Annotated in this window: 50 protein-coding genes (1 of these 50 only partly in view); 27 read left to right on the forward strand and 23 right to left on the reverse strand. The window is 66.7% G+C overall.

Annotated elements, in window-relative coordinates; translation table 11 throughout:
- Window positions 1–758: 758 nt before the first annotated feature.
- Genes istA through JWQ90_RS09345 form a run of 3 tightly spaced genes read left to right on the forward strand, consistent with a single transcriptional unit; the run spans window position 759 to window position 3329 of the window.
- Entirely contained in the window at window positions 759–2252 is a 1494-nt protein-coding gene (gene istA / locus JWQ90_RS09335) for an IS21 family transposase (protein ID WP_299692558.1), read from the forward strand.
- Complete coding sequence (istB, locus tag JWQ90_RS09340) at window positions 2245–2988, forward strand: IS21-like element helper ATPase IstB (RefSeq protein ID WP_299692561.1); 744 nt, start codon at window positions 2245–2247, stop codon at window positions 2986–2988. The genes istA and istB overlap by 8 nt, the downstream gene beginning before the upstream one ends.
- Before the next feature lie 5 nt (window positions 2989–2993).
- A complete protein-coding gene (locus tag JWQ90_RS09345; RefSeq protein WP_299692564.1) occupies window positions 2994–3329 on the forward strand; it encodes a hypothetical protein in 336 nt (111 codons plus the stop codon).
- Between the two features lie 344 nt (window positions 3330–3673).
- On the opposite strand, the gene JWQ90_RS09350 is transcribed toward JWQ90_RS09345, so the two are convergent.
- The 7 genes from JWQ90_RS09350 to JWQ90_RS09380 form a co-directional block, all read right to left on the reverse strand.
- Window positions 3674–3985: a helix-turn-helix transcriptional regulator gene (locus tag JWQ90_RS09350; RefSeq protein ID WP_299692567.1), complete on the reverse strand. Its 312-nt coding sequence runs from the start codon at window positions 3983–3985 to the stop codon at window positions 3674–3676.
- A gap of 114 nt (window positions 3986–4099) precedes the next feature.
- On the reverse strand, window positions 4100–7231 hold the full coding sequence (locus tag JWQ90_RS09355) for an efflux RND transporter permease subunit (RefSeq protein WP_299692570.1): 3132 nt from the start codon (window positions 7229–7231) through the stop codon (window positions 4100–4102).
- On the reverse strand, window positions 7228–8454 hold the full coding sequence (locus tag JWQ90_RS09360) for an efflux RND transporter periplasmic adaptor subunit (RefSeq protein ID WP_299692573.1): 1227 nt from the start codon (window positions 8452–8454) through the stop codon (window positions 7228–7230). Before JWQ90_RS09360 ends, JWQ90_RS09355 begins: the two co-directional genes overlap by 4 nt.
- Window positions 8447–9805 carry a TolC family protein gene (locus JWQ90_RS09365; protein WP_299692576.1) on the reverse strand — a complete coding sequence of 453 codons (1359 nt, stop codon included), beginning with the start codon at window positions 9803–9805 and terminating at the stop codon, window positions 8447–8449. Before JWQ90_RS09365 ends, JWQ90_RS09360 begins: the two co-directional genes overlap by 8 nt.
- Before the next feature lie 116 nt (window positions 9806–9921).
- Complete coding sequence (locus JWQ90_RS09370) at window positions 9922–10287, reverse strand: hypothetical protein (RefSeq protein WP_299692579.1); 366 nt, start codon at window positions 10285–10287, stop codon at window positions 9922–9924.
- A 62-nt stretch (window positions 10288–10349) separates the two neighbouring features.
- The gene (gene kynA, locus JWQ90_RS09375; RefSeq protein ID WP_299692582.1) at window positions 10350–11180 is read right to left on the reverse strand and encodes a tryptophan 2,3-dioxygenase; all 831 of its coding nucleotides are present in this window, start codon (window positions 11178–11180) and stop codon (window positions 10350–10352) included.
- Between the two features lie 142 nt (window positions 11181–11322).
- Window positions 11323–11520, reverse strand: a complete 198-nt coding sequence (locus JWQ90_RS09380) for a heavy-metal-associated domain-containing protein (protein WP_299692585.1) — start codon at window positions 11518–11520, stop codon at window positions 11323–11325.
- 112 nt (window positions 11521–11632) lie between these two features.
- On the opposite strand from JWQ90_RS09380, the gene JWQ90_RS09385 reads away from it, so the two are divergent.
- The gene (locus tag JWQ90_RS09385; protein WP_299692588.1) at window positions 11633–13813 is read left to right on the forward strand and encodes a heavy metal translocating P-type ATPase; all 2181 of its coding nucleotides are present in this window, start codon (window positions 11633–11635) and stop codon (window positions 13811–13813) included.
- Window positions 13800–14243 (forward strand): Cu(I)-responsive transcriptional regulator, encoded by a 444-nt coding sequence (gene cueR, locus JWQ90_RS09390; protein WP_299692591.1) that lies wholly within the window; start codon window positions 13800–13802, stop codon window positions 14241–14243. Before JWQ90_RS09385 ends, cueR begins: the two co-directional genes overlap by 14 nt.
- 264 nt (window positions 14244–14507) lie before the next feature.
- On the opposite strand, the gene JWQ90_RS09395 is transcribed toward cueR, so the two are convergent.
- Window positions 14508–15380, reverse strand: a complete 873-nt coding sequence (locus tag JWQ90_RS09395) for a LytTR family DNA-binding domain-containing protein (RefSeq protein WP_299692594.1) — start codon at window positions 15378–15380, stop codon at window positions 14508–14510.
- Between the two features lie 152 nt (window positions 15381–15532).
- Here JWQ90_RS09395 and JWQ90_RS09400 point away from each other — a divergent pair, with 152 nt between their 5' ends.
- From JWQ90_RS09400 to JWQ90_RS09410, 3 genes are all read left to right on the forward strand, one after another.
- A complete protein-coding gene (locus JWQ90_RS09400; protein ID WP_299692597.1) occupies window positions 15533–16741 on the forward strand; it encodes an acyltransferase family protein in 1209 nt (402 codons plus the stop codon).
- Window positions 16738–17235: a hypothetical protein gene (locus JWQ90_RS09405; RefSeq protein WP_299692600.1), complete on the forward strand. Its 498-nt coding sequence runs from the start codon at window positions 16738–16740 to the stop codon at window positions 17233–17235. Before JWQ90_RS09400 ends, JWQ90_RS09405 begins: the two co-directional genes overlap by 4 nt.
- A gap of 174 nt (window positions 17236–17409) precedes the next feature.
- Entirely contained in the window at window positions 17410–18423 is a 1014-nt protein-coding gene (locus tag JWQ90_RS09410; protein WP_299692603.1) for an alpha/beta fold hydrolase, read from the forward strand.
- Window positions 18424–18671: 248 nt separating this feature from the next.
- Here the strand turns inward: JWQ90_RS09410 and gpmA are convergent, their stop codons facing one another.
- The 3 genes from gpmA to JWQ90_RS09425 are packed head-to-tail and all read right to left on the reverse strand — an operon-like array spanning window position 18672 to window position 20894.
- Entirely contained in the window at window positions 18672–19424 is a 753-nt protein-coding gene (gene gpmA, locus JWQ90_RS09415; protein WP_299692608.1) for a 2,3-diphosphoglycerate-dependent phosphoglycerate mutase, read from the reverse strand.
- Complete coding sequence (locus JWQ90_RS09420; RefSeq protein WP_299692611.1) at window positions 19421–19969, reverse strand: gamma carbonic anhydrase family protein; 549 nt, start codon at window positions 19967–19969, stop codon at window positions 19421–19423. The genes gpmA and JWQ90_RS09420 overlap by 4 nt, the downstream gene beginning before the upstream one ends.
- Window positions 19970–19973: 4 nt before the next feature.
- Window positions 19974–20894 (reverse strand): alpha/beta hydrolase, encoded by a 921-nt coding sequence (locus tag JWQ90_RS09425; RefSeq protein WP_299692616.1) that lies wholly within the window; start codon window positions 20892–20894, stop codon window positions 19974–19976.
- A 134-nt stretch (window positions 20895–21028) separates the two neighbouring features.
- Here JWQ90_RS09425 and JWQ90_RS09430 point away from each other — a divergent pair, with 134 nt between their 5' ends.
- From JWQ90_RS09430 to JWQ90_RS09445, 4 genes are all read left to right on the forward strand, one after another.
- Window positions 21029–23095: a M3 family metallopeptidase gene (locus JWQ90_RS09430; protein ID WP_299692619.1), complete on the forward strand. Its 2067-nt coding sequence runs from the start codon at window positions 21029–21031 to the stop codon at window positions 23093–23095.
- A 170-nt stretch (window positions 23096–23265) separates the two neighbouring features.
- Entirely contained in the window at window positions 23266–24864 is a 1599-nt protein-coding gene (locus JWQ90_RS09435; protein ID WP_299692622.1) for a glycerol-3-phosphate dehydrogenase/oxidase, read from the forward strand.
- A gap of 198 nt (window positions 24865–25062) precedes the next feature.
- On the forward strand, window positions 25063–27267 hold the full coding sequence (locus JWQ90_RS09440; RefSeq protein WP_299692625.1) for a hypothetical protein: 2205 nt from the start codon (window positions 25063–25065) through the stop codon (window positions 27265–27267).
- 50 nt (window positions 27268–27317) lie between these two features.
- On the forward strand, window positions 27318–29150 hold the full coding sequence (locus JWQ90_RS09445; RefSeq protein ID WP_299692628.1) for a DUF1302 domain-containing protein: 1833 nt from the start codon (window positions 27318–27320) through the stop codon (window positions 29148–29150).
- 248 nt (window positions 29151–29398) lie between these two features.
- Here the strand turns inward: JWQ90_RS09445 and JWQ90_RS09450 are convergent, their stop codons facing one another.
- Complete coding sequence (locus JWQ90_RS09450) at window positions 29399–30505, reverse strand: PHB depolymerase family esterase (RefSeq protein ID WP_299692630.1); 1107 nt, start codon at window positions 30503–30505, stop codon at window positions 29399–29401.
- Between the two features lie 346 nt (window positions 30506–30851).
- The gene (locus JWQ90_RS09455) at window positions 30852–31847 is read right to left on the reverse strand and encodes a PHB depolymerase family esterase (protein ID WP_299692633.1); all 996 of its coding nucleotides are present in this window, start codon (window positions 31845–31847) and stop codon (window positions 30852–30854) included.
- A 121-nt stretch (window positions 31848–31968) separates the two neighbouring features.
- Between JWQ90_RS09455 and holA the strand changes: the two genes are divergently transcribed.
- The 5 genes from holA (at window position 31969) to rlmH (ending at window position 35931) form a co-directional block, all read left to right on the forward strand.
- A complete protein-coding gene (gene holA / locus JWQ90_RS09460) occupies window positions 31969–33012 on the forward strand; it encodes a DNA polymerase III subunit delta (RefSeq protein WP_299692636.1) in 1044 nt (347 codons plus the stop codon).
- The gene (locus JWQ90_RS09465; RefSeq protein WP_299692639.1) at window positions 33009–34304 is read left to right on the forward strand and encodes a glutamate-5-semialdehyde dehydrogenase; all 1296 of its coding nucleotides are present in this window, start codon (window positions 33009–33011) and stop codon (window positions 34302–34304) included. The genes holA and JWQ90_RS09465 overlap by 4 nt, the downstream gene beginning before the upstream one ends.
- A 117-nt stretch (window positions 34305–34421) precedes the next feature.
- A complete protein-coding gene (gene nadD / locus JWQ90_RS09470) occupies window positions 34422–35120 on the forward strand; it encodes a nicotinate-nucleotide adenylyltransferase (RefSeq protein WP_299692642.1) in 699 nt (232 codons plus the stop codon).
- A complete protein-coding gene (rsfS, locus tag JWQ90_RS09475) occupies window positions 35098–35448 on the forward strand; it encodes a ribosome silencing factor (RefSeq protein WP_299692645.1) in 351 nt (116 codons plus the stop codon). Before nadD ends, rsfS begins: the two co-directional genes overlap by 23 nt.
- A gap of 12 nt (window positions 35449–35460) precedes the next feature.
- Window positions 35461–35931, forward strand: a complete 471-nt coding sequence (rlmH, locus tag JWQ90_RS09480) for a 23S rRNA (pseudouridine(1915)-N(3))-methyltransferase RlmH (protein WP_299692648.1) — start codon at window positions 35461–35463, stop codon at window positions 35929–35931.
- 150 nt (window positions 35932–36081) lie between these two features.
- Here rlmH and JWQ90_RS09485 read toward each other — a convergent pair whose 3' ends face one another.
- On the reverse strand, window positions 36082–37068 hold the full coding sequence (locus JWQ90_RS09485) for a helix-turn-helix transcriptional regulator (RefSeq protein WP_299692651.1): 987 nt from the start codon (window positions 37066–37068) through the stop codon (window positions 36082–36084).
- Between the two features lie 163 nt (window positions 37069–37231).
- On the opposite strand from JWQ90_RS09485, the gene JWQ90_RS09490 reads away from it, so the two are divergent.
- Window positions 37232–37852 (forward strand): DUF1134 domain-containing protein, encoded by a 621-nt coding sequence (locus JWQ90_RS09490; RefSeq protein WP_299692654.1) that lies wholly within the window; start codon window positions 37232–37234, stop codon window positions 37850–37852.
- Between the two features lie 80 nt (window positions 37853–37932).
- On the opposite strand, the gene JWQ90_RS09495 is transcribed toward JWQ90_RS09490, so the two are convergent.
- Window positions 37933–38394: a GNAT family N-acetyltransferase gene (locus JWQ90_RS09495; RefSeq protein ID WP_299692657.1), complete on the reverse strand. Its 462-nt coding sequence runs from the start codon at window positions 38392–38394 to the stop codon at window positions 37933–37935.
- 163 nt (window positions 38395–38557) lie between these two features.
- On the opposite strand from JWQ90_RS09495, the gene JWQ90_RS09500 reads away from it, so the two are divergent.
- A complete protein-coding gene (locus JWQ90_RS09500) occupies window positions 38558–39268 on the forward strand; it encodes a Bax inhibitor-1 family protein (RefSeq protein ID WP_299692660.1) in 711 nt (236 codons plus the stop codon).
- Between the two features lie 134 nt (window positions 39269–39402).
- Here the strand turns inward: JWQ90_RS09500 and JWQ90_RS09505 are convergent, their stop codons facing one another.
- Both JWQ90_RS09505 and JWQ90_RS09510 read right to left on the reverse strand, forming a co-directional pair.
- Window positions 39403–40197 (reverse strand): TatD family hydrolase, encoded by a 795-nt coding sequence (locus JWQ90_RS09505; protein WP_299692663.1) that lies wholly within the window; start codon window positions 40195–40197, stop codon window positions 39403–39405.
- Window positions 40198–40207: 10 nt separating this feature from the next.
- Complete coding sequence (locus JWQ90_RS09510) at window positions 40208–42001, reverse strand: DCC1-like thiol-disulfide oxidoreductase family protein (protein ID WP_299692666.1); 1794 nt, start codon at window positions 41999–42001, stop codon at window positions 40208–40210.
- Between the two features lie 115 nt (window positions 42002–42116).
- Here JWQ90_RS09510 and JWQ90_RS09515 point away from each other — a divergent pair, with 115 nt between their 5' ends.
- From JWQ90_RS09515 to JWQ90_RS09540, 6 genes are read left to right on the forward strand one after another with little or no spacing between them, the layout of a single operon-like run.
- Window positions 42117–42836, forward strand: a complete 720-nt coding sequence (locus tag JWQ90_RS09515; protein WP_299692669.1) for a CocE/NonD family hydrolase — start codon at window positions 42117–42119, stop codon at window positions 42834–42836.
- A 58-nt stretch (window positions 42837–42894) separates the two neighbouring features.
- Entirely contained in the window at window positions 42895–43599 is a 705-nt protein-coding gene (locus JWQ90_RS09520; RefSeq protein ID WP_299692672.1) for a DUF6588 family protein, read from the forward strand.
- Between the two features lie 18 nt (window positions 43600–43617).
- Window positions 43618–44061, forward strand: a complete 444-nt coding sequence (locus tag JWQ90_RS09525) for a TerB family tellurite resistance protein (RefSeq protein WP_299692675.1) — start codon at window positions 43618–43620, stop codon at window positions 44059–44061.
- Window positions 44054–47722 carry a response regulator gene (locus JWQ90_RS09530; RefSeq protein WP_299692678.1) on the forward strand — a complete coding sequence of 1223 codons (3669 nt, stop codon included), beginning with the start codon at window positions 44054–44056 and terminating at the stop codon, window positions 47720–47722. Before JWQ90_RS09525 ends, JWQ90_RS09530 begins: the two co-directional genes overlap by 8 nt.
- Before the next feature lie 8 nt (window positions 47723–47730).
- On the forward strand, window positions 47731–48561 hold the full coding sequence (locus JWQ90_RS09535) for a protein-glutamate O-methyltransferase CheR (protein WP_299692681.1): 831 nt from the start codon (window positions 47731–47733) through the stop codon (window positions 48559–48561).
- A gap of 33 nt (window positions 48562–48594) precedes the next feature.
- A complete protein-coding gene (locus tag JWQ90_RS09540) occupies window positions 48595–49644 on the forward strand; it encodes a diguanylate cyclase (protein WP_299692684.1) in 1050 nt (349 codons plus the stop codon).
- Between the two features lie 82 nt (window positions 49645–49726).
- Here the strand turns inward: JWQ90_RS09540 and metW are convergent, their stop codons facing one another.
- Genes metW through proC form a run of 4 tightly spaced genes read right to left on the reverse strand, consistent with a single transcriptional unit; the run spans window position 49727 to window position 52916 of the window.
- The gene (metW, locus tag JWQ90_RS09545) at window positions 49727–50347 is read right to left on the reverse strand and encodes a methionine biosynthesis protein MetW (protein ID WP_299692687.1); all 621 of its coding nucleotides are present in this window, start codon (window positions 50345–50347) and stop codon (window positions 49727–49729) included.
- Window positions 50344–51489 (reverse strand): homoserine O-acetyltransferase, encoded by a 1146-nt coding sequence (locus tag JWQ90_RS09550; RefSeq protein WP_299692690.1) that lies wholly within the window; start codon window positions 51487–51489, stop codon window positions 50344–50346. The genes metW and JWQ90_RS09550 overlap by 4 nt, the downstream gene beginning before the upstream one ends.
- Before the next feature lies 1 nt (window position 51490).
- On the reverse strand, window positions 51491–52054 hold the full coding sequence (locus tag JWQ90_RS09555; protein WP_299692693.1) for a YggT family protein: 564 nt from the start codon (window positions 52052–52054) through the stop codon (window positions 51491–51493).
- A 28-nt stretch (window positions 52055–52082) separates the two neighbouring features.
- Window positions 52083–52916, reverse strand: a complete 834-nt coding sequence (gene proC, locus JWQ90_RS09560) for a pyrroline-5-carboxylate reductase (protein ID WP_299692696.1) — start codon at window positions 52914–52916, stop codon at window positions 52083–52085.
- A 188-nt stretch (window positions 52917–53104) separates the two neighbouring features.
- Here proC and ilvA point away from each other — a divergent pair, with 188 nt between their 5' ends.
- Window positions 53105–54646 carry a threonine ammonia-lyase, biosynthetic gene (ilvA, locus tag JWQ90_RS09565; RefSeq protein ID WP_299692852.1) on the forward strand — a complete coding sequence of 514 codons (1542 nt, stop codon included), beginning with the start codon at window positions 53105–53107 and terminating at the stop codon, window positions 54644–54646.
- A gap of 22 nt (window positions 54647–54668) precedes the next feature.
- Window positions 54669–55313, forward strand: a complete 645-nt coding sequence (locus tag JWQ90_RS09570) for a hypothetical protein (protein ID WP_299692699.1) — start codon at window positions 54669–54671, stop codon at window positions 55311–55313.
- A gap of 112 nt (window positions 55314–55425) precedes the next feature.
- Here JWQ90_RS09570 and JWQ90_RS09575 read toward each other — a convergent pair whose 3' ends face one another.
- Window positions 55426–55905: an EVE domain-containing protein gene (locus tag JWQ90_RS09575; RefSeq protein ID WP_299692701.1), complete on the reverse strand. Its 480-nt coding sequence runs from the start codon at window positions 55903–55905 to the stop codon at window positions 55426–55428.
- Between the two features lie 16 nt (window positions 55906–55921).
- Window positions 55922–56352 carry the 3' portion of a 5-formyltetrahydrofolate cyclo-ligase gene (locus JWQ90_RS09580; protein WP_366919483.1) on the reverse strand. 169 nt of this gene lie beyond the right edge of the window, so 431 of the gene's 600 nt are visible here — the last part of the coding sequence; the start codon falls outside the window, past its right edge — the gene reads right to left on this strand; the stop codon is at window positions 55922–55924.

Consider the following 56352-nt stretch of genomic DNA (forward strand, 5'->3'; position numbering starts at 1 on the left):
TGTGAACGGCGGTTCAAATCCGCGTAAATCTGGCGGCGAGAAGTCAGCGAGTCCAATCCAGGCTGGACAGAACGGGGGATGGTTGGCGGTCGCGTGAGCGATGCCCAGTGCCGACACGGGCCTGGGCGGTATCGCGACGGATGGATCGGGGCAGTGAGTGGCAGCGACAGCGCGAAGCGGGTAAGAAGTCGCGACCGCTGAAGAGCGGGTACGGCGTCGCTCACTCCTGGCCGGTTTGATTCGACGCCGCATCCGCACGCGCTTGAGAACAAGTGCCCGTTGACTATGGCACTGGGGGACGAATCACGTCCAGCGCTCTTCGGCATGACCGGAGACGCCATTGGACGATTCCGCGCGATGGTTCGTGTGCGCCCGCTGCCGCGTGCAGGTTGTGCTGTGCAGCGGTTGCGACCGAGGCCAGATGTACTGCGGGACGGACTGCTCGCAGCAGGCGCGCCGGGCGTCCCAGCGTGAAGCGGCGTGTCGCTACCAGGGCAGCTACCGGGGCCGTCTGGCCCATGCGCAACGCGCACGCCGTTATCGGGCGCGGCGAAAGAAAGTGACGCATCAGGGTTCACCCGCGGCGGGGTCGGATGGTGTAGTGCCGCGGTCCCCGCCGACACGGTCCGCGTCGCCGGCAACGAAGCTGCTGTGCTGGCGCTGCCAGCGCTGCGGAGCACCGGTGTCGCCGTGGTTGCGCAGTCGTTTCCTGCGCCGTCGCCGGGCCCATCGATCCGCGTCCCGAGGACGGCAACCGTATGAGCATTGGCCCTGATTTGACGATGCAAATCCTGCGCTACTACCACGTCGAGAAGTGGCGCATGGGCACGATCGCGCGCCAGCTGGGCGTCCATCACGGCACCGTCGCGCGCGTCCTGCACCAGGCCGGTCTGCCGCGGCTCGGCGCACCGCTGCGACCCAGCGCCGTGGATCCCTATCTGCCCTTCATGCTGCAGACGCTGGAGCAGTTTCCCCGCCTCACCGCCAGCCGCCTGTACGCGATGGTGACCGAGCGCGGCTATCGCGGCTCACCCGATCATTTCCGGCACCGGGTAGCGCTGCACCGCCCGCGCCCGAAGGCCGAAGCGTACCTGCGTCTGCGCACGCTTCCCGGTGAACAAGGACAAATTGACTGGGCTCACTTTGGAAAGCTCACCATCGGCCGGGCGCAGCGTCCGCTGATGGCTTTCGTGATGGTGCTGAGCTATTCGCGCCGGATCTATCTGCGCTTCTTCCTCGACGCCCGCATGGAGAATTTCCTGCGCGGGCACGTCGGCGCGTTTGCGGCCTGGAACGGTCTTCCGCGGATTCTGTTGTATGACAACTTGAAAAGCGCCGTGCTCGAACGGCGCGGCGATGCGATCCGCTTTCACCCGACGCTGCTGGAGTTTGCCGGGCATTACCACTACGAACCACGTCCGGTCGCCGTGGCGAGGGGCAATGAGAAGGGGCGGGTCGAGCGAGCCATCCGTTACATCCGCGATGCCTTCTTCGCCGCCCGGAGATTCTCCGACCTCACCGATCTGAATGCGCAGGCCGCGCAGTGGTGCGAGGGCCCGGCCGCCGACCGGCCGTGTCCCGAAGACCGCACCCGGAGCGTGCGCGAGGTCTTCGCTGAGGAAGCCCCGCAGCTACTGGTGCTCCCGGAACACGAATACCCCCTGATCGAGCGCCGCGCCGTCACCGCCGCCAAGACCCCGTACGTGCGCTTCGACTTGAACGATTACTCGATCCCCCATACCCATGTGCAACGCGCCCTGACGGTGCTCGCCGACCCTGCGCGCGTGCGCATCGCCGACGGCGCCCAGGTGCTGGCCGAGCATGCGCGCTGCTACGACAAGGGCCGGCAGATCGAGCAGGCGTCGCACATCGAGAAACTGGTGCAGGCCAAGCGCGCAGGCCGTCAGCATCGCGCTGCCGACCGGCTCGCCCACGCTGCACCGGCCAGCAGGACCCTGCTGGTCCAGGCCGCCGAACGCGGCGGCAACCTGGGCTCGATCACCGCCGCCCTGGTCCGGCTGCTGGAGCGCTACGGCGCCGCCGAATTGCAGGCCGCCATCGACATGGCACTGGCTTCGAACGTCCCGCATCCCAATGCCGTGCGCCTGGCACTCGAACGCCGGCGCGAGCAGCGCCAGCAACCACCGCCGATCGCCCTGACCCTGCCGGCACACCTGCAGGGCCGCGATGTCGCGGTGCAAGCGCATCGGCTGGACACCTACGACCGTATCAAGGACGCCGCCGATGACTGACCTGCAACAGCGTGCCCGGGATCTGCACCTGCATGGCCTGCTGGCCCACTGGGGACAAGCCGCCAACGCCCCCTGGCTTGCCGACCTGCTGGCCTGGGAAGAGCAGGAACGGGCCCGGCGCAGCCTTGAACGCCGGGTCCGCGACGCGCGCCTGGGGTGCTTCAAGCCGCTCGCCGACTTCGACTGGACCTGGCCCAGCCGCTGCGACCGCGCCGCGCTGGACGAGCTGATGACGCTGGCGTTTCTCGCCGATGCCACCAACGTCTTCCTGGTCGGACCCAATGGCATCGGCAAATCCACGCTGGCGCGCAATCTCGCCCACCAGGCCCTGGTGCAGGGCCACACGGTGCTCTTCATCAGCGCCGGCCAGCTGCTCGGCGATCTGGCCGCCCTCGATAGCGATTCCGCGCTCCGGCGTCGCCTGCGCCACTACGCCGCCATTGATTTCCTGTGCATCGACGAGGTCGGCTACCTGTCCTACTCCAACCGCCACGCCGACCTGCTCTTCGAACTCACCAATCGCCGCTACGAACAGAACAGCACGCTGATCACCACCAACAAATCCTTCTCCGAATGGAAGGAGGTTTTTCCCAGCGCCGCCTGCGTGGTCTCCCTCATCGACCGCCTCACTCATCACGCCGAGATCATTGCCCTGGAAGGCGAGTCCTACCGCCTCAAGGAATCCCGCGAACGCGCCGAGCAGCAGGCGGCGCGACGGCGCAAACCCCAGCGCTGATCGCCATGCCGACGCTCCCTGCACATCGGCCGCAACTGCCGCTCGACTGGTCCGGGCAACAGGCCCACGCCGTGCTCGAACTCCTGCAGATCCTCCAGGACGACCTCTGGCGGCTCTATCACCAGGACATCCAGGACTTCCTACGCCACGATCGGCAGCCCGACCGGGCCGCCATCGACCAGGACGAGCTGCTCACGCTTGCCATCAATGTCCTGCGCGACAGTGCCGAGTGCCTGCAGATGCCATCGGGCCTCGACCTGCCGCCCGCCGCAGCGGACCTGCATCGATTGGCCGCCGACTGGCTTCAGGGCTTGAGAAACAGCCGTCGCGAAATCCCGTAGTCCCCCGCCGACTGCTTCCAAGTCACAGGCCACCACGTCGCCGCCACAGAGCAAGCCTTGCCGCCGGATTTACGCGGATTTACGCAGCCGGTAACAGCAAGAGGTAGGTGCTTGAATTGTTCTTCGGCCTTGGTGTGTGTCGCGCGTCCCGCACCTTCGAGGTATTGCAGTTCGCGGCTCACATTGAAGATCGAGCATATCCTTCCGGCCTGCGCCGCGATCTGCCGTAGTCCCTGCAAGACTGCATTGCGCTCTCGACCCGGCTTGCCATCGCAAAACACCCATCAGCAAGGCTTGCCCTACATGCTGCGGGTCGGCATACACCTCTACAACGTCTACGCGGCTCATTCGGGTTCCTGGCGCCCGGAAGGCGGATTCTCCGATTCGACAACAGCGGCTGCTCGCCGAGGAGCGCGCTTAGGAGTTTCCAGCTTCAAGTCCTGCAGCTTGCGGCCCAACTCATCGTCCTTGGCGATCAAGCCGATGTCGTTCTCCAGCCCAATCGCCTGCAGCACCCTTGCATAGACGCCTAAGCTCACCGCGGGATCGCCTTGCTCCACCCGCGAGTAGGTCTTACGGGTAATACCGGCACGCTGCGCCACGGTCTCGGCCGAATAGGCACGACGTAAGCGCGCCTTTCGGATGTTGTCGCCCATTCCCTTCAATAGACGGGAAAGGCGAGGCAATAAAGCGGGTGATGTTCGGGCCATAATGGGTCATATCGTACCCTTTAGAATCATTATTTGTATATGATATGACACATTATGAATTCAAGGCCGTAGCCCGCGGCGGCGCATCAGCAGATACGCCGCCGGCAACACGATCATCGACAGCAGCGGCGCGGTGATCATGCCGCCGATCATCGGCGCGGCGATTCTCTGCATGATTTCGCTGCCGGTGCCCTGGCCGACAAACAGCGGGATCAGCCCGGCGACGATGACGGCGACGGTCATCGCCTTGGGCCGCACACGCAGCACCGCGCCTTCGACCAACGCGTCGCGCAGATCGGCCTCGGTGTGCAGCTCGCCGCTGTCGCGGCGATCGCGGATCGCCTTGTCCAGATAGACCAGCATGATCACGCCGAACTCGGCCGATACGCCGGCCAGTGCGATGAAGCCGACACCGGATGCCACCGACAAGTGCTGGCCCAGCAGGTAGATCAGCCAGAAGCCGCCGGCCAGCGCGAACGGCAAAGTCGCCATGATCAGCGTCGCCGACGCGGCGCTGCGGAACGTCAGATAGAGCAGCAGGAAAATCACCGCGAGCGTGAATGGCACGACCAGCTTGAGCCGCTGCGACGCGCGCTCCAGGTATTCGAACTGGCCCGACCAGGCGATCGAATATCCAGGTGGCAGCGGCACTTGCTCGGCGACTGCGCGCTGCGCGTCGGCCACATATCCGCCGAGGTCTCGCCCGCGGATATCGACGTAGACCCAGCCATTGGGCCGTGCGTTCTCCGACTTGATCATCGGCGGCCCGTCGGTGATCGCGACACTGGCGACCGAGCCCAGCGTGATGGTCTCGCCGCGTATCGTCACCACCGGCAGATCGCGCAGATCCTGCACCGAATCGCGACGCTCGCGTGGATAGCGCAGGCTGATCGGAAAGCGCTGCAGCCCTTCGACGGTCTCGCCGATATTCTCGCCGCCGATCGCCACCGAAACGATGCGCTGCACGTCGTCGATACTCAGGCCATAGCGCGCCGCGGCCAGCCGGTCCGGCACGATCTCGATGTAGCGTCCTCCGGATACCCGCTCGGAGAATGCCGACGCGGTTCCCGGGATCTGCTTCACCACCGCTTCGATCTGGCTGCCCAGGCGCTGGATCACCGCCAGGTCGGGCCCGGCGATCTTGATGCCGACCGGCGATTTGATGCCGGTCGCGAGCATGTCGATGCGGTTGCGGATCGGCTGCACCCAGACGTTGCCCATGCCCGGGATTTTCAGCGCCGCGTCCATTTCCGCGATCAATTGCTCGGTATCCAGGCCAGGGCGCCACTCGGATTTCGGCTTGAACCGGACCGTGGTCTCGACCATCTCCAGCGGCGCCGGATCGGTCGCGGTTTCCGCGCGGCCGATCTTGCCGAACACGCGCTCGACTTCGGGGAAGGTCTTGAGGATGCGGTCGGTCTGCTGAAGGATCTCGGCGGCCTTGCCGACGGACAGGCCCGGCAGCGCGGTGGGCATGTACAGCACGTCGCCTTCATCCAGCGGCGGCATGAATTCGCTACCCAGATGCGTCGCGGGCCACAGTGTCGCCAGCGAGACCATCGCCGCAATCGCCAGCGTGGAACGCGGATAGCGGAGCACGGCATCGATCACCGGCCGATAGCCCGCGATCAGCACGCGGTTCAGCGGATTCGCGGTCTCATCGGCGATGCGTCCGCGGATGAAGGCGAACATCAACACCGGGATCAGTGTGACCGAAAGCCCGGCTGCCGCAGCCATCGCATAGGTCTTGGTATACGCCAGCGGTGCGAACAGGCGGCCTTCCTGCGCCTGCAGCGTGAACACCGGCACGAAGGACAGCGTGATGATCAGCAGGCTGAAGAACAGCGCCGGGCCGACTTCGGCGGCAGCCTCGGCCATCAGCCCGAGCCGCTGCTCGCCTTCCGGTTCGTGACCTGCATGCTCGTGCCGCCAGACTTCGAGTTTCTTGTGCGCGTTCTCGATCATCACCACGGCCGCGTCGACCATCGCCCCGATCGCGATCGCGATGCCGCCCAGCGACATGATGTTGGCGTTGATGCCCTGCGCGTGCATCACGATGAACGCGGCGAGGATGCCGATCGGCAGCGTCACGATCGCGACCAGCGCCGAACGCAGATGCCACAGGAAAATCAGGCAGACCACGGCGACGACCAGAAACTCTTCGAACAGCTTCTGCGACAGGTTGTCGACGGCGCGGTCGATCAATAGCGAGCGGTCATAGGTCTCGACCACTTCCACGCCTTTGGGCAGGCTTGCTTTCAGTGTTTCGAGTTTGGCTTTGACCGCCTTGATCGTGGTCTGTGCGTTCTCGCCCGAACGCAGCACGATGATGCCGCCGACCACTTCGCCCTCGCCGTCGAGCTCGGCGATGCCGCGCCGGGTTTCCGCGCCGATCTGCACCGTCGCGACGTCGCGCAGCAGGATCGGTGTGCCGTTGCTGCCCAGCCCGAGCGGAATCTGGCGGAAGTCATCCAGCGATTTCAGATAACCGCGTGCACGCACCATGTATTCGGCTTCGGCGAGTTCCAGCACCGATCCGCCGGCTTCGTTGTTGGAGGCCTTGACCGCCGCGATCACCGTCTCCAGCGGCAGGCGGTAGGCCCGCAGCCGATCCGGATCGAGCACGATCTGGTACTGCCGGTTGAAGCCGCCGATAGTCGCGACCTCGGCCACGTTGGGCACCGTTTTCAGCTCGTATTTCAGGAACCAGTCCTGCAGTGCGCGCAGCTGGCCGATGTCGCTGGCGCCGCTGCGATCCACCAGCGCGTACTCGTAGATCCAGCCGACGCCGGTCGCATCCGGCCCTAGTGCCGCGCGCGCCGTCGCCGGCAGGCGCCCCTGCAGTTGTGACAGGTACTCGAGTACCCGCGAGCGCGCCCAGTACAGATCGGTGCCGTCCTCGAACAGCACGTAGACGAAGGACTCGCCGAACAGCGAATAGCCGCGCACGGTTTTCGCATGCGGCACCGACAGCAGTGTGGTCGTCAGCGGATAAGTGACCTGGTCTTCGACGACCTGCGGCGCCTGTCCCGGATACGTGGTCCTGACGATCACCTGCACGTCCGACAGATCGGGGATCGCATCCAGCGGCGTGTTGCGCGCGGAATACAGGCCCCAGGCCGTCAGCAGCAACGCGCCGAGCAGAACCAGAAAACGGTTGTGCAGCGACCAGTGAATCAGCCCGGCGATCACGGCACTGCTCCAAGCCGCGGCTGCGCTGCGTCGGCGGCGTTCATGCGCTGGTAGGCGCCGAGCAGGCTGGCTTCGGAATCGATCAGGAACTGGCCCGAAGTCACCACCTGCTGACCCGGCCTCAGCCCGCTGATGACGACGATCTGCTCGTCATGCTCCGGCCCCAGCGTGACTTCCACGGGGCGGTAGCGTCCCGCGCTTTCCACCACCAGCACCACATTGCGGGTGCCGGTGCGGATCACCGCTACACTCGGCACCAGCGTGAGTTCGGCACCATCCAGGCCCGGCAGCGACACCTGCGCGAACATGCCGGGCTTCAGCGCCAGATCGGCGTTGTCGAAAGCCAGCCGCGCGCGCAGCGTGCGTGTCTGCGCATCGAGCAAGGGATAGACGTAGTCCACACTGCCGCTGAAAAGCCGGCCCGGCAGCGACGGCAGTCGCGCCTGCGCTGCGCGGCCCGGCGTCACCGAAGCTGCCTGTACTTCGGGTATCTCGACGACGATCCAGATTTTGGACAGGTCGGCGAGCTTCATCAGCGGCATGCCCGGCGTGACCTGCATGCCCTCGCGCACCAGCAGCTCGGTGACCACGCCGGACTGCGGCGCGCTGATCGCGACGCGGCGTTGCGCGCCATTTTTGTTTTCGCCGATGCCGAGCAGACTCAGGCGCGTGCGCGCCGCTTCGATCATCGCGGGGTCGTCCAGTTTTTTGGCCAGAACCAGCTCTTCCTGGGCCGCGAGTAGATCGGGCGAGTACACGCCGGCCAGCACTTGTCCGCGCTGCACGACGTCGCCGACCGAGCGCACGTCCAGATGCTCCACCCAGCCCGCGGCACGCGCCGCTATGGCGACGATGCGCCGCTCGTCGACCATCACGCTGCCGACCGCCTCGATGCCGACGGAGCCGGGCCCGGCGGTGACGGCGGCGGTGCGCATGCCCAGGTTCTGCGCCATGCGCGGATCGATCGTGACGATCGTGGAGCTGCTTACCGACGCGCTTTCGTCGGCGTATTTCGGCACCAGCTCCATGTCCATGAAAGGCGATTTCCCGGGACTGTCGAAATGCTGGTCGGGCTTCATCGGGTCGTACCAGTACAGCGCTTTGCGATCGGCTGCGGCCGTGCTCGGCGCGGCCGCTTGCGGCGAGTGATGTTTTGCGAGCCACCAGCCGCCGGCGGCAGCGGCGAGGATCACGAGAACCGCAATGGGGATTGTTTTATTCATCGGAGTTCTCCCCGCCGTCGGAGGCGGTGCCGTAGGCGCCGAGGTAGCGGAGTTGGATGGAATGCATGGCGGCGTCGAGCTGTAGATCGAGCCGGTTCATTTGCAGCTCGAGCGCAGCGCGGCGCGCGTCGAGGACCTGGGTCAGCTGGCCGCTGCCGGAGCGCCAGGCGGCGAGCGCCGCGTCGATGCGCGATCGGGTTTGCGGCAGCAGTGCGTCGTCGTAGTCCCGGATGCGCTCGCCGAGACGGATCAGATCGTGATGGTTGAGCCTGGCTTCGGCCTGGAGCTGGCGCAGGCCGTCGGCGACCGCAAATTCCGCGGCGTCCTTCTCGGCCAGCGCCGCGGCCAGGCCGCGATCCTGGCGGTTGCGCGTGAACACCGGCAGATCCACGCCGAGCTTGAGCGTCACTTCTTCCGAGTACGCTTGCCGGTGCGCGTAGCCCAGCTCGACGCGCCAGTCCGGCGCGTAACTGGCCTGCGCCAGATCGGCACCGGTCTGCGCCGCCGCCACCTGGGCCTGCAGGCCGGCCAGCTGCGGATGGACGCGGACGCGCGCCAGCACCCGCTCCAGCGGCGGCAGCGGCGGGGGGGCCGGCAGATCCGCATCGATGGCCTGCTGCGCGGCGTCGCCGATCCACCGCGCCAGCCGGTTGCGGGCATGCGCGAGGCTCTGCTCGGCGCCCGCGACATTGTCGCGCAGCCGGCCTGCCTCGATGCGCGCCGTCAGCAGATCGGCCTGCGCCGCCCGGCCGGCCTTCAGTGCGATCTCGACCGCCTGCACCTGCACTTGCGCCTCGCGCTGCGTCGCGCGCGTCAGCTCAAGGGCCTGCTCGTCGCGCCACACCTGCAGCCAGGCCAGGGCCGCGTCGCGGCGGATGCTGCGCGCGGCCAGACTACGGTCGGCGGCGAGGCGTTCGACTTCGTGCCCCAGGCTGTCGCCGCGCAGCTGGCGCTTGGCCGCGCGCGGGAACTCCTGCATCAGGCCGACCTGGATCTGGGTGTCGCTGTCCTGCCGGAAGCTGCCCGCCTCGGCCGTATCCACCGGCAGATCGACGACGCCGGCGAGCAGTTGCGGATCGGGCAGCTGCCGCGCCGCGATGGCCTGCTCGCGTGCCGCGCGGGCTCTTGCGTCGAGTGCTTCCAGCAGCGGTTGCTGCTCGACCGCGAGCTGCTCGGCCTGCTCCATCCGCAGCCTGGTGGCAGCGCCGGAATCCGCAGGCGGATCGCCGGGCGGTGGTTCGGCGTGGAGCGGGAACATCGCGAGTGCCAGCGCCGTTGCCAGCGCGCGGGCAAGGGCGGGCGACAGCGGCAAGCCGGCGCGGATCGCGCGCAGGCAGTCGAACGGTTTCATTGCGGTGTCTCTCAGCGAAGCAGGCTGATGCGCTCACTGGAGCGGGTTGACGAGGCTAAGGCCTCCTCGGGATTCCGACTCCGGCGGTGGCGGACGCAGCCGTGGCTGCGCCGGGCTCAGGCCGGCAGCGTGATCGGAGGTCGGAAGCTGGCGCCGTCGGGAGCGGCGGGGTAGAGCGTCGCGGCGATGCGGCCGGCCGGCAGCTGATCCGGGGCCAGCGGCAGCATCGTTTCGGCGTTCAGGATCGCGAACGTGCCCAGCGCGCAGCTGAGCATGTCGGGGCAGGCCGCGTTGCAGCAGCTGCGCTTGCCGGCATCAGCGGATGGGTGGTGACAGGGCATCAGCTGCGCGCCGGCGATGCTGACCGATGTCGGATGACCGCGCAGCTCGGCCGGCGAACGGCCGGCCGCGGCTACGCCGTAGCCCTGCACCAGGAATACCAGTGCCAGCATCAGGTTGAGCAAGGGCCGGAGCGTGTGCATGCGATGGCAACGTTATGCCAGGCAGCGATGCGCGGGCAAGCCGGGATCATCCACAGCCCGCTTCACAGCTCGGTCCTCAGATCCCAGAGTTCCGGGAACAGCGTGATGTCCACCGCTCTGCGCAGATAGCCGACCCCATCGGTGCCGCCGGTGCCGCGCTTGAAGCCGATGATGCGCTTGACCGTGGTCATGTGACGGAACCGCCATTGCTGGAACCAGTCATCGACATCGACCAGCTTCTCGGCCAGCTGATACAGATCCCAGTACCGATCGGGGTCGCGATAGATCTGCAGCCAGGCTGCACGCACGCTGTCGTTGCTGGCATGAGCCGCGCGGAAATCACGCTTCAGCATCGCCGGCTCGATCGCAAAACCGCGACGCGCCAGCAGTGCGATCGCCTCGTCGTACAGGCTCGGCGCGCGCAGGGCTTCGTCGAGCGTGCTGCTGAGCGCGGCGTCGTGGCGATGCGGCGCGATCATCGCCTCCTGCTTGTTGCCGAGCATGAACTCGATGCGCCGGTTCTGCACCGACTGGAAGCCGGACGAGCGTCCCAGCGAATCGCGGAATGCCGAATACTCGGCCGGCGTCATCGTCGACAGCACGTCCCAGGACTGGATCATCTGCGCCTGGATGCGGCCGACGCGCGCCAGGTTCTTCAGTGCCGGCTGCAGCCGGTCTTCGCGCACGCCGGTGATCGCCAGGCCGAGCTCGTGCAGCACCAGCTTCATCCACAGCTCGGTGGACTGGTGGATGATGATGAACAGCAGCTCGTCGCTCTGCTCGCTGAGCGGCTTTTGCGCCGACAGCAGCGTGTCGAGCTGCAGGTAGTCGCCGTAGCTCATGGCCTTGGCGAAGTCGGTGTACGCGCCGGTATCGGCAGGTGTGTCGGCCATCAACGTGGCTCCAGATTGCAGACGCTGAAGCATGCGACCAATGCAGCCGAATAAAAAGCGCTCTGCCGTAGGTTGGGGTGAGCGCAGCGAACCCCAACATCGGCGCGGGGCAAGCGTTGGGGATCGCTGCGCTCACCCCAACCTACACGACGTTCACCTCGTAGCCTTCCGCGCGGATGGCCGTGGCGATGGCCTGCGTGCTTTGCGCAGTTTCGATCCTCGCGTGGCCGGTCGGCAGGTCGATCGCGACCGTCGCCGCCGGGTCCAGCGTCTGCACCGCGCGTGTCACGGCGCGCACGCAATGGCCACAGGTCATGCCCTTGATTTCCAGGTCCAGCACGGTGCTTCTCCAGGTTTGCTCGAGACCACAGTCTGGACCTTCCCATCATGGCAAGCTCAAGTCCCGGAGCCGCGCTTGACCTTGCCATGATGGGAAGGTCTATCGTGGGCAGATGCACAGTATTGACCTCGCTATCGGCGGCATGACTTGCGCGTCCTGTTCCGGCCGGGTCGAGCGTGCGCTGCGCCGTGTTCCGGGCGTGAGCGCGGCCAACGTCAATCTGGCGACCGAGCACGCCACGGTCAGCGGGCAGGTCGATAGTGCGGTCTTGATTGCCGCCGTCGTCGATGCCGGCTACCAGGCGCGCACGCTGCAGGCGCCGCCACCGGCGGAGTCGCGCTGGCCGGCCTGGAGCGCAAGCGCGACGGCTGCAGTGCTGAGCCTGCCGCTGCTATTGCCGATGCTGATCATGCCCTTGGGCCTGCACTGGATGCTGCCGGGCTGGCTGCAACTGGTGCTCGCGACGCCGGTGCAGTTCGGCCTCGGCGCGCGCTTCTATCGCGCGGCCTGGAGCGCGCTGCGTAACCGCACCGGGAATATGGATCTGCTGGTCGCGCTCGGTACTTCGGCAGCGTACGGGCTGTCGCTGTTCGAGTTGCTGAGTCAGGGCATGCACGCCGTACTGTATTTTGAAGCATCGGCCGTGGTCATCACGCTGGTGCTGCTCGGCAAGTACCTGGAGGCGCGCGCCAAGCGCCGCACCGGCGCCGCGATCCGCGCGCTGCAGTCCTTGCGGCCGGAGACGGCGAGGCTGCGCAGCGCATCGGGCGCGGAAACCGATGTGCCGATCGCTCAGGTGCGCGTCGGCGACGTCGTCGTGATCCGGCCCGGCGAGCGCGTGCCGGTCGACGCGCTGGTGCTCGACGGCCATAGCGAGGTCGACGAGTCGCTGATCACCGGCGAGAGCCTGCCGGTGGACAAGTCGGCGCCGGATCGCGTCATCGGCGGCGCCATCAATGGCACCGGGCTGCTGCTCGTGCGCACGCTCGCGGTCGGTGCCGAATCCATGCTCGCGCGCATCGTGCGGCTGGTGGAATCGGCGCAGGCCGGCAAGGCGCCGATCCAGCGGCTGGTCGATCGTGTCAGCGCGGTGTTCGTGCCGGTGATCGTGCTGTCGGCGGGTGTCACGCTGCTCGCCTGGGGACTGGTCTCGGGTGACTGGGAACAGGCGCTGATCAACGCGGTGGCGGTGCTGGTGATCGCCTGTCCCTGCGCGCTGGGCCTGGCGACGCCGGCCGCGATGATGGCAGGCACCGGCGCCGCTGCGCGCCAGGGCATTTTGATCAAGGATGCCGAGGCGCTGGAGCTGCTGCGGAGCGCGACGATTGCGGTGTTCGACAAGACTGGCACCTTGACCCGCGGCCGCCCGCGACTGGTCCGCTTGCAGGCTGCCGATGGTCGCGGCGAAGTGCCGCTGCTGCAGGATGCAGCGGCATTGCAGCGTGGCAGTGAGCATCCGCTGGCGCGTGCGGTAATCGATGCATCGCGCGAACGCGGCGCGCCGCTGGTGGAGGCGGGCGATGTTCGCGCGCTGCCGGGCCGCGGTATCGAAGGGCGCATCGCCGATCGCGTGCTGCAACTCGGCAACGCGCGGCTGATGCGCGATGCCGGCATCGATCCAGGCTCGCTGGACCTGCAGGCCGCCGAACTGCAGCGGCATGGCATGACCGTGTCCTGGCTCGTGCAGACCGCACCCTCGCCGCAGTTGCTCGGCCTGCTGGCATTCGGCGACGAGATCAAGCCCGAAGCGCAGACCGCGATCGCGCGCCTGCAGCAGCGCGGCATCCGCTGCGTGCTGCTGACCGGTGACAATCCCGGCGCGGCGCAGGCAGTCGCGCGGCAGATGGCGATCACCGAGGTCCATGCCGAGGTGCTGCCGGCCGGCAAGTCCGCGGTCATCGAATCGCTGAAGCGGCCCGGCGAGCGCGTGGTGATGATCGGCGACGGCATCAACGATGCGCCGGCGCTTGCCGCCGCCGATGTCGGCATCGCCATGGCCACCGGCACCGACGTCGCGATCAGCTCGGCTGCGATCACGCTGATGCGCGGCGACCTGTCCCTGGTTGCCGATGCGATCGACATCGCGCAGCGAACTTCGCGCAAGATCCGGCAGAATCTGTTCTGGGCCTTCGTCTACAACCTCGCCGGCGTGCCGCTGGCGGCGCTGGGCCAGTTGAACCCGGTGATCGCCGGTGCCGCGATGGCCTTCAGCAGCCTCAGTGTGGTCGGCAATGCACTGAGCTTGAGCCGCTGGCGCGGCTCCGCCAGGGAGAAAGCAGATGCCGCGCACTGAGGCCCGCAAAGCCGCCGCTGTTGTCAGTCTCAACATCGGCCAGGCCGCCGAGGCGAGCGGCGTGTCGGCCAAGATGATCCGCCACTACGAGAGCATCGGCCTGCTGCACGGCGTTGATCGCAGCGACGGCAACTATCGCCGCTACGACGAAAGCCAGCTGCATTCGCTGCGCTTCATCAAGCGCGCCCGCGGCCTGGGGTTTTCCACCGGCGAGATCGAGGAGCTGCTGGGCTTGTGGCGCAATCCGCGCCGCGCCAGCGCCGAGGTCAAGCGCATGGCGCAGCGCCATGTCGCCGATCTGGACGCGAAGATCGACGAGTTGCGCTCGATGCGCAATGCGCTCAGCGATCTGGCGCGCCATTGCCACGGCGACCAGCGTGCGGACTGTCCGATCCTCGAAGACCTTGCCGCGACGGTGCAAAGAACCTGAGCGCAGGCCGCGGTTGCGGCTGTGCGGCCAGTATTTGTTGATACACGACAGCCCTTGCTCCTGAGTCGTCGCCAGCGGCTGCCGAGCCGGTGCGACGCGGTCCTAATGGCAGCACGGAGCAGCTGCCGATGGAGCCGGATATGCCGCGGACGTGAAGCCCGATCCCCAACTGTAGGAGCGGGTCGTACCCGCGACTGTGCCGGTGAAGCCTCAGTCGCGGGTACGACCCGCTCCTACAGTTGGGGGTCGAACTTGTGCAAAAAATTATCGCACCACCGCCGTCTTCAGCGCCGCCCGATACGTCCGGCTGCAGGGCAGCTTGGCTCCGTCCTTCAGCAGCAGCCGCGCATCGCCGGTGTCCAGCGGCTCGATGTGCGCGATCTGGTCGAGGTTGACGATGTAGCGGCGGTGCACGCGCAGGAAGCGTTCGGGATCGAGCCGCTGTTCGATCGCCGACATCGTCGAGCGCAGCGGATAGGCGTGGCCGCGGACGTGCAGGTTGACGTAGTTCTCGGCGGCTTCCAGCCACTCGACATCGCGCGCGGCGACCAGAAAATCCTTGCCGAGCTTGCGCACCAGGAAGCGCTCCGGTCGCTCGATCGGCTCGACCGGTGCACCTTCTTCCGGCTCCGCCAGCAGTCGCGCCTCGCCCTGCAGGCGCAGCAGCAGCAGCCGGTAGGCGTAGAGGATCGCCAGCATGTAGACGTAGCTGCGTACGTCCTTCAGGTATTCGTAGAGCAGCTCGCGCGGCCAGTCACCGAAGTCGTAGCGCGAATTCATCGCCGCGTAGGCCAGTGCGCGCAGGCCGACCATGCCGGCGACATGGCTCAGCGAAAACGCCAGGCTGCCGGCCAGGTGCAGTGCCGCGCTGCGGCGCCAGTGCTGCCAGCGCAGCGGGAAGCGCCGTTCGTACAGCAGGACTGCGGGCACCAGCGCGAGCAGCATCAGACAGCTCGAGAACTCCCAGACCACCGGCTCCCAGTCCTCGAACGACGGGCTGCTGCGGTGCAGAGCCAGAACCACGTCGATGGAATTGAGGCTGGCGTGCATCAGCCAGTAGGCGAACCAGAAGCCGATCTCGTAGCGTCGCCGATGGGCGAGATAGCGGTCGAGAGGGCTCGCGGGACGATCGGACATGCGCGCATTGTAGGCAGGCATTCGGGCCCGTGGCCCCGGTTCGTCAACGCCGGCCGCGCTTTGTCACTTTTCGGCCGCGAATCGTCACTTGGCGGCTGCTCGGACTCGTTCGCCGGATCATTCTGATCATCTCGCAACGACCCGAGCCGCACATGTCCGCACCGACCCCGCGCCGCCACGATATCGACGCCCTGCGCGTGATCGCGTTCGGCACGCTGATCCTCTATCACCTGGCGATGTTCTATGTCGGCGGCGAGGACTGGGGCTGGCACGTCAAGAGCCACTACCTGGCCGACTGGCTGCAGCCGCCGATGCTGATGCTGAACCGCTGGCGGATGGAGCTGCTGTTCCTGATCTCCGGCGTGGCGCTGAGCCTGATGCTGGGCAAAAGCCCGTCGCCGGGCCGGCTCGCCGCCAGCCGCAGCGCGAGGCTGCTGATCCCGCTGGCTTTCGGCATGGCCGTCGTGATCCCGATCCAGCCCTATTGCCAGATGCTGGCGAAGCAGGTGATCGCACCGGGCTTCTGGGAGTTTCTGCTGCGCTACTGGTCGGGCCGCGGATTCCCGCCGGACGCTTATGGCGGCTGGGAGCACGGCTGGACCTGGAACCATCTCTGGTACCTGGCCTATCTGTGGGTCTACACGATGCTGCTGCTGCCGGTCGCGTGGTTGTTCGACACCTCAGCGGGCCGGCGGCTGCGCTCGCAGTTGCTGTCGTTGCGCGGCAACGCGCTGATGCTGCTGCCGGCGATCCCGTTCGTGATCTATGCCTGGCTGCTGCAGAGCCGCTTTCCGCAGACCAACGATCTGCTTCACGACGGCTTCATGCACCCGGTCTATTTCACGATTTTCCTGTACGGCTATCTGCTGGGTACCGAGCGCGGACTATGGGACGAGCTGAAGCGGCGGCGCTGGCACAGTCTGGGCTTCGCGGCGCTGCTGTTCTGCTGCTACTACGTCGCCCTCGAGATCGTCGACGACGATCTGCCGGCCTGGCAGCTGGCCGCGATCCGCACGCTGCGCTGGACTTATGTGTGGGTCGCGATCTGCACCGCGCTGGGCTGGTCGCACCAGCTGCTGAATCGTCCATTCCGCTGGCTGCCCTATGCCAGCGAGGCGGTGTTCCCGTGGTATGTGCTGCATCAGAGCCTGATCGTCGGGCTCGGTTTCTGGCTGTCGGCGCTGTCGCTGGGCCCGGTCGTCGAGCCGCTGCTGCTACTGGCCGGCACGGTTGCCGGCTGTGGGCTGCTGCATCACGTTCTGATCCGGCGCATTGGCTGGCTCAGGCCGCTGTTCGGGCTCAGGCGCCAGGCCCTGCCGCATCGCGCGCTGCCTGCGCCGGCCGTTATTCTTGAAGGATGAGCGAAGACGAGGTTCTGAAGGTCAGCGAACTATCCGGGCACGCGCTGGCGGGCCTGCTGTCGCATCGAGGCCTGGAGCTGGTGTGGGTTGAGGACGGCGCGAGCATCCCCGGCAGCTACTGGGGCGAGCGCGAGGCCGGGCTGATCGGCAACCGCCTGTACCTGCGCGCCGATACGCCGGTGCATTCGGCGCTGCACGAGGCCTGTCATTACCTGTGCATGGAGCCGGCGCGCCGCGGTGGCCTGCATACCGATGCCGGCGGCAGCGACACCGAGGAGAGCGCGGTCTGCTACCTGCAGGCGCTGCTGGCGCCGCGGCTCGCCGGCTACAGCCGCGAGCGCCTGTTTGCCGACATGGACGCCTGGGGTTACCACTTCCGGCTCGGCAGCACCCGGGCCTGGTTCGAGGCTGACAGCGACGACGCGCAGGCCTGGCTGGCCGGGCAGGGTTTGCTCACGCCGTTTTTGCTGACGATGTCTCCACTCGATACCTGAGGAGTCCACAGCGCGGTCGCCGAGCGGTATCATCTGGCCGCAACCTGACGGCCGGTTCGGCAAGATTGTTGCTCATCCCGTTGTCCACTACTCTTTCTGGAGCGTGTTCTGTTCACGCACTTCCCTGGCCGTGCCCGCGGCCGTTTCATTCTCGCTGCCGCAGCCCTGCTCACTTTGACGATATTGGCCGCCTGTGGCGGCGGCTCCGACAACAGCGGATCGGTTCCTGCCGAAGACCCGGGAACGCCGTCCGACCCCACATCAGGCGGCGATCCGACCTCGCCCGTGCAGGCGGCTTCGGGCCCCGGTGGTACCGAAGCCCGGTATGCGTCGGCAACTTCCCGCCACTACGGCATGGGCGGAACCTCTTACACGCTGGTGCTGCCCGATGGCGCCGGCACGGCCAGCCTGCCGGTGGTCTATCTGCTGCACGGCTACGGCACGCTCGGCAGCGAGGCCTACAGCTCCTGGGCCGAACACCTGGCCAGGCGCGGCGCGATCGTGATCTATCCCTACTACCAGTTCTCGGTGACGACGCCGGTGGACTCGTACACGCCCAATGCGGTGCAGGGCATCAAGGACGCGCTGGCCTTGGTCGCCGCGGACGGCGGTGTCCGGGCGGATACCTCCAAAGTGATTGTGATTGGCCATTCGCTGGGCGGTGCGGTCGCGGCGAACATCGCGGCCATAGCCGGCTCGTCCGGCATTCCGCAGCCGATCGCGATGATGACGATCAACCCGAGCAACCAGTCCAGCAGCGGCAGCGTCGTGATGACGCTGGAAGATATGGCGCAGGTTCCGTCGAAGACGCTGCAGCTGTCGCTGTTCAGTGATCAGGACCAACGCATCACCGATGTGATCGCCAAGCAGATCTTCTACGGCACCACCAATATCAAGTCGGCGAACAAGGACTACATCGTCGTCAACAGCGACGCTCACGGCGATACGCCCTTGGTGGCGGATCATTTTGCGGCGCTGGCCGGCAGGACCACGGCCGGCGCGGTGTATCCGCCGGATGCGCTGGATTTCTACGGCTACTGGAAGCTGTCCGACGCGCTGATGTCGGCGGCCTTCGACGGCAGCCAGCGTGATGTCGCGCTCGGCCACGGCAGCGCAGCGCAGCGGTACATGGGGACCTGGGGTGACGGCGTCGCGGTCAAGCCCCTGACGGTGACCGGCGCGCCATAAGCGTAGGTCGGCAATGCCTTGCCGACGTGTACGCCCGATTCGCAATCAAGGCCTCATGTCGGCAAAGGATTGCCGACCTACGGGCGTAGCCCCAATACCGTTCAGTTAACGCCGAGTTGTAGGGCGGGAGCATCCCGCCTTTCGCGACGGGGCGGCGGGATACGCTGCGCTCCTCCCGCCCTACGCGACAAAGTGAACCGTGTTGGCCGTAGCCCGGGTGAAACCCGGGGCCGAGCCCGGCCGATCGCCTACTTCTTCTTCGCCTGGTTCGCGACCGCTTCGGCGGCGCGCTTGGCGGCTTCCGGGTCGCCGAGATAGCGGTGGCTCTTGGCTTTGAGTTCGTTGTCGAGTTCGAACATCAGCGGGATCGCGGTCGGGATGTTGATCTCGAGGATCTGTTTCTCGCCGACGCCGGTCAGATACTTGTACAGCGCACGCAGCGAGTTGCCGTGCGCGGTCACCAGTACGGTCTTGCCGGCTTTCAGGTCGGGCGCGATCGCGTCGTGCCAGAACGGCAGCACGCGCTCCAGTGTGGTCGCCAGCGATTCGGTCGCCGGCAGCGCGTTGACGTCGAAGGCCTTGTAGCGCGCGTCGTGGCGCGGGTGCCCCGGATCGGCGGCGTCCATGGCCGGAGGCGGCACGTCGTAACTGCGGCGCCAGATTTTCACCTGCTCCTCGCCATGCCTGGCGGTGGTTTCGGCTTTATCCAGCCCCTGCAGCGCGCCATAGTGGCGCTCGTTCAGGCGCCAGCTCTTGATCACCGGAATCCATAGCTGGTCGAGACCTTCGAGCACCACGTTCTGGGTGCGGATCGCGCGCTTCAGTACCGAGGTGTAGGCGACGTCGAACGCCAGGCCCTCGTCCTTCAGCAGTTTGCCGGCGGCGATCGCCTCGGCAACGCCGGCCTCGGTCAGATCGACGTCGACCCAGCCGGTAAAGCGGTTCTCGAGATTCCACTGGCTCTGGCCGTGGCGCAGCAGCACGAGTTTGCGGGTGCTCATGGTGATGGTCGTTCCTGTCGATCCTGCAGATGCCGGTTTTTGAGCCGCACGTAATGAGCGGTGGAATAGGTGAAATTGTCGCGCTCGTCCCGGGTCAGTTCGCGCACCGCGACCGCCGGCGATCCGCGATACAGCCAGCCGCTTTTCAGGCGCTTGTTCGGCGGCACCAGGCTGCCGGCGGCGAGTATCACGTCGCTGTCGATCACCGCCTTGTCGAGCACGATCGCGCCCATGCCGATCAGCACGCGGTCGCCGACGGTGCAGGCATGCAGGATCGCGCCATGGCCGACGGTCACGTCCTCGCCGATGCTGAGTTCCAAGCCGCCGGGCGTGTACGGACCGTCGTGCGTGGCATGCAGCACCGCGTTGTCCTGCACGTTGCTGCGTGCGCCGACGGCCATTTTGTTGACGTCGCCGCGCAGCGCCGCGAACGGCCAGATCGACACGTCGTCGCCGAGCGTGACCGCGCCCTGCACCAGCGCGAGTTCGTCGATGTAGACCGCGTGGCCCAGCGTCGGCGAGATGCCCTGGTAGCTGCGAATCATGGTCTCAAGGGGGCAGCGGCGTGGTGGTAATGCCCGGCGTGTTCAGCCGGTTGACGTAGTTGGCGTCCGACCACTTGTTGAGAAACTCCTTGATGTGGTCGAGCACGTCGCTCTGGCCGCGCAGCCCCGGGCCGATCGACGCCAGCAGGCGCGGATGCGGCATCTTCGGATAGATGATGGTCTCCACCGGCCCGCCGGCGCGGCCGATGCTGGCGGCGAGGTTGCGGGTGCTGCTGACCTGCACGATCTCGTCGTCCTCGCCGGACATCAGCAGCATCGGCGGGTTGCGGCCGTCGGTGAACATGATCGGCTGCGACTGCTCGAACTTCTCCGGCGGGCCGAACAGATCGCGCAGCGTCGGGTCCACCAGCGGCAGGAAGTCATACGGGCCGGCCAGGCCGACCATGCCGCGCAGCCAGGTGCGCGATCCGCCGACGTCCTGCAAGTACTGCTCGTTCAGCGCCAGCATCGCGGCGATATGCGCGCCCGAGGAATGGCCCATCACGAAAATCTTCTTCGGGTCGCAGCCGTAGTCGGAGATATGGTCGCGTGTCCATTTGACGACGCGCGCGCCGTCCTGCACGAAGGCCGGAAAGCGCACCATCGGGTACAGGCTCACGTCCGGGATCACCGTGCAGTAGCCGATGCGCGCCAGCGCGCCACCGACGAACTCGTATTCGTCCTTGGTGCCGGTGGTCCAGCGCTTGCCGTAGAAGAACACCACGACCGGGCGCTTGGTCTGGTTGGCCGGCGTGTAGACGTCGAGCCGCAGATTCTTGACCGGGTCGTAGGGCATGTTCTGGGTGCGCTGGAAGTCCTTGGTGGACGTAAAGCTGTTCAGAACCTGCTCGCCGGAGCAGGCGCTCAGCGCGGCGAGCAGCGGCAGGCTCAGCCAGAGGCAAACGTTGCGGAAGGCGTGGGTCATCGGGTCGGGTTTGCTGGCACGGGCGCAGGGGCGCGCCCGAAGTCTCAATGTTAATTCATGTCGCCCTGCGCCACTTGTTCGCGCCTGAGCGCGCCCCCATGCTTCAGCACTCGTCACAAGAACTTTCGTAAACCATGACCCAGACCGCGAATCCGCTGCTAGCCGAGCGCCCCCTGAACCAGTTGCCGGATTTTGCGCAACTCGCGCCCGAGCAGGCCGAGCCGGCGCTGGACCAGTTGCTGGCCGCCAATCGCGCCGCGCTGGACCAGCTGCTGAGCAAGCAGGGCGAGCCGAGCTGGGCGACGCTGATCGAGCCGCTGGAGCAGATGGGCGAAGGCCTGGGCCAGATGTGGGGTCCGGTGTCGCATCTGTTCGGGGTGCGCGCGACCGCGGGTTGGCGCTCCGCCTACAACGCCTGCCTGCCGAAGATCACCGAGTACGGCCTGGAGTTGTCGCAGTCGGCGCCGCTGTGCGCGGCGTATCGCGCGATCGAGCAGCGCCCGGATTTCGCCGGGCTGTCGCCGGTGCGGCAGAAAGTGATACGCGATGCACTGCGCGACTTCCGCCTGTCGGGCATCGATCTGCCGGCCGACCAGCAGGCGCGCTACAAGGACATCGCGCTGCGCCTGTCCGAAATCCAGACCCAGTTCGAAGAACACTTGATGGACGCGATCCAGGCCTTCAGCAAGCACGTCACCGACGAGTCCCTGCTGGCCGGCATGACGGCGGCGGCCAAGAGCCAGGCGCAGGAAAAAGCCAGGGCCAAGAACCTGGACGGCTGGCTGCTGACGCTGGATTTCCCCAGCTTCGATGCGGTGATCACCTATTCGACCAACCGCGAGCTGCGCAAGGAGCTGTACACCGCGTTCACCACGCGCGCCTCCGATCAGGGCCCGCAAGCTGGCCAGTTCGACAACGGCCCGCTGATGCAGGAGATCCTCGCGCTGCGTCATGAGGAAGCCCGGCTGCTGGGCTTCGAGCACTACGCCGAGCTGTCGCTGGCGACCAAGATGGCCGACTCGGCCGACGAGGTCGAAGCCTTCCTGCTGGATCTGGCGCGCCGCGCGCGGCCGCAGGCGCTGGCCGAGCTAGCCGAGCTGCGCGCCTACGCCAAACAGCTCGACGGTCTCGACGAGCTGCAGCCCTGGGACACCGCGTATTACTCCGAGAAGCTGAAGGAAAGCAGCCTCGGCCTGTCGGATGAAGAGCTGCGCCCGTACTTCTCGCTGCCGAAGGTGCTGCAGGGCTTGTTCGGCGTGATCGAGAAGCTCTACGGCCTGCGCGCCGGGATCATCGAGAACGCCTCGGTCTGGCATCCGGACGTGCGCCTGTACGGTTTGAAGAATGCCGGTGGCGACATCGTCGGCCGCTTCTACCTCGACCCGTTCGCGCGCGAGGACAAGCGCGGCGGTGCCTGGATGGACGAATGCCACAACCGCCGCCGCAGCGCCGCGGGCCTGCAAGACCCGGTGGCCTACCTGGTCTGCAACTTCCGCCCGGCGGTAGCCGCCGACCAGCCGGCGCTGCTGACGCACGACGAGGTCGTGACCCTGTTCCACGAATTCGGCCACGGCCTGCATCTGCTGCTGACCCAGGTCGACGAGGCCTCGCTGGCCGGCATCCACGGCGTGGAGTGGGACGCGGTCGAGCTGCCCAGCCAGTTCATGGAGAACTGGTGCTATCACGAAGCGACGCTGCGCGGCTTCGCCCACCACTGGCAGACCGGCGAGCCGCTGCCGGACGCGCTGCTGCAAAAGCTGCTCGGCAGCCGCGTGTTCCAGACCGGGCTGATGACGGTGCGCCAGGTCGAGTTCGCGCTGTTCGACCTGCGCCTGCACCGCGACTTCGACCCGGCCATCGGTGCGCGCGTGCTGGAGACGCTGGACTCGGTGCGCGACGAGGTGTCGGTGCTGCGTCCGCCGGCTTTCAACCGCATGCCGATGAGTTTCAGCCACATCTTCGCCGGCGGCTACGCCGCGGGCTACTACAGTTACAAGTGGGCCGAGGTGCTGTCGGCCGACGCTTTCGCCGCGTTCGAGGAAAGCAACTTCGCCGCCGAGACCGGGCAGCGCTTCCGCGACACGATCCTGGCCAACGGCGGCTCGCGCGAAGCACGCGAGCTGTTCCGCGAGTTCCGCGGCCGCGATCCGCAGGTGGATGCGCTGCTGCGGCACAACGGGCTGGTGGCAGAAGCTGCGTAACGGCGTAACGGCGTAACGGCGTAACGGCGTAACGGGGTAGGTTGGGGTGAGCATGCGAACCCCAACATTCGTCCGCGCCGATGTTGGGGTTCGCTGCGCTCACCCCAACCTACGGAAAGCGGTCGGCGGCGGTTGGGGTTCGCGGTCGGCAGTTCGCTAAGCTAGCGGCCATGCCCCACGCCTACCCGCTGGTCCGCGACGTCCCCGCGCTGCAAAACAGCGCGCCCTTCGATCTGCTGGTCATCGGCGGCGGCATCTACGGTGCCTGGACCGCTTACGACGCCGCGCTGCGCGGGCTCAAGGTCGCGCTGGTCGAGAAGAGCGACTGGGGCAGCGGCACTTCGAGTGCGTCGAGCAAGCTGATTCACGGCGGCCTGCGCTATCTCGAGCATTTCGAATTCCAGCTGGTGCGCCATGCGCTGGCCGAGCGTCGGGTGCTGACCGATATCGCGCCGCATCTGGTGCGGCCGCTGCGGTTCATGGTGCCGGTGTGGAAAGGCGCCCGGGTCGGCATGTTCCAGATGTCGGCGGGCCTGACACTGTACGATTTTCTCGCGGGCCGCGATCAGCCGGTCGCCCGGCACAAGTCCTACTCAAAATCCAAGCTGCTGCGGCTGCATCCCTACCTGCGCGAAGCCGGGCTCAAGGGCGGCCTGTCCTACGGCGACTGCCAGGAAGACGATGCGCGGATGACGCTGGCGGTAGTCGCAGCAGCTCAACAGGCTGGCGTCGTGGTCGCCAATCGCGTCGCCGCGACGCGGCTGCTGAAGGACGGAGACAGGATCGTCGGTGCGACGCTGCATGATCTGCTCGGCGATACGAGCTTCGATCTGCGGGCCGCAGCGGTGGTCGCCGCCGCCGGCCCCTGGGCGCAGGCGCTGATCGGCCGCGAAGCGCCGAAGGTCAAGCTGGTCAAGGGCGTGCATCTGGTGATGCCGGCGATCCCCGGCTGCAGTGATGCCTTCCTGTTCACCGCACCGCAGGACGGCCGCGTCTACTTCGTCATTCCCTGGTATGGCCGCACGCTGCTCGGCACCACCGAATCCGAAGTCAGCGATCCTAAGCAGGCCGTTGTCACCGGGGCCGAGGTCGCCTACCTGCTCGAGGCCGCGCGCGCTGCACTGCCGCAACTTGGCTGGACCGAGCAGCAGGTGCAAGGCCGCTTCGCCGGCGTACGCACCCTGCAGGCGGACGAGGAGGACAGCTTGTCGGCGGTCACGCGCGAGTTCGTCGTGCTGCAGCCCTCGCCGGGACTGGTGCTGCCGATCGGCGGCAAGTACACGACTTCGCGCGTCGATGCCATCGAGATCGTCGATGCGGTAATGCGCACGCTCGGCCGCGGCCGGCATCCGTCGACGACGCACGATCATCCGCTGCCCGGCGCGCCGCCGGCGCGTGGCTTCGATGCCTGGCTCGTGAACGCCAGCACGCGCCTGCGGCAGCATGGCGTCGATGCAGCCGCAGCGATACAGCTCGCGCTGCGGCATGGGCAGCGCGTCGAACGAATCGCCGAGCTTTTGGTCGAACAACCGGCGTGGTCTGCGCGGGTTGTTGCGCAAGCCGAGTTCATCGACGCCGAAATCGTGCTGGCCGCGCGCGAAGAAATGTGTTTTTCCTTAGACGATTTGTTGCGCCGCCGCATGCCGTTGACCTTGCTGACCCCGCTCGCGAAGGCCGATTTACAGCAAATCGCCACGCTATTCGGCGAGCAATTGAAATGGACCGCCGATCAACGGCAGTTGGCAGTCGACGAAATGCGCTCACGCTGAACGTTGCTGCCGCAATCAGGATTTCCTCTGTGCGCACAAGGCCTTGTCAGCATCGTGACGGGTAAGTCGTGAGTGTGATTTTTTTGTTGCCGTGCTGTGACATTGCTCCGAGACTCCGCGCCACATAAGTGGCTGTGTCTGGTTTTTCAGCGCAGCCGATTGGGACAAGAAGTCCTTTGTGCGATGAGGAGAGGCTCAATGTTCGTACGAAACGCATTCGCCGCGTTGGCTGTTGTGTGCGCGCCGCTGTTTCTGTCCGCCTGTGGCGGCGGGGGTAATGAATCCACCGATGACAATGCCGGTCTGAAGACCGGCGTTTTTTCGCTGTTCGATCCGGTGGCCGCCAGCGCCACGGTGCCTTTCCCGTTCGACGGATTCTTCTCCGGCTCGACCGACGGCACGCTCAATATCCCGAACAGCAGCGGCGCGCCGTTCGTGACCCAGGCGAACCTGCAGGACGGTTTCTCGACCAGCGCGTCGATGTTCACCGACATGCTCGGCACGCTCGACTACTCGACGTTGAGCGCCGGCCTGCTGGTGATCAACACCGCGACCGGCGCGGTGCTGACGCCGGGCGTCGACTACACCACGCAAGCTTCGGTCGCGATCTCGACCAATCCGCTGTCGGGACAGGACGAGCCGATCAGCGCGTTCCGCTCGCGCGTGCTGATCGAGCCGCTGAAGCCGCTGTCTGCGCAGACCCGCTACGTGGTCGTGCTGACGCCGGCGCTGAAGAGCCTCGACGGCGTGCCGGCCGCGCCCAGCGAGCTGTTCAAGGTAGTGCGTTCGGGGACGCCGGTCGCCGATCAGACGGTCGGCGCGCTGACCGCGCTGAGCGCCGCGCAGAAAGCCACGCTGGAGACGGTCCGCACTTCGCTGATCCGCCCGATCGTGACCCAGCTCGCCGGCTTCGGCCTGAGCGAAGAGCAGATCGTGCTGACCTGGAGCTTCACCACGCAGTCGATCGGCAACACGCTGAAGCATCTGCAGGCGAACGCAGTGGCCAGCCAGATCGCGGCGAAGAATACCGGCGCGACGCTGGCGAATTTCAACGCCGCGCTGCCGCCGATCGCGAACGTCTACTTCGGTACCGTGAAGCTGCCGTACTACCTGGCGACGCCGGGCACGACGGCCGCGACCGTCACCGATCCGCTGACCAAGTACTGGCTGGCCGACGCTGCCAAGCCCGATACCACGCAGAGCTTTCTCGGCCAGGTTCCCTGCGGCGCGTTCGTGACCGCGAGCACCGGTTTGTCGCCGAGCGAATCGACCACCGCCTGCTTCCCCGATCCGGTCAAGCGCAGCGACGTCACCGTGCCGGTGCTGATCACCGTACCGAATGCGAGCAGCGGCAAGACCATGCCGGCCAACGGCTGGCCGCTGGTGATCTTCCAGCACGGCATCACCGGCAACCGTTCGCAGATGCTGGCGCTGGCACCGGCGCTGACGCTGGCGGGTTTCGCGGTGGTATCGATCGACCTGCCGCTGCACGGCCTGCCGCCGGACAGCCCGCTGCGCATCGCCGGCGTGTCCGAACGCACTTTCGATCTGGACCTGTCGAACAACACCACCGGCGCTTCGGGCCCGGACGGTGTGGTCGATCCCTCGGGCACTTACTTCATCAATCTTTCCAGCCTGATCACCAGCCGCGACAACATCCGCCAGGCCGTGTCCGACCTGATCGTGGTGGCGAAGTCGGCCGGCGGGACGATTCTGGTCAATACCGCTGGCTCGCCCGACGGCAACAAGTTCGATGCCACGCAGCTGCGCTTCGTCGGCCACTCGCTCGGCGGCATCGTCGGCGGCACGCTGCTCGGCGTGAACACCGAGATCGGCGCGGCGACGCTGGCCATGCCCGGTGGCGGCATCGCCAAGCTGCTCGACGCCTCGGTCAGCTTCGGTCCGCGCATTTCCGCTGGCCTGGCCGCCAGCGGCCTGATCGAAGGCACCGACAACTACGAGACTTATCTGCGCTTTGCGCAGACGCTGGTGGATTCGGCCGATCCGATCAACTACGCCGCCAGCGCAATCGATCTGCATGCCATCCACATGATCGAAGTGGTCGGCAGCGATACCTCGCCGGCCGACCAGGTGGTGCCGAACAATGCACCGGCCAACGCCGGCACGAGCAGCAACGACAAGGTGACGATCACCGGCTTCCTGTCGGGCACCGATCCGCTGTACCAGCAGATGGGCCTGACGCCGCATGTGTACGACGGCAGCGCCGATGTGCAGTTCGGCGAGGCCGCGCACGGCAACGTCGTGCAGTTCACCACCGGCGATCACGCCTCGATCCTGAGCCCGGCCGCGTCGGCCGCCGCCACCTCGGAAATGCAGAAAGAGACCGCGAGTTTCCTGGCCAGCAACGGCCTGTGCCTGCCGATCGGAGGGTCCTGCCAATGACAAGCGCAGCGACCGCTACCCACGGCAACTCATCTCATAAGGACAGGCACATGAACCGCACCCAATCTCCCCGTCTGCGCAGGACCAGCGTTGCACTGGCTGCCGCCGCGTTCGGCTGCAGCTTCGCGCCCGCCGTCCAAGCGCTCGACTATTCCGCCAACGGCGTCGAACTGCGCGTCGACAGCCGGCTTTCGGTCGGTGCCGCCTGGCGCGTGGCCGATCGCGACCCGAACAACATCGGTATCAGCAATGGCGGCAAGGCCTATTCGACCAATGGTGACGACGGCAATCTGGCCTTCGACAAGGGCGACCTGGTGGCCTCGCCGATCAAGCTGACCAGCGACGCGACGCTGACCTGGCGCGACTACGGCATCTTCGTGCGCGGCAGCTACGTCTACGACCCGACGCTGCAGCAGAAGCAATACTTCAACCCGGCCAACTACGGCCAGCCCGGCAAGGAAGCGCCGGCCTCGGAATACCACGACAAGACCGACATCGTGCGCGACCGCCTGGGTCACGACGGCAGCCTGCTGGATGCCTATTTCTACGGCAGCAACTCGATTCTCGATCGCACGCTGAGCTACAAGATCGGCCGCCAGATTCTGAACTGGGGCGAATCGACCCTGGTGCAGAACGGCCTCAACTCGCTGGTGTCGGCCGATGCGAACAAGCTGCGCGTGCCGGGCTTCGAGATCAACGAAGCGGTCAAGCCGGTCGGCATGGTCAGCGCGTCCTACGACATCATCGAGAATGTCAGCCTGGAAGGCTTCTACCAGTTCGAGTGGCGCCGCAGCGATCCGGACGCGGCCGGCAGCTTCTGGGAGACCAACGACTTCGTCGGCGCCGGTGGCACGCGCGCCAACATCAGCTTCGCGATCCCGGGCGAGAACGACATCGGCAGCACCGTGCCGCACGGCGAAGACCGCCTGGGCAAGGACAGCGGCCAGTTCGGCGCTGCACTGCACTTCTACATCCCGCAGCTCAACGGCATCGACCTGTCGCTGTACGCGGCCAAGTACAACAGCCGGCTGCCGCTGGTCAGCGGCCACTCGGCGACCGAGCCGCTGAAGCCTTTCGGCGGTGACTACTTCCTGGAGTATCCGGACGACATCAAGATGGTCGGCGCCTCGTTCAACTCGACCCTGCCCTGGGGCCTGGCGCTGCAGGGCGAGTACAGCCTGAAGAACGGCCAGCCGCTGCAGATCGACGACGTCGAAATCCTGCTGACCGGCCTGGGCATTCCGAGCCAGCTGAACCGCACGCTGGGCGGCGCGTCCGGCAACCAGTATCTGAAAGGCTATCGCCGCAAGGACGTGTCGCAGGCCGACGTCGCGCTGACCCGCGTGTTCGGCCCGAACTCTCTGCTGCGCAACGATCAGACGATCCTGGTCGCCGAGTTCGCCTACGACTACGTGCATGATCTGCCGCCGACCAGCGAGCTGCGCTTCGACGCGCCAGGCACTTATCTGCCGGGCTACGACGCGGCAACCGACGGCGCCGTGCGCGCGGGCTTTCTGCACAACCGCGGCAAGGTCGATCCCAGCGATCCGGATGGCCGCGACGATCTGCCGGCGGAGACCAACAGCTACGCGACCTCGACTTCGTATGGCTACAAGCTGATCGCGCGGCTGAGCTACAACAACGCGATCGGCGCGGTCGCGCTGAACCCGACGATCCGCTTCGACCACGACCTGCACGGCTACACGCCGCAGCCGCTCGGCAACTTCGTCGAAGACCGCAAGATGCTCAGCGTGTCGGTGGGCTGGACCTACCACGCGGCCTGGAGCGGCGACGTCGGCTACGTCAACTACTTCGGTGGCGCCGACCAGAACCTGATGTCGGATCGCGACTACGTCGAGGCCAGCGCCGGCTATTCGTTCTGATCAATGCGGGATCGTTTGTCGCAGGGCCTCTCATCCTGCGAAAAGGCCGGGCTCGTGCCCGGCCTTTTTTTGCATGGTTCCCGCCGATCAAACCGCCGTCGCTAGCTGGAACTGTAGGAGCGGTCCTTGACCGCGATTGTGCCGGTTCAGCCTCAATCGCGGACAAGGTCCGCTCCTACAGTTCCGCGAACCGGGCGCCTGTGCTGATCGATCACGGGTTGCCGGGTTCTTGTTTTGTGGGCATGGTTCTACAGCGTGAACAACGACATGAAATCCCACATCGCCTCGGTCGCGTCGAGGTTCTGGGTGGTCGTGCCCAGCCAGGGCTGCGGGGCTACCGGCTCGCCGCCGGGCCAGGCGTGGCCGCCGCCGACGATGGTGAACAGGCGCACGGCGCCGCCGCTGCTGCAGTCCCAGTTCTCGCTGAGCTCGATCGAGGTGCCGTCGTCCACCTCCGGCGGCAGCGAGCTGTCCTGGCGCGAAGCCGGGTTGCAGCCGTGGATGCCGGACCAGCGCGCGAAGTTGGCCTCGGCCGAGAGCATGCCCAGCGGGGCGTCGTAGTTCACGACCGGATCGTCGGTGCCGGCGAAATAGACCACGGGCACGGCGCGTTTCGGCGCGCAGGCCGCCGACTGCGTATTGCGCAGCGTCGCCGCGTCGATGGCGGCGGCGGCGATCAGCTCCGATTGTTCGCAGATGAAACGCTCGGTCATGAAGCCGCCGTTGGACATGCCGGCCATGTACACGCGCTGCGGATCCACCGGATAGGCGCTGCTCATGTGCGCGATGACCTTGACCAGAAAATCGACATCGCCGCTGGACGGCGAGGACGAGGGATCGTCGTCCCAGCGCCGGGCCGTGCCTTCGGGCAGCACGATCCAGGCGCCGTACTCGGCCGCCAGCCGTCCGGCGCGAGTCAGATTGGCCATGGTTTCGGCGTTGCCGTTGGAAAAATGCAGCAACACGATCAGCGGTGCCTTTTCCGGGCTCACGTTCTGCGGCTCGATGATGATCAAAGGCCGCGACACGCCCCGGTGCTCGACCGAGTCGGTGACCGCGATCGTGCCCTCGGTGGGCATCAGGTATTGCTGGCCCAGGCGCGTGAGGCTATAGCCGAGGGCGCCCAGCGACTGCGTGAGCGATCCGTCGAGGACGCCGGAAATCTGGCCGAGGCTGCCCCCCAGGTTCTGGCCGAACTGGCCGAGGCTGCCGCCCAGGTTCTGGCCAAACTGTCCGAGAGCGCCGCCGAGGTTCTGGCCGAGCTTGTCGAGACTGTCGCCGAGCCCGGCTCGGGCGGGCATGGCAAAAATGAGGCTCAGCGTCAGCAGCGCGGCCCATCGGCGGATTGCAGGCATGGTTTTATCTCTCGGATACAGCGGTTCTCCCTGGATGAACCGGCTGTCTGGTTTTTGACCGGCGGCACTTTAACGCAGTGCGTACGGCCTGACCATGCGGGCCGGTAACGGCGCCCGCAGTCCGAACCCGGCCCTCAACTCTCCGGAAACTCGGAGAACCGGCGTTCGATCACGCCGAGCAGCCCGAGTAGGCTAAACCCAGCGCTTTGCCTGGCCTTCTGCGCTGGGTTTCCGCTGCGCTGCAACCCAGCCTACTTGCTCTGCGACGGCTTCTTCGAACGAGTCGGGTAGGCTGGGTTGAGGAACGAAACCCAGCACTCAGCGGCGCGCGGCGTTACTTGCAGGGCTATAGCGAAAACTGCGAAAAGAACGCCCACATCGCCTCGGTGGCGTCGAGGTTCTGGGTGGTGCGGCCGATCGATAGCGTGCCCGCGCTGCCCGGCCAGGCGTGACCGCCGCCGACGATGGTGAACAGACGCACGGCTCCGCCGCTGCTGCAGTCCCAGTTCTCGCTGAGCTGAATCGAGGTGCCGTCGTCGACGCTCGGTGCCAGCGCACTATCCTGGCGCGAAGCCGGATCGCAGCCGTGGATGTCGGACCAGCGCTGGAACGTGGCCTGTGCGGGCAGCATCGTGATCGGGTGGGAATAGGGCACGAGCAGGTCCTGGGTGCCGGCGAAATGCAGCATCGGCACCGCCCGCGACGGCGCGCAGGCATGATCCTGCGAGATGCGCAGCGTCGCCGCGTCGACCGCGGCTGCGGCGATCAGCTCCGGTCTTTCGCAGGCGAAGCGCTCGGTCATGAAGCCGCCGTTGGACATGCCGGCCATGTAGACCCGCCGCGGATCGATGGGGTAGGCGCTGCTCATGTGAGCGATGACCGCGGCCAGAAAGTCGACGTCGTCGCTGGACGGTGAGATCGCCGGATCGTCGCTCCAGCGGCGGTGGCTGCCCTCGGGCAGCACGATCCAGGCGCCGTGCTCGGCCGCCAGACGCCCGGCCCGGGCCAGGTTGGCCATGATCTCGGCATCGCCGCCGGAGAAATGCAGCAGCACGATCAGCGGCGCCTTCTCCGCGCTCGCCACCGCCGGTTCGATGATCAGCAGCGGCCTGGCGACGCCCTGATGCTCGACTGCGTCGGCGATGGCGACGGTGCCTTCGGTCGGCTCCAGGGATTCCTGAGCCATGCGTGTCAGCACATAGCCCAGCGTGCCGGAGAGGTTCTCGAAAGCCCCGCTCAAAATCTCGCCGACTTGTTCAACCGCGCCGCCGAGGTCGGCGTGCGCGGGCATGGCCATGCCGAGCGCGAGCAGCGCAGCGGCCGTTTTACGTGGTGCAGACATCGCGTTCCCTGCGTATACCGGCCGTTCACGAGCGAAGCGGCCATCTTCCGATCCATAGAAAGGTAAGCAGTCTAACTCGGCACCGCGTGCGATGCCGGGGCCGGTCTGAAACAATGGCGGCATGAAGCTCAACCCCACCCAGCTCGGCGCCGCGCTGGCGCGCAGCCTGGCGCCGGTCTACGTGGTCGCTGGCGACGAGCCGCTGCTGATCCAGGAGTCGCTGGACGCGATCCGCGCCGCCGCCCGCAAGCGCGGCTTTCATGAGCGCGAAGTCCTGGACGTCGACAAGTCTTTCGACTGGTCTCGTGTGGCCCAGGCTTGCGACAGCCTGTCGCTGTTCGCTTTGCAGCGCATCGTCGAGCTGCGCATGCCCAATGGCGCGCCCGGCACCGAGGGCAATGCGGTACTGCAGAAGCTGGCCGAGCGGCCGCCGCAGGACGTGCTGTTCATCGTCGTCTGCGGCGCGCTGGAGACCAAGCAGCGCAACAGCGCCTGGTTCGCGGCGCTGGAGACGGCCGGCGCCAGCGTCTATGCCTGGCCGATCGCCAGCGCCGAGGTCGCGCCCTGGCTGGACGGCCGGCTGCGCGCCGCCGGCCTGAAGCCGGACGCCGAAGCGCTGCAGCTGCTGGCCGAGCGCACCGAGGGCAATACGCTGGCCGCGGCGCAGGACATCGCCAAGCTCGCGCTGCTGTTCCCGAATGCGGCGATCGGCGTCGAGCAGGTGCGCGAGGCGGTGGCCGACAGCGCCCGCTTCGACGCCTTCGACCTGACCGAGCGCATGCTCGGCGGCGACGCGGCCGGCGTGGTCCGCAGCCTCGGCCATCTGCGCCAGGAGGGCGTCGAGGTGCTGGAGCTGCTCGGTGCGCTGAGCTACTGCCTGCGCCAGTGGGCCAACGTCCAGGCCGCGTTCGCCGCCAGCGGCGACGTGCAGCGCGCCTGCGAGGCGGCCTACGTGCCGCGTCCGCGCCAGGCGCCGTATCAGAAAGCCCTGCGCCGCACCCGGCTGCCGCAGATCTACGGCTGGATGCGCAGGACCGCGGTGATCGACCAGCTGGCCAAGTCCACCGGCGGCAAGGAACAGGCCTGGGAAGAGTTGCTAACATTGGTCATGGCGGCGGCCGGGTCGGCGCCGAAGCTTCCACAAGCCGCAGTCCAACGAGCATGAACGCGCAGGCGGTAAAAATCGCAAGCAAGACCAGCCAGGATGAGGTCCTGCATTACATGCGCGAACGCGGCGAGCGCGCTCGCGCGGCCGCGCGTCATATCGCGCGTGCCGACACCGGCACCAAGAATGCGGCGCTGTTCGCGCTGGCGCAGCTGCTGGTGGACGACAGGCGCGCAATCCTGGCGGCGAATGCCGAAGACCTGCGTGCCGGCCGCGCCGCCAGGCTGGATGCGGCGATGCTGGATCGTCTGGAGCTCAACGACAGCCGGATCGAGACGATGGCCGAGGGCGTGCGCCAGGTTGCCGCGCTGCCCGACCCGATCGGCGAGATGACCGACATGAAAATGCGTCCGTCCGGCATCCAGGTCGGCCGCATGCGCGTGCCGCTGGGCGTGGTCGGCATCATTTACGAATCGCGCCCGAACGTGACCGCCGAGGCCGCGATCCTGTGCCTGAAATCCGGCAACGCGGCGATCCTGCGCGGCGGCTCCGAGGCGATCAACTCCAACCAGGCGATTGCGCGCTGCATCCAGCGCGCGCTGCGCGACGCCGGGCTGCCGGAAGACGCGGTGCAGATCCTGACGATCACCGATCGGCGCGCGGTCGGCGCGATGGTGACGATGCCGGAATACATCGACGTGGTGATTCCGCGCGGCGGCAAGGGCCTGGTCGCCGCCGTTTCCAATGGGGCGCGTGTGCCGGTGATCAAGCATCTGGACGGCATCTGCCACGTGTACATCGACGCCGACGCCGACGTCGAGAAAGCGATCGCGGTCTGCGTCAATGCCAAGACCCAGCGCTACGGCACCTGCAATACGATGGAGACCCTGCTGGTCGATGCGCCGATCGCCGAGCGCGTGCTGCCGCGCCTGGCCCAGATCTACCGTGAAGCCGGCGTCGAGCTGCGCGCCTGCGAGCGCACGCGGCGCATTCTGGCCGATGCCAAGCCGGCCACCGAGGCGGACTGGGCCGAGGAATATCTGGCGCCGATCCTGTCGGTGAAAATCGTCGACGGTGTCGACGCCGCAATGACGCACATCGCGCGCTATGGCTCGGCCCATACCGACGCGATCGTCACCGAAAACTACACGCGCGCGCGCCGCTTCCTGCGCGAAGTCGATTCGGCCTCGGTGATGGTCAATGCCTCGACGCGCTTCGCCGACGGCTACGAATACGGCCTGGGCGCCGAGATCGGCATCAGCACCGACAAGTTCCACGCGCGCGGCCCGGTCGGCCTCGAGGGCCTGACTTCGCAGAAGTGGGTGGTGCTCGGCGATGGCAACGTCCGCTGAACGCCGCCGGCTCCGGAACGGACGCATTGCGGCGTCACGCCCTCCTTGTGTACTGCTGGTACACGGCGTCGCTTGTTCCTTGCACTGCGCCCGTTCCGGAGCCGGCGGCTCCGCGCATTGGCTGGCATTCCTGCGAATGAGGCTCGGGCGCTGAACGCTCCGTTCGGCATTTTTGGCGGCACCTTCACGCCCATTCACAACGGGCACCTGCGGCTCGCGCTGGAACTCAGGGAGCGCCTGGCACTGGAATCGGTGCGGGTAATCCCGAGCGCCCAGCCACCGCATCGCGAAGCGCCGCAGATCAGCGCGCAGCGGCGCATGGAATGGGTGCAGCTGGCGCTGGAGAACGAGCCGGCGCTGATCGCCGACGATTGCGAGCTGCGCCGCGCCGGGCCTTCGTACACGCACGACACGCTGGCGGCGCTGCGCGGGGAATTCCCGGATCGCCCACTGGTACTGTTGCTCGGCGACGACGCGGCCAATCAGTTTCACACCTGGCATCGCTGGCGCGAGATCATCGATCTGGCGCACCTGGTGTTCGTCGAGCGGCCCTACGAGCCGCCGGCGCCAGCGGCAGAACTGCTCGCGCATCTGCGTGGCCGCCGCGCGCCCAGCCATGTGGCGCTCAGCCAGCAGCTTGCAGGCTTGTGGACCTCGGCCAACATCCCGCCGCTGGCGATCTCTTCAACTCGTGTCCGCCGTCTGCTGAAGGCGGGACGATCGGTACGCGGCCTCGTCCCCGAGTCCGTGATTGCTTCATTCACTCATAAGGACATCAGCCTTCTCACACACGATGAAGACCCAGCCACTGACTGACGTTGCCCGCAGCGCGCTCGAAGACTTGAAAGCCATCGATCTCAAGATTCTCGACGTGCGCGGCCTAACCACCATTACCGACGTGATGATGATCTGTACCGGCACGTCCAACCGACACGTGGTGTCGTTGGCGCGCAATGTATTCGACATGGCCAAGGAAGCCGGCTACCAGCCCCTGGGTATCGAAGGTCTGGACGAGGGCGAGTGGGCGCTGGTGGATCTGGGCGATGTCGTGGTGCATGTGATGCAGACGCAGACGCGCGCGTTCTACCAGCTCGAAAAGCTGTGGGACATGAGCGAGCCGCGTTCCAAAGTCGCCAACGGCTAGCGGTTCACGACTGTGCGGCTGCGCCTGATCGCGGTCGGTGGCCGCATGCCCGACTGGGTGCGGACTGCGTTCGACGATTATGTGCGCCGCTTGCCGCGCGAGCTGCGGATGGAGCTGGTCGAGATTCCGCTCGCGGCGCGCGGCAAGAACGCCGACATCGCGCGCGCGCGCCAGATCGAAGGCGAGCGCGTGCTGAAGGCGCTGCCCGATGGCCTGCGCACGGTCGCGCTCGACGAGCGCGGCGCCAGCTGGAGCAGCCTGGATCTTGCCGATCAGCTCAAACGCTGGCAGCAGGACGGCCGCGATGTCGCGCTGCTGGTCGGCGGCCCCGACGGCCATGCGCCGGACGTGCTGAAACGCGCCGAGCAGAAATGGTCGCTGTCGCCGCTGACCCTGCCGCATGCGCTGGTGCGCGTGCTGATCGCTGAGCAGATCTATCGCGCGACGACACTGATCGCGGGGCATCCGTATCACCGGGCCTGACCGCCCTCGATCGTGACCGCACTGTAGGAGCGGACCTTGTCCGCGATTGTGCCGGTGAGGCCTCAATCGCGGACAAGGTCCGCTCCTACAGTTGGGTTCAGATGCCTCGGTTGCGCATTGACGGTACACCTCGGCAACAGGATTGCCGACCTACGGCGGATGCACCAGCGCCGCCAGTTCGGTGCGGCTGAATACGCCCAGCTTGCGGTACACCCGATACAGATGATTGGCGACCGTCGATGGCGCGACGCCGATTTTCTTCGCGGCCTGTTTGAACGACATTCCCTGTGCGACGGCGTTGACCACCTCGCGCTCGCGCACCGTCAGCCGGTCGAGCGGGCCCGCGGTCCAGAGGTGAACCAGGAACAGATCGCCGAGCGCCTCGCATTTGACGCCGAGCGTGCCGACCAGCCCGGTGGAGCCGGCTTCCGGCAACGGGAAAGGCAGCGCCTGCGGCGGCTGCGGATGCGGATAATGGGTTTCCAGCAGATCCAGAAAACGCGGCTGCGCCTCGTGGAACAGGCCGGTGCTGTCGACGACCGCCGCGCCGCTGCCGGGCGGGCGATCGCTGCGATGCAGCTCGTAGACGAAGAACACATGCGAGGCGGCGTTGAACAGGTGATAGGTAATGCGCCGCTGCCATTCCTTTTCCTGCGCGCTGAACTGCTCGTCAGGATTTTTGCGGTACAGCGTCACCAGGCTGTACAGGCCGCTGCGGCGCTCCAGGTGGCCGGTCGACAGGATCCGCTCGATCCCATGCGGCTGGAAAACCCGCCGATAGACCTCGGTCTTGTGGAAAGCCTCGTCCGACAGCACGCTGGCCATGTCCACCGGCTGCTCGAGGTTGGCCATGATGCGCGGGAGCAAGGGATTGATCTGGTGCGTGGCCTCGAGCTGCGACGGAAATTCTTCCGGCAGGCCGACGATGGTGCGGGTATGGAAGCGCCCCTGTGCGGCGCTGCCGCTGCCCCAGAGCGCGCCGTCGTGCGGAATCACCCGCGCCAGCGTTTCCAGCGCCCAGGCGCGGTAGCGCTCGGGCGCGATCGCCAGGCCGGATCGATACAAGCGCGCGATGTAGCGATCGACCTTGAGGTCGGCCGGCTCCGAGGATGCGGGGGATTCGACAGCTGCCGACACCGGGATTCCCATTTTGAATTGTCTGGTCGGATGGTCTGGTGATCAATGTAGCAGCGCGGCATGGTCCGTATGTAGGCTACTAATGACCAGTCACGCTCCGTTAAGGTTGCGCTCATCCGTTACCGAAAGACTGGGCGACCTTTTTTCGTCGGAGCGGGACTTTATGCGTCAGTTGATCGTAGCGGTGCTGTCGATGGTTTTCGTGTGTTCGGCGGTGGTGGCGGTTGCTCAGTCCGAGCCGACTCCAGTCGAGCCGCCCGCCGACGAGGCCGCGACCACCGGTGGTCAGCCGGTCAGCCAGGACACGTACAGCCCCGATGAAATCGTCTCGAAAGGCCGCGACTTTTTCGGCGCCACCACCGAAGGCTTCGCCAAGGCGATCGAGAAGGTTTTTGCCGAGCAGGGCCGGCCCAATGCCTACATCGTCGGTGAAGAGGGCAGCGGCGCGATCGTGGTTGGTCTGCGTTACGGCAAGGGCACGCTGAACTACAAGGGCGGCGGTGGCCTGCCGCTGTACTGGCAGGGTCCGTCGGCCGGCTGGGACTTCGGCGGCAATGCCAGCAAGGTGTTTACGCTGGTCTACAACCTGCGCACCACCAACGAGATGCTGCAGCGCTTTCCAGGCGTCGACGGCAGCCTGTATATCGTCGGCGGCATCGGCGTGAACTATCAGCGCAGCGGCGACATCACGCTGGCGCCGATCCGCACCGGCGTCGGCCTGCGCGCTGGCGCCAGCATCGGCTATCTGCACTACACGCTGAAGCGTTCGCTGATTCCGTTCTGAGCGGTGTTGGGGTTCGCGTTGCTCACCCCAACCTACAATGTTCCGCTCGTAGGTTGGGGTGAGCGCAGCGAACCCCAACATCAAGCCGGGCCGATGCGCTTGACGAAATGAAACGAGCTGACGTGCATGCGCTCGCGGAAATAGAAGCGATGCGCGTCGGTCCTCTGGGTTCCAGAGTCCAGCGTAAGCCACTCGCATTGCATCAGCACGGCCTTGTCGGCGCACCAGTCGAGCAGGGCCTTGCCGGCTCCGCTGGAACGCGATGCCGGGTCGGTCACCAGATCGTCGACATACAACGCGCGGCGATACGCCGTGTTGACGATCAACCTCCAGACCATGACGGCGACCACACGGTCGCCGTCGGCGGCGACCGCCATGCGTCCCCCGTGTTCAAAGACTTGCTGCAGGCAGTCGGCATAGCGCTCGGGCAGGGCGGGCCGCAGTTGGCGATGTACGGTCTCGGAGCGCAGCAACCAGTCCTCATGGATCAGGATGCCGGTGTCGTCGGTGACCGCAATCACCGGGTAAGCGTGTTGTTTCATCCGCATAAGCCCTATTTTTCCCTTTGGAAACAGATTAAAGGAACTGCGCGCGGCCGTCGCGGTCTGAACCCTTGCCCAGGGCAATACCGCTGAACCTGGTGTTTGCTAGACTGCGGTTTCGGTGTAACGCCACGTAACAAGACACGTAACAAGAGAGGATGTCATGAAGGATCTGCAGACCCAGTACCGCGGCCCGGGTATCGATGCCGGTTTTGGCCGCGCCGGTGCGGTGACGCCAGCGCAGAGGGTCCTGCGCCAGACCTACAGCCTGCTGTCGCTGACGCTGCTGTTCAGCGCCGCGATGGCCGGGGTGTCGATGGCACTCCATGTTCCCTACGGGCTCAGCCTGATGTGCTCGCTGGTGTCGATGGGCCTGTTGTGGTTCGTCGTGCCGCGCACCGCCAATTCCGAAGCGGGCATTTGGGTCGTGTTCGGCGTGACCGGACTGCTCGGCTTCGGCCTCGGCCCGATCATCAACATGCACCTGAAGATGGCCAACGGTCCGCAGACCGTGATGATGGCGCTTGGCCTGACCGGTGCGATCTTCGTCGGCCTGTCCGCCTACGCGGTGAAGACGCGCCGCGATTTCAGTTTCATGCGCGGCTTCCTGGTCGGCGGCATCATCCTCGCGTTCACGCTGAGCATCGGCCTGTTGATCGCGTCGTTCTTCGGCGTGTATCTGCAGCCGCTGTCGCTGGCGATCTCGGCGATGTTCGCGCTGCTGATGTGCGGCATGATCCTGTATCAGACCGGCGATATCATCAACGGCGGCGAGACCAACTACGTGCTCGCGACCGTGTCGCTGTACCTGTCGATCTACAATTTGTTCCTCAGCCTGCTGCAGCTTCTGGGCTACGCCAACAGCGACGATTGATTGCCTGCGAGCTTCAACAAAAGCCCCGCGAAAGCGGGGCTTTTTCGCGTCTGTAGGTCGGCAATCCCTTGCCGACGTGTACGGTCGATGCGCAATGACTGCCTCACGTCGGCAAAGGATTGCCGACCTACGGTTCAGGCCCGGATTGCGATGCGGAAGAATCGCATCGCGTTGTCCGTGGTGATGTTCGCCAGCTCGTCTTCATCGACACCGCGCGCCGCGGCGATCGTGCGCAGCACGTAGATCAGATAGCCCGGCTCGTTGCGGCGATGCGCGGCTTTGGGCGCGGTGCGCGGCAGCAGGTACGGTGCGTCGGTTTCGATCAGCAGGCGATCGGCGGGGATGCCGCGCACCGCGGCCAGCAGATGGCGGCCGCGGCGTTCGTCGCAGATCCAGCCGGTGATGCCGATGTGGCAGTCGAGCCGCAGGTAATCGGCGAGCGCTTCGGTGGTGTCGGTGAAGCAGTGCACCACGGCGTCGGCGAGTTGGCTGCGGTAGTCGCGAAGAATCGCGAAAAAATCCGGGTGCGCATCGCGCTGATGCAGGAATACCGGCAGTTTCAGCTCCACTGCGAGATCGAGCTGGGCGGTGAACGCGCGGCGCTGGGCTTCGCGCGGCGACAGATCGCGAAAATAATCCAGGCCGCATTCACCCATCGCCAGCACCCCGGGCTGCGATGCGAGCCTGCGCAGCGCTTCTGCGAGCGCCTCGTTCCAGTCGCTGGCGTGATGCGGGTGCAGGCCGGCGGTGGCATACAAAAAACCAGGGTGCGCGGCCGCCAGCGTCGCCGCGGCCTGCGAGCTTTCCGCCGAACTGCCGGTGACGACGATCGCGCCGACGCCGGCATGCTGCGCGCGCGCCAGCACCGCCGGCAGATCCTGCCCGAAGCTCTCATGCGCCAGATTGGCGCCGATGTCGATGAGCTTCACTACCGCGGACTCAGCGCGCGCCGGGAGCCGTGCAATCCTGGCGGCCGAGCACGCGCTGCTCGAGGCGCCGGCCTGTGCCGCTCTGCAAATCGAGCACCGAGATCAGCTTGAAGTCCACGAGCCGGTCAGCTGAGTCGGCGGAGCGATCCGCGTTCCAGCGCTGGCACAGATACTCCGACCAGCGCGCACGCGTTGCCGCGAGTTGCGGCTGCGCCATCTGCCGGCGGAACGCGCGCCAGCGCACGCCGTCGTCGCGCGCCGCGCCCGGTTCGTCGAAGCGCAGCGCGTCGCCGGCACTGCGCAGCGCGTCGACTTCGCGGCCGTCGCCGGTATGGCCGGCCGCCACCCACCAGCTATCGGCCGGAACCGGCGAGGGCGAGTAAGCGTCCCAGCGCTGGTCGAGCCGCAGCAGTTCCAGCGGCGGCGCCAGCAGGCGTTCGAACGGCCCGTCCGGCGTGCGCAGGCCGGCAAGGTTCCACACCAGCACCAGCGTCGCCAGCAGGCCCGCCAGGCGCTGCATGCCGATCGACGGCACGAACGGCAGCGCAGGCTCCGGCAGCAGCTTGTCGCCGAGACGGCTCAGCACAGCACGGTTGCGGGCGATGGCCTCGTAGACGAGATCGGCGGCGCCGCTCAAGCCCAGGGGCAGAGCCAGCACGCCGACCCAGGCGAATAGCGGCGAGCGCCGGATCAGCAGCAGCATCGCGGCACCTTTCAGATGTGCGGTGTCATCGTGGTCGATCACCACCCAGGAGTCGTTCGCGCGCAGCAGTGAATCCGCGCGGCGGTTGTCCTGCGCCGGCAGCACGCGCGCATTCGGCAGCGCCAGCAGTTGGGTCAGCAGCCGGCAGGTTTTCAGGCAGAACCCGCAGCTGCGGTCGTAATAGAGGCGCAGTTCGGTGCCTGGTTGCTGCCGCCGGATATGCCGGGCGCGGTTTTCCCAGAACGTCGCACCGACCAGCGCGATCAGGCCGGCGATTTGCGCCCAGGCCAGCATCCCGGTGGACAGCGTGAACATCGTCAGCAGCGCGACCAGCAGCAGCTGCAGCAGCAACACCGCGCGGACGATCATGCGATATCGCGCCGCGCGCGTGGTACCGGCGCGCAGCAGCAGAATAAGCGGCGCGATCAGTTGCGCGCACACCGCCCAGGTGGCGAGCGCCTGGTTCGCGTCGGCGTGCTCGCGCAGCCAGCGTCCAGCCGCCAGCGTGTCGGTGTCGGCCGCGTAGAGGTCGGCCGCTGCCGGTTGTAGCAGCGCCTGGAAGAAAAACACCGACAGCACCTGCAGCAGCAGCGCGGCCGAGGCCCAGGAGGCGTGACGGTGATCGGTGGGCGGCGCTTTGGGCGACAGTGCGGCGTCGATGCTCCAGCGCGCCGCGGTCGGCAGGAACAGGCACCAGAACAGCAGTACGCAGATCAGCGTATCGCCGGCGCCGAGCACCAGCGGATTGCGGTTCAGCAGCGACGCGCTCAGCAGCCAGGCGAGCAGATTTGCTATCCGCGTGCGCCAGCCGAAGGCCAGCGCCAGCGCGGCGCCGGCCTGTGCCAGCAGCAGCAGGCTTTGGAACCAGGCCTGGCCATTGGCCAGGTGCAGTGACCAGCGCCAGCCGGAGACGACGTCGCCCTGCAGCGCGCGCGGCAGGATGCCGGTGTCGCTGTAGAACGCGCTGACCTCGGTCAGGCGCGACAGCGTGTCGACCAGCAGCAGCAGGCCGAGTACGAAGCGCAGTGCCGCGAGCGATCGCAGATCGAGCGCGAAGGCGCGCCCGAGGCGCTCGGTCCAGAATCGGGGAGAGGGGTTCATGCCGGCCAAAATCTTACAGCAGTCGCAGGCGGACCAGACCAGCGGATCCGAGATCGGCAGCCGCTCGTGCAAGGCCGCGGTCGCGCGGCCCGGACGCCCCGTCTAGACTTTGCCGATGACGACCCGGACCTCCGCCACCACTTTCGCCTTTCCCTCGGCCGATCTGCCCGCGCCGGGTGCCTCGCTGGACCTGCTGCTGCCCGGTGCCGCCGGCAAGCTCGAGGTGATCCTCGCCGCGCCGCGCGAGACCGCTGCGCGCGGTATCGCGGTGATCTGCCATCCGCATCCGCTGTACGGCGGTGCGATGAGCAACAAGGTCACCTACACCCTGGCATCGATCGCACTGAACGCGGGTTTCTACGCGCTGCGCTTCAATTTTCGCGGTGTCGGCCGCAGCGAAGGTGCGCATGACGAGGGCCGCGGCGAGATCGAAGATACCTTGCTGCTGGTCGATTGGCTGCGGCAACGCGTGCCGGCCGCCGGTAGTGGAGAACCGCTGCCGCTGCTGCTGGCGGGTTTCTCGTTCGGCGGCTATGTCAGCGTCGCTGCCGCGGCGACGGCGCGGCCGAGCTTGCAGATCAGCGTCGCACCGCCTTTCGGCGGACGCTTCGTCTACCAGGCCAGGCCCGCGCGGCCACCCTGTCCCTGGCTGGTGATCCACAGCCGCGACGATGACACGGTCGCCTACGACGAGACCGCGGCCGCGCTGGCCGCATATGAGCCGCCCGCAGAACTGTTCACCGTCGACGGTGCCGGCCATTTCTTCAACGGCCGGCTGAACGATATCCGGGAGGCCGCCGGTGATTTCATTCAACGCCATCTTCCGGCGCCCTGAGCTATCCTGCCGCGGCCGTCACCTACCCTCATTTCTTACAAAGTCACATGGAGATCACATGAAGCGTCTGTTGCTCGCCTGCTGCTTCGTCGCCGGCCCTGCCATGGCGGATGACTACGACATCGTCACTCCGGATCAGGGCGCATTCCATTCCGTGTCCAAGGATCTGGTCAGTGCGTTCAGCTATCACACACTGGCGCCTGCCGAAGCCACCGGCATCACCGGCTTTGGCATCGGCGGTTTCGGCAGCTACATGTCGACCGACGAAAGCGCCTGGAAGACGCTGACCGGCGAGAGCATCAGCGAGATCGGCATGGCCGGCGTCACCGCCCACAAGGGCCTGCCGTTCGGGATCGACGTCGGGGCGTTCTACGGCTCGGTGCCGACCGCCGGTGCCAGCGTCTACGGCGCCGAACTGCGCTACGCGATACTCGAAGGCGGCATCGCCACGCCGGGCATCGCGGTCCGCGGTGCGTTCACGAAGTCCGCCGGGATCGACGACATCGACCTGAGCACGTACAGCCTCGACGCCTCGATCTCCAAGGGTTTCGCGTTCGTCACACCCTATGCCGGCGCCGGTTACATCTGGGGCAAGGTCAAGGTCAAGGGCACCTACAGCGGCGTGCTCGACGACGAAGATCCCAGCCAGGCGCGGCTGTTCGCCGGCCTGCGTATTTCCGCCGGGTTCCTCGAAATCACGCCGGAATACGAGCACGTCGGCAGCAACAACGTGTTCAACCTGCGCCTGGGTTTCTCCATCTAGCGGCGCCGGACTTTTCGTATGTGGCAGAAGCTGCTGCGCCATTTTGAATCGCCGCCGGTCGACGAGGCGGCGCGCCAGCGCCTCGCGGTCGCGGTGCTGCTGCTCGAGTGCGCGCGCGCCGATTTCGAGCGCAGCGAGAACGAGATGCTCGCAGTGCGCGACGCGCTGCGCCGCTATCTGTCGCTCGACGATGCGGCGCTCGACCGCCTGCTCGCCGAGGCCGGCGAGCAGGCGCGTCAGGCGGTGTCGCTGCACGAGTTCGTGCAGCGCCTGAACGCGAGCATGCAGCCGCCGGACAAGATCGAGCTGATCTCGATGCTGTGGCGCGTGGCCTATGCCGACGGCCGGCTCGACGTACACGAAGAGCATCTGCTGCGCCGCCTGGCCGATCTGCTGTACATCCCGCACCAGGATTTCATCGCGACCAAGCTCAAGGCTGAGGCGCAAATGCCGAATGGCTGAAGCGCCGGCCGAGATCGCGGAGGGCGCGCCGCTTTCGCAGCTGCGGCGCTGGGTTGCGGATCTCTCGCTGCTCGCCAAGTTCCGGCTGATCATCTTCGCGCTGCTGATCCTGTTCGTCTGCGCCGGTCTCGCGTTCCTGATGGTGCAACAGCGCGAAACCGTTGCGCGGCGCTGGACGGTACACACCTACCAGGCGCTGTGGACCGCGGAGCGCGCGGAAACCGCGCTGCTCAACATGCGCCTGTCTCTGCGCGACGGGCTGCTCGGCGCCGATGCTTCGAAGATCGAGGCGTTCCAGGTCGAGAGCGATCGCTACGACGCGCTGTTCAGCGAGTTGCGCGAGCTGATGCGCGACAACCCGGTGCAGGAAGTGCGGCTCGAGCGCATCGAGAATCTGAAGCGCGACTGGGACGAAGGCTTCGTGCGTCCGAGTGTCGAGCGCCTGCGCAGCCCGGATCTGTTGCAGCAGAAGCGCAGCGCCGACGACTTGCTGGCCCTCATCAACAACGGCAGCTCGGCGCTGGGCTCGCTGCAGGGCGAGCTGACTCAGATGCGCGCCGTGGAGCACGGCTTGCTGGCGACGCGGATCGGCGTGCTGGATCGTGCAGCCGCTCTGGGCCGCGACGTCGTGCTGCTGGCGCTGCTGCTGGCGCTGATCAGCACGCTGTATGCGCTGATTGCGGCCCGCCGCCTGCTGGCCGAGCCGCTGCGCCGGCTGATCCAGCTGATTCCGGATATTTCCGCCGGCGGCCATGCCGCAGCGATTCCATATCGCTGGCGGCGCGACGAAGTCGGCGAATTCGCGCGTTCGCTGTCCGCGCTGGCCAAGCTGGTCGAAGGCCGCGCCGGCGATGACTGGGTGAAGACCCGGCTCGCCAGCCTGGCCGGCGACCTGCAGCTGGCCGACACCCATGAAGCTTTCGGCGATGCCTTGCTGCGCTCGCTGTGCCCGCCGCTGGATGCCGGTTACGGCGTCGCCTATCGCTGGGATGCGCTTGCCGGCGAGCTGCAGGCCTGCGCCAGCTACGGCGTGTCGGCCGCCGATCTATCGTCGCGAAAATTCAAGCCCGGCCAGGGTCTGGTCGGCCAATGCGTGGCCGAGAAGCGCACGCTGAGCCTGTCGCCGGTGCCGCCGACTTATCTGAAAGTGGTCTCCGGCCTCGGCTCGATGATGCCCGACACGCTGAGCTTCGCGCCGCTGTTCTCGCGCGGCGAAATCGTCGGCGTAGTCGAGCTGGCCTCGCTCAAGCCGCCTTCGGCACTACGTGCCGAACTGCTGGCGCAGGCGCGCGCGCCGAGCGCGCTGGCCTGGCAGACGCTGGCGCGCAGCCTCAGAACCGCCGAACTGCTCGACGTCACGCGCTCGCAATCCGAAGAACTGCGCAGCTCGGAAGAGTCGCTGCGCATCCAGCAGGAAGAATTGCAGAGCAGCAACGAGGCGCTGCGCTCGCGCAGCCAGTTGCTGGAACAGCAGAGCGGCCAGCTGATCGCGTCCGAGGAAGAACTGCGCGCGCAGGCCGAGGAGCTGCGCCTGGCCAACGAAACCCTGCGCGAACGCTCGACCGCGCTGCGCGCGCGCCAGGCCGAGCTCGAGGCCGCGCGCGGCACGCTGGAGCGCCACGCCGAGCAACTCGAGCGCGCCAGCCGCTACAAGAGCGAGTTCCTGGCCAACATGTCGCATGAGCTGCGCACGCCGCTGAACAGCCTGCTGATCCTGTCCAAAGGTCTGGCCGACAACGAGGACGGCAATCTGCAGCCCGACCAGGTGGAGAGCGCGCGCATCGTCCACGACGCCGGCCGCAACCTGCTGCAGCTGATCAACGACATTCTCGACCTGTCCAAGGTCGAGGCCGGCCGCATGCTGGTGGTGTCCGAGGACGTCGGCTTGCGCGGTTTCGCGACGCTGCAGGAGCGCAACTTCCGCCACGTTGCGCGCAGCCACGATCTCGAGTTCAAAGTCGTTATCGGTGATGACGCGCCGCAGACCGTGCGCACCGACGGCACCCGGCTGGGCCAGATCGTCGTCAACCTGCTGGCCAACGCCTTCAAGTTCACCGAGAAGGGCAGCGTGACGCTGCATATCGGCCGGCCCGATGAAGAGTCGCTGCGCCACGCCGGCCTCGCTGGCCTGGTGCCCGGCCGCGCGATCGGCTTCAAGGTCAGTGATACCGGCATCGGCATTCCGCCGGACCGGCTGGATGCGATTTTTCAGCCCTTTGAACAGGTTGATTCCGGCACGGCGCGCCGCTTCGGCGGTACCGGCCTCGGCCTGTCGATCGCACGCGGCATGGCCGGCCTGCTCGGCGGCAGTCTGCAGGCACACAGCGCGATCGGCGTGGGCTCGAGCTTCCTGCTGATTCTGCCGGAGCGGCTCGACGTCGCGGGCGCCGCGATCGACGCCTCTGCAGCGGTGGCCGCGGAGGTGCCGACCGCGGCGGCCACGAGCCGGCCGGCCGAGCCGCTGGAACCGAGCTATGCGCAGGCGCCGGCATCCGACGAGCGCGCGGTGCTGCTGATCGTCGAGGACGATGCCTCTTTCGCGAATATCCTGGCTGGCCTGGCCGCGCGCAAATCGATACCGACCCGTGTCGTGAGCAGCGGAGCCGAGGCGCTGAAGGCCGCGGCGGAAATGCCGCTGCTCGGCGTGCTGCTCGACATCGGTCTGCCCGATATCAGCGGCTGGCAGGTACTGCAGCAGCTCAAGGCCTTGCCGGCCACGCAGCAAGTGCCGGTGCACATCATCTCCGCGTCCGACGACCTGGATCGCGGACTGGCACTTGGCGCGGTGGGCGTGCTGACCAAGCCGGTATCACGTGAATCGGTACTCGCTGCACTGGATCGGGTGATCGCGCCGGGCGGCGACGGGGCCGCGGCGCCGCGGCGCGTGCTGCTGGTGGACGACGATCTTGGTTCGCGCGCCGCGGTGCGCAAGCTGCTGGAGCCGGAAACCGCGCAGATCGAAGAGGCGCAGAACGCGTCTGAGGCGAGCACGGCGCTGCGCGCGCGCCGCTTCGACTGCCTGATTCTCGATCTGGGACTGCCCGACGTGTCCGGCCTGGACTTGCTGGACGAGCTGTCTGCGGCCGGCGTCAGCCTGCCGCCGGTGGTGGTCTACTCCGGGCGCGAACTGAGCCCGGACGAGATGCTGCGGCTGCGCCAGTACACCGAGAGCATCGTCATCAAGGGCAGCCGCGCGCCCGAGCGTCTGCTCGACGAGGTGTCGCTGTTCCTGCACGCGCTGACGCCGCCGCGCAGCGCTGGCGCGGCGGCGCCGGCGGATGTGGTGCGCGACGTCGCCGGGCGCCACGTGCTGATCGTCGACGATGACATGCGCAACATCTTTGCGCTGTCCAAGGCGCTGCGCACGCGCAAGCTCGAAGTGACGATGGCGCAGGACGGCTACAAGGCGCTGACCCAGCTCGACAGCAATCCCGGCATCGATCTGGTGCTGATGGACATCATGATGCCGGGCATGGACGGCTATGAGACGATCCGCCGGATTCGCGAGCGCGACCAGTGGAAGCAGCTGCCGATCATCGCGGTCACCGCCAAGGCGATGACCGGCGACCGCGAGCGCTGCCTGCAGGCCGGCGCCAACGACTACTGCGCCAAGCCGATCGATATCGATCAGCTGATGTCGCAGATCCGGGTCTGGATCTAGAGCCACCGATGGACCTGCAAAGCCGCCAGGACATCGAGATCGGGCTGTTCATGCAGGCGCTGAGGCTGCGCCACGGCTACGACTTCGCCGGCTACGCCCGGGCCTCGTTCAACCGCCGCGTCCGCGCCCTGGCCGAGGCCAGCGGCGCCGCTTCGATCAGCGCGCTGACCGAGCGCCTGATCCACGACGAGCCCTTCCTTGCCGAAGTGATCGGCCGGCTGTCGGTGCCGGTGTCGGAGATGTTCCGCAACCCGCCGGTGTTCGACCTGCTGCGCCGCGAAGTGCTGCCGGTGCTGGCGAGCTATCCGCAGATCAACATCTGGCAGGCCGGCTGCGCCCACGGCGAAGAAGCCTATTCGATGGCGATCCTGCTGAAGGAAGCCGGGCTGTATGCGCGTGCGCGGATCTACGCGACCGACATCAGCGAGCTTGCGCTGGAGCGCGCGCGCGCGGGCATCTATCCGCTGCGCGAGGCCCAGCTGTTCTCGTCGAACTATCTGCAGGCCGGCGGCAGCGGCTCGCTGTCGGACTGGTACACCGCCGCCTACCAGCACATCAAGCTCGACCAGGCTCTGGCCGAGCGCATCACCTTCGCCAATCACAATCTGGCTGCCGACGGCGTTTTCGGCGAGATGCATCTGATCCTGTGCCGCAACGTGCTGATCTACTTCGGCGAGCCGCTGCAGCAGCGCGCGCTCGCACTGTTCCGCGACAGCCTGGTGCGTGGCGGTTTTCTGTGCCTGGGCGACCGCGAAAGGCCCTCGGAGCCGCGGTTTGCACAGGATTTCGGCGCGATCGCGCCCGGCGCCAGCGTTTTTCGCCGTGTCACGGCGCGCTGAATCGAAGCATCGGTCCTCACCAACAAGAACGATATGGAAGAACCAGCCAAACCGCTGCCCGCGCCGGCCCTGCCATTGCCGCGACCCAAGATCCTGGTCGTCGACGACACGCCGGCCAACCTGGTGGCGATGCGGCGCCTGCTGTCGCGTATCGATGCGGACCTGGTGATGGTGTCGTCGGGCAACGATGCGCTGGCGGCCTGTCTCGACCAGGAGTTCGCGCTGATCCTGCTCGATGTGCAGATGCCGGACATCGACGGCTTCGAAGTCGCGGGCCTGCTGTCGGACGAGGCGCGCACCGCCGATACGCCGATCATCTTCGTCACCGCCGCGTTCTCCGACGACGTCAACCGCCTGCGCGGCTACCACTTCGGCGCGGTCGACTACATCGCAAAACCCATTAACGACGTGATCCTGCAGGCCAAGGTTCGCGTGTTCCTCGATCTGTATCGCGGCCGCCAGGAGTTGCAGCGCCTGGTTGCCGAGCTTGACGGCCGCAACCGCCAGCTCGAGATCGAAGTGACTGAGCGCAAGCGCGCCGAGAAGGAAGTCCGCCATCGCGCCACTCACGACGCGCTGACCGAGCTGCCCAACCGCGCGCTGTTCATGGACCGGGTCGACCAGGCGCTGCAGCGCGCCGACCGCCAGCGCAGCCGTGTCGGCCTGCTGTACCTGGACATCGACGGCTTCAAGCCGGTCAACGACAAGCTCGGCCATCATGCCGGCGACTTGCTGCTGCAGCAGATCGCGCAGCGGCTGCGCGATGCGATCCGCAAGTCCGACACGGTCGCGCGGCTCGGTGGCGACGAGTTCGCGGTGGTGATGGAGGACGCGGTCGAAGGGCTGCCTGCGGCGCAGCAGTTCGGCGAGAAGCTGCTGGAAGTGCTGGCCGCGCCCTATGCGCTGGACCTGGGCATGGACGTGCCGGTGACGGTCAACATCGGTTCGAGCATCGGTGTGGCGATGTTCCCGGAACACTGCCGCGGCGCGAGCGATCGGCGCGAAGCACTGATCCGGGCCGCGGATGCGGCGATGTATGCCGCTAAGCAGAGGGGCAAGAACCGCGTTGTGCTGGCCTCGTAGGTTGGGGTGAGCGTTAGCGAACCCCAACATTGCGCGCGTGATCGTTGGGGTTCGCTAACGCTCACCCCAACCTACAATGGTTTCAGCCGCCGACTCGCCCGTGCAGCTGGTACAGCGCCACCTCCGCAAACAGGCTGGGCGCCAGCCGGATCGTCCAGCCTTCCCGATGTGCGCGATTCAGCAGTCGACGCTCATGAACCTGCCAGCCGCGCACCGCGCACAGCGCCTCGAAATCCGCGACCGTGCACAGATGGATGTTCGGCGTGTCGTACCAGGCCGAAGACAGCGTCTTGGTCACCGGCATGCGTCCGTTCATCAGCGCCAGGCGCACGCGCCAGTGGCCGAAGTTGGGGAAGGTGACGATCGCGGTGCGGCCGACGCGCAGGATTTCCTCGATCGCCTCGTCGGGCCGCTGCAGCGCCTGCAGCGTCTGCGTCAGCAGCACGTAGTCGAACGAGCCGGTTTCGAAATCGCGCAGGCCGTCGTCGAGATCGGCCTGGATCACGTTGACGCCGCGCGCGACGCAGGCGGCGACGTTGGCCGGATCGATCTCCAGCCCGTAGCCGCGGGCGCCGCGCTGTTCCGCCAGGTGCGCGAGCAGCGCGCCGTCGCCGCAGCCCAGGTCGAGCACGCGTGCACCGGGCGTGATCCAGCCGGCGATCAGCGCCAGGTCAGGGCGCAGCTCATTGACGGCTGCATTCATGCGCCGACCTCGTCGGCGACGCGCGAAAGATAATTGCGCAGCATCCGGTGATAGTCGGGCAGGGGCATCAGAAAGTCGTCATGGCCCAGCTCGGAATCGATCAAGGCGTAACTGACGTCGCGCCCGGCATCGACCAGGCTTTTGACGATTTCACGCGAACGCGCCGGCGAAAAACGCCAATCGCTGGAAAACGCGATCACCAGAAACCGCGCCTGCGCCTGCTGGAACGCGGTGACCAGCGAGTCGTCGTAATCGCGCGCCGGGTCGAAATAATCCAGCGCCTTGGTCATCAGCAGATAGGTGTTGGCGTCGAAGCGGTCGACGAAGGCCTCGCCCTGGTAGCGCAGGTAGCTTTCGACTTCGAACTCGACGTCGAAGTTGAACGAGGGCTGCGGCGCCTTCAGGTCGTTGCCGAACTTGGCGCGCATCGCCGCGTCCGACAGATAGGTGATATGGCCCAGCATCCGCGCCAGCCGCAGGCCGCGGCCCGGCACCACGCCCTGCTCGAAATAGCGGCCGCCGTGGAAATCCGGATCGGACAGGATCGCCTGCCGTGCGATCTCGTTGAACGCGATGTTCTGCGCGGAAATCTGCGGAGCCGCGGCAATCACCACCGCGTGGCGGATGCGGCGGGGCAGGTCGACCGCCCATTGCATGACCTGCATGCCGCCGAGCGAGCCGCCGATGATCGCGGCCCACTGGGCGATGCCGAGCCGGTCCGCGAGCAGGCCCTGCGAGCGCACCCAGTCGCGCACCGTCAGCAGCGGAAAGTCCGGCCCCCAGACGCGGCCGGTTTCCGGGTCGACGGTGTTCGGGCCGGTGGAGCCGCGGCAGCCGCCGAGATTGTTCAGTGAGACCACGAAAAAACGGCTCGTGTCGATCGGCTTGCCGGGGCCGATGCAGTTGTCCCACCAGCCGGGTTTGCGCTCGTCGTCGTGATAGCCGGCGGCGTGATGATCGCCGGACAGCGCGTGGCAGATCAGAATCGCGTTGCTGGCCTCGGCGTTGAGACTGCCGTAGGTCTCGACCATCAGCTGATGGCGCGGCAGCAGGCGGCCGCAGTCCAGAATCAGCGGCGCATCGATGTCGATCAGCTGCGGGATGACCGTGCCGACCGAGCTCTCGCTTGCGTCCGCGGACACTTCAGGACAGGCCGAAATAGCCGGGCAGCGGCAGCAGCATGCCGGCGACCTGCAGCAGCAGGATCGCGACCAGCGGCGACAGGTCCAGCCCGGACAGCGGCGGGATCACTTTGCGGATCGGCCGCAGCAGCGGTTCATTGATGCTGTACAGGATGTTCGCCGCCGGGTTGCTCAGGCCGGGGCCGAACCACGACAGGATCGCGTAGATGATGATGCTGGCGGTGTAGATCGAGATGCCGAGCGAGACGATCTTCAGCGCCGAGTACCACAGCGTCGCCAGCGGGCCGATAGCGAGGTTCCACAGCGAGCCGATGATCTGCACGTAGATCACGGCGAGGATCAGCAGCAGCAGCAGGGCCGCGACGTCGAGCTTGCGCCAGCGCGGCAGCAGGCTGGCAACCGGCGACAGCACCGGTTGCGTGATCTTCCAGACCAGCTGCGAGATCGGGTTGTAAAAGTCCGCGCGCACCCACTGCAGCACGACGCGCAGCAGCACCGCGCCCATGTACAGGTTGAACAGCGTGTTGATCAGGTAGATCAAAGCATTGGCCGCTTGCGCGCCCATAAACAGTCTCCGTCAGGCTCGCATCAGGTCAAGTTTTCGCAGCAGCCAGTTCGTCGCCGAGCTGGCTGCTGCGACGCGCCGCCGCGGCCAGCGCAGCAGCGAACATGGGGCGCAAACCGGCAGATTCCAGATGCCGCAGAGCGGCCTCGGTGGTGCCGCCCCTGGAGGTTACCTGCTCGCGCAGCACGGCGACGTCGGTGTCGCCGGCGTCGACCATCTTGGCGGCGCCGACCAGAGTGCGCGCCGCGAGCTGGGCCGCGACTGCCGGCGACAGGCCGAGCTGCTCGCCGGCCTCGCGCATCGCCTCGACCAGCAGGAAGAAATAGGCCGGCCCCGAACCGCTGACCGCGGTCACCGCGTCCAGATCCGATTCCTGCTCGACCCAGCAGGTCTGGCCAGCGGCATCGAGAATCGTCTGGGCCAGATCGCGCGCCGACGGCGGTGTTCCTGCCGGCGCGTACAGGCCGCTGATGCCGCAGCCGTACAGCGCCGGTGTGTTGGGCATGCTGCGCACCAGATGCACGCCGTCGCCGAGCGCCGCGCGCAGCGTGGCGACGCGCACGCCGGCGGCGATCGACAGCACCGTGGCGCCGGCATCGAGTCGCAGCGGTTTGACCGCCTGCACCAGCTGCTGCGGCTTGACCGCCAGCACCACCGCCGCGGCGCCGGCGACGATTTCGGCGCCAGCCGCCGCAATGCTCACGCCGAAGCGTTCGCGCAGTGCCGCGGCGCGAGCGGCATCCGGCTCGGCCACGCGCACTAGCTGCGGATCGGTGCCGGCAGCGATCAGGCCGCCGATCAGGCTGGTGGCCATGTTGCCGCCGCCGATGAAGGCCAGGGTTTGGGCAATTTGGAAAGCCATGCGCGGAGAGAGTTTCGTCAGGGGGAGGCGAAGGGCCGCTATCATAATGAACGCCCGCCTAATCTACGAACCCGCTACGAACCCGCCTCCTGGCGCCGCCGCCCAGGCTGGGCGAGCCCTCTGTGGACCCCGACGTGAAAAAGAAAGCTGCACCTGCCGCTGCCGCCAGCAACGCTGCCCGAACCCGGCTGCTCGACCAGTACGCGCGCCGCATCGAGCAGGCCGCGGCCCGGGTCTACGACGTCGCCATGATCAGCGCGCTGGAAGACGCGCCCAAGCTCTCGGCCCGGCTTGGCTGCCGCGTGCTGCTGAAGCGCGAAGACACCCAGCCGGTGCACTCCTTTAAATTACGCGGCGCCTACAACAAGATCGCCCAGCTCGATGAGGCCGCGCGCGCGCGCGGCGTGGTCGCTGCCTCGGCTGGCAACCATGCGCAGGGGGTTGCGCTGGCGGCGAGGAAGCTCGGCATTGCCGCCTCCATCGTGATGCCGCGCACTACCCCGGGTATCAAGGTCGATTCGGTACGCAGCCTCGGCGGCAAGGCGATCCTGCATGGCGATGCTTTCGACGACGCGTCCGCGCATGCCAGCGAGCTTGCCGAGCAACGCGGCATGACGATGATCCATCCTTACGATGATCCCGACGTGATCGCCGGCCAGGGCACCGTGGCGCGCGAGATCCTGCAGCAGTTGGCGCCGCTGGGCGTATCGAGGCTCGACGCGGTGTTCGTCTGCGTTGGTGGCGGCGGTTTGCTGGCCGGTGTTGCCGCGTGGATCAAGCAGCATAGCCCGAAAACCAAGGTGATCTGCGTCGAGCCGGACGACTCGAACTGCATGGGCGCCGCGCTCGCCGCCGGCCGCCGGGTCCGCTTGCAGCAGGTGGGGCTGTTTGCCGACGGTGTTGCGGTGCGTCAGGCCGGCACCGAGCCGTTCCGGATCGCGCGCCAGCTGGTCGACGACTGCATCACCGTCAGCGTCGATGAGATCTGCGCGGCGATCCGCGACATGTTCAACGAGAACCGCGCGGTGCCGGAACCGGCCGGCGCGCTGGGCATCGCCGGCATCAAGCGCTGGGCGCAGACCCATGACGTCAGCGGCAAGACCTACTGCGCGATCGTGTCCGGTGCCAATATCAACTTCGATCGCCTGCGGCATGTCGCCGAACGCGCCGAACTCGGCGACGACGCCGAAGCACTGCTGTCGGTGACGATCCCGGAGAAGCCGGGCAGCTTCAAGCGCTTTCTGAAAGTGATCGGTCGTCGCTCGGTCACCGAGTTCAACTACCGCTACTCGTCGCCGAGCCAGGCGCATATCTTCGTCGGCATCAAGCTCAGCGGCGGATCGGCCGAGCGTGCCTCCTTGATCGATGCACTGCGCCAGCAGGACTATCCGGTGCTCGACATGTCGGGCAACGAGATGGCGAAGATGCATGTGCGCTTCATGGTCGGCGGCCGCGCGCCCGGCCTGCACGATGAGCACCTGTTCCGCTTCGAATTCCCGGAGCGGCCCGGCGCGCTGGTCGATTTTCTGGACGCGGTGGGTGGCCGCTGGAACATTTCTCTGTTCCACTACCGCAATCACGGTGCAGCCAATGGCCGGGTGCTGTGTGCGCTGCAGCTGCCGCGCGGCCAGCTGGCCGAGTGCCGGCGTTCGCTGGATGAACTCGGCTACGAATACTGGATCGAGACCGCAAACCCCGCGTACCAGCTATTCTTGGGTACGCAGGTTTGAGCCTGCCATCAGGGAGTCTGATATGCGTCTGAAGCTGCTGCTGTCCGCTGTCGCGCCCGCCGCCGTTCTGGCCGGCGCCCTCCTGGCGATGTTTGCTCCCGCTGCCCAGGCGCAGTCGCTGGCCGGCTTCGTCGATGCGTACTACCTGCCGTGGACCGAGCTGAAGAGCAAGGTCGAGGACGACAACGGCAACTCGATCAGCAACACCACCGATGGCGACGGCTATGGCGTCAAGGGCCTGCTGCGTCTGAATGAGAACATCGCCTTCGACGGCGAATATCAGAGCGCGAACTACGACGGCTCGGCGGACCGCGACAGCTATCGCGCCGGCGCCGGTTACTACTGGCGCTATTTCGGTATCGCCGCGGACTACATCAACGAGTCGGTCGACGACGGCACCACCAGTGAAGATGCCGACGGTGTCGGCATCTATCTGCGCACCAGCTGGCTGGCGATCAAGGGCCTGGCTTTCACCGGCGCGGTCGGCTACGTGCGCCTGGACCGCGACGGCGATACCTACGACGGCTTGGAATACAACGTCGGCCTGGATGTGCGTCTGAACGACTTCCTCGGCCTGTTTGCCGATTATCGCTCGACCGACCTGAGCCACAGCAACTTCGATCTGCGGCTCAGCGATGCGCGAGCGGGCCTGCGCCTGGTTTTCTAGGCCTGATGTTGGGGTTCGCTGCGCTCACCCCAACCTACCCCCAACCTACGAATGGCGCCTTTGTAGGTTGGGGTGAGCGCAGCGAACCCCAACGATCACCGCCAGATCACCACTAGATCCCCGCCAGCTTGCAGATGTACTTCCAATGCGCGGGCTGTACCGGTGTCACCGACAGCCGCGTGCCTTTCTCCAGAATCCGCAAGCCGCTCAGCCTGGCTTCATGCTCGCGTAGCGTGTTCAGCAGCACCGGCTTGTCGAGTTTCTGCACGAACTGCACATCGACCAGCAGCCAGCGCGGTTCTTCCTGCTTGGAGCCGGCGTCGTAGTAGTCGGATTTCGGATCGAACTGGGTCGGATCGGGATAGGCGTTCGAGATGATCTTCATCACGCCGTAGATGCCCGGCTCCGGGCAGCTCGAGTGATAGAAGAACGACAGATCGCCTCGCTTCATCTGGTCCCTGAACATATTGCGCACCTGGTAGTTGCGCACGCCGTTCCAGGGTTCGATCTGCTTGGGTCTGCGGGCCAGATCGTCGATCGAGAACGTGTCCGGTTCGGACTTCATCAGCCAGTGCGACAGTTTCTCGGGCATGTGATTTTCGAGTTGCTCAGGGAGGGAAGCGGATGAGTCCGCGCTCGGTGCAGACCGCGTGCAAGCGCACGTCCCAGGGATCGGCCGGTACGCTTTCGCACTGCTGCAGCGCGTAAGCATAGCCAAGCAGCCAGGGTTTTTGCCGGCCGTGCAGTCCGGCCAGAAAGCGATCGTAGTAGCCGCCGCCGGTGCCGAGCCTGTGACCATGGGCGTCGAAGCCGGTCAACGGCAATACGATCGCATCGAGCTGGCGCGGCCTCGCGTGATCGCGCGCGCAAGGCTCGGCGATGCCGTGGCGGTTGCGACGCAGCTGCGTATCGCTGCGCAACTCGATCATGTGCATGTCGTCGCCGACCAGGCGCGGCACATAGACGCGCACGCCCTGCTGCAGAAGTCCCTCAATCAAGGGCTCGGTCGACAGCTCGGAGCGATAGGCAAGATAGACCG

The organism is Hydrocarboniphaga sp. (assembly GCF_028291725.1).
Classification (GTDB): Bacteria; Pseudomonadota; Gammaproteobacteria; order Nevskiales; family Nevskiaceae; genus Hydrocarboniphaga.

Coding starts and splice junctions, on each gene's coding strand:
- istA (WP_299692558.1), top strand. CDS start 759: ATGAGCATTGGCCCTGATTTGACGATGCAAATCCTGCGCTACTACCAC.
- istB (WP_299692561.1), top strand. CDS start 2,245: ATGACTGACCTGCAACAGCGTGCCCGGGATCTGCACCTGCATGGCCTG.
- JWQ90_RS09345 (WP_299692564.1), top strand. CDS start 2,994: ATGCCGACGCTCCCTGCACATCGGCCGCAACTGCCGCTCGACTGGTCC.
- JWQ90_RS09350 (WP_299692567.1), bottom strand. CDS start 3,985: ATGGGCGACAACATCCGAAAGGCGCGCTTACGTCGTGCCTATTCGGCC.
- JWQ90_RS09360 (WP_299692573.1), bottom strand. CDS start 8,454: ATGAATAAAACAATCCCCATTGCGGTTCTCGTGATCCTCGCCGCTGCC.
- JWQ90_RS09365 (WP_299692576.1), bottom strand. CDS start 9,805: ATGAAACCGTTCGACTGCCTGCGCGCGATCCGCGCCGGCTTGCCGCTG.
- JWQ90_RS09370 (WP_299692579.1), bottom strand. CDS start 10,287: ATGCACACGCTCCGGCCCTTGCTCAACCTGATGCTGGCACTGGTATTC.
- kynA (WP_299692582.1), bottom strand. CDS start 11,180: ATGGCCGACACACCTGCCGATACCGGCGCGTACACCGACTTCGCCAAG.
- JWQ90_RS09385 (WP_299692588.1), top strand. CDS start 11,633: ATGCACAGTATTGACCTCGCTATCGGCGGCATGACTTGCGCGTCCTGT.
- cueR (WP_299692591.1), top strand. CDS start 13,800: ATGCCGCGCACTGAGGCCCGCAAAGCCGCCGCTGTTGTCAGTCTCAAC.
- JWQ90_RS09395 (WP_299692594.1), bottom strand. CDS start 15,380: ATGTCCGATCGTCCCGCGAGCCCTCTCGACCGCTATCTCGCCCATCGG.
- JWQ90_RS09400 (WP_299692597.1), top strand. CDS start 15,533: ATGTCCGCACCGACCCCGCGCCGCCACGATATCGACGCCCTGCGCGTG.
- JWQ90_RS09405 (WP_299692600.1), top strand. CDS start 16,738: ATGAGCGAAGACGAGGTTCTGAAGGTCAGCGAACTATCCGGGCACGCG.
- gpmA (WP_299692608.1), bottom strand. CDS start 19,424: ATGAGCACCCGCAAACTCGTGCTGCTGCGCCACGGCCAGAGCCAGTGG.
- JWQ90_RS09420 (WP_299692611.1), bottom strand. CDS start 19,969: ATGATTCGCAGCTACCAGGGCATCTCGCCGACGCTGGGCCACGCGGTC.
- JWQ90_RS09425 (WP_299692616.1), bottom strand. CDS start 20,894: ATGACCCACGCCTTCCGCAACGTTTGCCTCTGGCTGAGCCTGCCGCTG.
- JWQ90_RS09430 (WP_299692619.1), top strand. CDS start 21,029: ATGACCCAGACCGCGAATCCGCTGCTAGCCGAGCGCCCCCTGAACCAG.
- JWQ90_RS09435 (WP_299692622.1), top strand. CDS start 23,266: ATGCCCCACGCCTACCCGCTGGTCCGCGACGTCCCCGCGCTGCAAAAC.
- JWQ90_RS09440 (WP_299692625.1), top strand. CDS start 25,063: ATGTTCGTACGAAACGCATTCGCCGCGTTGGCTGTTGTGTGCGCGCCG.
- JWQ90_RS09445 (WP_299692628.1), top strand. CDS start 27,318: ATGAACCGCACCCAATCTCCCCGTCTGCGCAGGACCAGCGTTGCACTG.
- JWQ90_RS09450 (WP_299692630.1), bottom strand. CDS start 30,505: ATGCCTGCAATCCGCCGATGGGCCGCGCTGCTGACGCTGAGCCTCATT.
- JWQ90_RS09455 (WP_299692633.1), bottom strand. CDS start 31,847: ATGTCTGCACCACGTAAAACGGCCGCTGCGCTGCTCGCGCTCGGCATG.
- holA (WP_299692636.1), top strand. CDS start 31,969: ATGAAGCTCAACCCCACCCAGCTCGGCGCCGCGCTGGCGCGCAGCCTG.
- JWQ90_RS09465 (WP_299692639.1), top strand. CDS start 33,009: ATGAACGCGCAGGCGGTAAAAATCGCAAGCAAGACCAGCCAGGATGAG.
- rsfS (WP_299692645.1), top strand. CDS start 35,098: ATGAAGACCCAGCCACTGACTGACGTTGCCCGCAGCGCGCTCGAAGAC.
- JWQ90_RS09490 (WP_299692654.1), top strand. CDS start 37,232: ATGCGTCAGTTGATCGTAGCGGTGCTGTCGATGGTTTTCGTGTGTTCG.
- JWQ90_RS09495 (WP_299692657.1), bottom strand. CDS start 38,394: ATGAAACAACACGCTTACCCGGTGATTGCGGTCACCGACGACACCGGC.
- JWQ90_RS09500 (WP_299692660.1), top strand. CDS start 38,558: ATGAAGGATCTGCAGACCCAGTACCGCGGCCCGGGTATCGATGCCGGT.
- JWQ90_RS09510 (WP_299692666.1), bottom strand. CDS start 42,001: ATGAACCCCTCTCCCCGATTCTGGACCGAGCGCCTCGGGCGCGCCTTC.
- JWQ90_RS09515 (WP_299692669.1), top strand. CDS start 42,117: ATGACGACCCGGACCTCCGCCACCACTTTCGCCTTTCCCTCGGCCGAT.
- JWQ90_RS09520 (WP_299692672.1), top strand. CDS start 42,895: ATGAAGCGTCTGTTGCTCGCCTGCTGCTTCGTCGCCGGCCCTGCCATG.
- JWQ90_RS09525 (WP_299692675.1), top strand. CDS start 43,618: ATGTGGCAGAAGCTGCTGCGCCATTTTGAATCGCCGCCGGTCGACGAG.
- JWQ90_RS09530 (WP_299692678.1), top strand. CDS start 44,054: ATGGCTGAAGCGCCGGCCGAGATCGCGGAGGGCGCGCCGCTTTCGCAG.
- JWQ90_RS09535 (WP_299692681.1), top strand. CDS start 47,731: ATGGACCTGCAAAGCCGCCAGGACATCGAGATCGGGCTGTTCATGCAG.
- JWQ90_RS09540 (WP_299692684.1), top strand. CDS start 48,595: ATGGAAGAACCAGCCAAACCGCTGCCCGCGCCGGCCCTGCCATTGCCG.
- metW (WP_299692687.1), bottom strand. CDS start 50,347: ATGAATGCAGCCGTCAATGAGCTGCGCCCTGACCTGGCGCTGATCGCC.
- JWQ90_RS09555 (WP_299692693.1), bottom strand. CDS start 52,054: ATGGGCGCGCAAGCGGCCAATGCTTTGATCTACCTGATCAACACGCTG.
- proC (WP_299692696.1), bottom strand. CDS start 52,916: ATGGCTTTCCAAATTGCCCAAACCCTGGCCTTCATCGGCGGCGGCAAC.
- JWQ90_RS09570 (WP_299692699.1), top strand. CDS start 54,669: ATGCGTCTGAAGCTGCTGCTGTCCGCTGTCGCGCCCGCCGCCGTTCTG.
- JWQ90_RS09575 (WP_299692701.1), bottom strand. CDS start 55,905: ATGCCCGAGAAACTGTCGCACTGGCTGATGAAGTCCGAACCGGACACG.